Source organism: Haloarcula montana, from assembly GCF_035666295.1.
GTDB lineage: Archaea > Halobacteriota > Halobacteria > Halobacteriales > Haloarculaceae > Haloarcula > Haloarcula montana.
Map to the genome: position 1 here is coordinate 57,672 of NZ_CP142028.1, position 57,671 is coordinate 115,342.

49 protein-coding genes (2 of these 49 cut by a window edge) are annotated in these 57,671 nt (G+C 62.6%); 16 read left to right on the top strand and 33 right to left on the bottom strand.

Annotation, left to right across the window (positions count from 1 at the left end):
- The 12 genes from VJ109_RS16030 to VJ109_RS16085 all read right to left on the bottom strand — a co-directional run.
- Positions 1-877: the 5' portion of a TIGR03560 family F420-dependent LLM class oxidoreductase gene (locus VJ109_RS16030; protein ID WP_324760743.1), read on the bottom strand. It extends 125 nt beyond the left edge of the window; 877 of the gene's 1,002 nt are visible here — the first part of the coding sequence; the start codon lies at positions 875-877; its stop codon lies beyond the left edge, outside the window.
- 86 nt (positions 878-963) lie between these two features.
- Positions 964-1,752 carry an SDR family NAD(P)-dependent oxidoreductase gene (locus VJ109_RS16035; protein WP_324760744.1) on the bottom strand — a complete coding sequence of 263 codons (789 nt, stop codon included), beginning with the start codon at positions 1,750-1,752 and terminating at the stop codon, positions 964-966.
- Between the two features lie 2 nt (positions 1,753-1,754).
- A complete protein-coding gene (locus VJ109_RS16040; protein ID WP_324760745.1) occupies positions 1,755-2,441 on the bottom strand; it encodes a hypothetical protein in 687 nt (228 codons plus the stop codon).
- Positions 2,442-2,754: 313 nt separating this feature from the next.
- Positions 2,755-3,603 carry a fumarylacetoacetate hydrolase family protein gene (locus tag VJ109_RS16045; RefSeq protein ID WP_324760746.1) on the bottom strand — a complete coding sequence of 283 codons (849 nt, stop codon included), beginning with the start codon at positions 3,601-3,603 and terminating at the stop codon, positions 2,755-2,757.
- Positions 3,604-3,652: 49 nt separating this feature from the next.
- Positions 3,653-4,411, bottom strand: coding sequence for an IclR family transcriptional regulator (locus VJ109_RS16050; RefSeq protein ID WP_324760747.1), 759 nt, complete (start codon positions 4,409-4,411; stop codon positions 3,653-3,655).
- Between the two features lie 84 nt (positions 4,412-4,495).
- Positions 4,496-5,527, bottom strand: a complete 1,032-nt coding sequence (locus VJ109_RS16055; protein ID WP_324760748.1) for an LLM class flavin-dependent oxidoreductase — start codon at positions 5,525-5,527, stop codon at positions 4,496-4,498.
- Between the two features lie 2 nt (positions 5,528-5,529).
- A complete protein-coding gene (gene rhcD / locus VJ109_RS16060; RefSeq protein WP_324760749.1) occupies positions 5,530-6,735 on the bottom strand; it encodes an L-rhamnonate dehydratase in 1,206 nt (401 codons plus the stop codon).
- Between the two features lie 112 nt (positions 6,736-6,847).
- Positions 6,848-7,876 carry a 2-keto-3-deoxy-L-rhamnonate dehydrogenase gene (rhcE, locus tag VJ109_RS16065; RefSeq protein ID WP_324760750.1) on the bottom strand — a complete coding sequence of 343 codons (1,029 nt, stop codon included), beginning with the start codon at positions 7,874-7,876 and terminating at the stop codon, positions 6,848-6,850.
- A 33-nt stretch (positions 7,877-7,909) separates the two neighbouring features.
- Entirely contained in the window at positions 7,910-9,076 is a 1,167-nt protein-coding gene (locus VJ109_RS16070) for an ABC transporter ATP-binding protein (protein WP_324760751.1), read from the bottom strand.
- A 63-nt stretch (positions 9,077-9,139) separates the two neighbouring features.
- Positions 9,140-10,105, bottom strand: a complete 966-nt coding sequence (locus VJ109_RS16075) for a carbohydrate ABC transporter permease (RefSeq protein WP_324760752.1) — start codon at positions 10,103-10,105, stop codon at positions 9,140-9,142.
- A complete protein-coding gene (locus tag VJ109_RS16080) occupies positions 10,102-11,031 on the bottom strand; it encodes a carbohydrate ABC transporter permease (protein ID WP_324760753.1) in 930 nt (309 codons plus the stop codon). The genes VJ109_RS16075 and VJ109_RS16080 overlap by 4 nt, the downstream gene beginning before the upstream one ends.
- A 59-nt stretch (positions 11,032-11,090) precedes the next feature.
- Positions 11,091-12,479: an ABC transporter substrate-binding protein gene (locus tag VJ109_RS16085; RefSeq protein ID WP_324760857.1), complete on the bottom strand. Its 1,389-nt coding sequence runs from the start codon at positions 12,477-12,479 to the stop codon at positions 11,091-11,093.
- A gap of 262 nt (positions 12,480-12,741) precedes the next feature.
- Here VJ109_RS16085 and VJ109_RS16090 point away from each other — a divergent pair, with 262 nt between their 5' ends.
- Together VJ109_RS16090 and VJ109_RS16095 are read left to right on the top strand one after the other, a co-directional pair.
- Entirely contained in the window at positions 12,742-13,260 is a 519-nt protein-coding gene (locus tag VJ109_RS16090; protein WP_324760754.1) for an LUD domain-containing protein, read from the top strand.
- Between the two features lie 6 nt (positions 13,261-13,266).
- Positions 13,267-15,447, top strand: a complete 2,181-nt coding sequence (locus VJ109_RS16095) for an LUD domain-containing protein (RefSeq protein WP_324760755.1) — start codon at positions 13,267-13,269, stop codon at positions 15,445-15,447.
- Between the two features lie 18 nt (positions 15,448-15,465).
- Here the strand turns inward: VJ109_RS16095 and VJ109_RS16100 are convergent, their stop codons facing one another.
- Positions 15,466-16,335, bottom strand: coding sequence for an amidohydrolase family protein (locus tag VJ109_RS16100; protein ID WP_324760756.1), 870 nt, complete (start codon positions 16,333-16,335; stop codon positions 15,466-15,468).
- A gap of 78 nt (positions 16,336-16,413) precedes the next feature.
- Here VJ109_RS16100 and VJ109_RS16105 point away from each other — a divergent pair, with 78 nt between their 5' ends.
- Complete coding sequence (locus VJ109_RS16105; RefSeq protein WP_324760757.1) at positions 16,414-16,716, top strand: L-rhamnose mutarotase; 303 nt, start codon at positions 16,414-16,416, stop codon at positions 16,714-16,716.
- A gap of 1 nt (position 16,717) precedes the next feature.
- Here VJ109_RS16105 and VJ109_RS16110 read toward each other — a convergent pair whose 3' ends face one another.
- Positions 16,718-17,539, bottom strand: a complete 822-nt coding sequence (locus VJ109_RS16110) for an SDR family NAD(P)-dependent oxidoreductase (protein WP_324760758.1) — start codon at positions 17,537-17,539, stop codon at positions 16,718-16,720.
- Positions 17,540-18,811: 1,272 nt separating this feature from the next.
- Between VJ109_RS16110 and VJ109_RS16115 the strand changes: the two genes are divergently transcribed.
- Positions 18,812-20,467: a histidine kinase N-terminal 7TM domain-containing protein gene (locus VJ109_RS16115; protein ID WP_324760759.1), complete on the top strand. Its 1,656-nt coding sequence runs from the start codon at positions 18,812-18,814 to the stop codon at positions 20,465-20,467.
- 265 nt (positions 20,468-20,732) lie between these two features.
- On the opposite strand, the gene VJ109_RS16120 is transcribed toward VJ109_RS16115, so the two are convergent.
- Positions 20,733-22,304, bottom strand: a complete 1,572-nt coding sequence (locus tag VJ109_RS16120; RefSeq protein WP_324760760.1) for a methyl-accepting chemotaxis protein — start codon at positions 22,302-22,304, stop codon at positions 20,733-20,735.
- Between the two features lie 196 nt (positions 22,305-22,500).
- On the opposite strand from VJ109_RS16120, the gene VJ109_RS16125 reads away from it, so the two are divergent.
- From VJ109_RS16125 to arsB, 3 genes are all read left to right on the top strand, one after another.
- Positions 22,501-22,899 carry an ArsR/SmtB family transcription factor gene (locus VJ109_RS16125; protein ID WP_324760761.1) on the top strand — a complete coding sequence of 133 codons (399 nt, stop codon included), beginning with the start codon at positions 22,501-22,503 and terminating at the stop codon, positions 22,897-22,899.
- Positions 22,896-23,336: an arsenate-mycothiol transferase ArsC gene (locus VJ109_RS16130; RefSeq protein WP_324760762.1), complete on the top strand. Its 441-nt coding sequence runs from the start codon at positions 22,896-22,898 to the stop codon at positions 23,334-23,336. Before VJ109_RS16125 ends, VJ109_RS16130 begins: the two co-directional genes overlap by 4 nt.
- Positions 23,337-23,428: 92 nt before the next feature.
- Complete coding sequence (gene arsB, locus VJ109_RS16135) at positions 23,429-24,592, top strand: ACR3 family arsenite efflux transporter (protein ID WP_324760763.1); 1,164 nt, start codon at positions 23,429-23,431, stop codon at positions 24,590-24,592.
- 101 nt (positions 24,593-24,693) lie between these two features.
- Here arsB and VJ109_RS16140 read toward each other — a convergent pair whose 3' ends face one another.
- The 3 genes from VJ109_RS16140 to dgoD form a co-directional block, all read right to left on the bottom strand.
- Positions 24,694-27,741 carry a PAS domain S-box protein gene (locus VJ109_RS16140; protein WP_324760764.1) on the bottom strand — a complete coding sequence of 1,016 codons (3,048 nt, stop codon included), beginning with the start codon at positions 27,739-27,741 and terminating at the stop codon, positions 24,694-24,696.
- A gap of 1,165 nt (positions 27,742-28,906) precedes the next feature.
- Complete coding sequence (locus VJ109_RS16145) at positions 28,907-29,938, bottom strand: NAD(P)-dependent alcohol dehydrogenase (RefSeq protein WP_324760765.1); 1,032 nt, start codon at positions 29,936-29,938, stop codon at positions 28,907-28,909.
- A gap of 39 nt (positions 29,939-29,977) precedes the next feature.
- Positions 29,978-31,129, bottom strand: coding sequence for a galactonate dehydratase (gene dgoD, locus VJ109_RS16150; protein ID WP_324760766.1), 1,152 nt, complete (start codon positions 31,127-31,129; stop codon positions 29,978-29,980).
- A 109-nt stretch (positions 31,130-31,238) separates the two neighbouring features.
- Here dgoD and VJ109_RS16155 point away from each other — a divergent pair, with 109 nt between their 5' ends.
- Positions 31,239-32,012 (top strand): SDR family NAD(P)-dependent oxidoreductase, encoded by a 774-nt coding sequence (locus VJ109_RS16155; RefSeq protein WP_324760767.1) that lies wholly within the window; start codon positions 31,239-31,241, stop codon positions 32,010-32,012.
- 43 nt (positions 32,013-32,055) lie between these two features.
- On the opposite strand, the gene VJ109_RS16160 is transcribed toward VJ109_RS16155, so the two are convergent.
- From VJ109_RS16160 to VJ109_RS16185, 6 genes are all read right to left on the bottom strand, one after another.
- Positions 32,056-33,516 (bottom strand): rhamnulokinase, encoded by a 1,461-nt coding sequence (locus tag VJ109_RS16160; protein WP_324760768.1) that lies wholly within the window; start codon positions 33,514-33,516, stop codon positions 32,056-32,058.
- Positions 33,517-33,520: 4 nt separating this feature from the next.
- Positions 33,521-34,171 carry a class II aldolase/adducin family protein gene (locus VJ109_RS16165; RefSeq protein ID WP_324760769.1) on the bottom strand — a complete coding sequence of 217 codons (651 nt, stop codon included), beginning with the start codon at positions 34,169-34,171 and terminating at the stop codon, positions 33,521-33,523.
- A 54-nt stretch (positions 34,172-34,225) separates the two neighbouring features.
- Positions 34,226-35,398: an ABC transporter ATP-binding protein gene (locus VJ109_RS16170; protein ID WP_324760770.1), complete on the bottom strand. Its 1,173-nt coding sequence runs from the start codon at positions 35,396-35,398 to the stop codon at positions 34,226-34,228.
- An 85-nt stretch (positions 35,399-35,483) separates the two neighbouring features.
- A complete protein-coding gene (locus VJ109_RS16175) occupies positions 35,484-36,362 on the bottom strand; it encodes a carbohydrate ABC transporter permease (RefSeq protein WP_324760771.1) in 879 nt (292 codons plus the stop codon).
- On the bottom strand, positions 36,362-37,294 hold the full coding sequence (locus VJ109_RS16180) for a carbohydrate ABC transporter permease (protein ID WP_324760772.1): 933 nt from the start codon (positions 37,292-37,294) through the stop codon (positions 36,362-36,364). Before VJ109_RS16180 ends, VJ109_RS16175 begins: the two co-directional genes overlap by 1 nt.
- A 42-nt stretch (positions 37,295-37,336) precedes the next feature.
- Positions 37,337-38,800 (bottom strand): extracellular solute-binding protein, encoded by a 1,464-nt coding sequence (locus tag VJ109_RS16185; RefSeq protein WP_324760773.1) that lies wholly within the window; start codon positions 38,798-38,800, stop codon positions 37,337-37,339.
- 349 nt (positions 38,801-39,149) lie between these two features.
- Here VJ109_RS16185 and VJ109_RS16190 point away from each other — a divergent pair, with 349 nt between their 5' ends.
- The 7 genes from VJ109_RS16190 to VJ109_RS16220 all read left to right on the top strand — a co-directional run bounded on the left by VJ109_RS16190 (position 39,150) and on the right by VJ109_RS16220 (position 49,282).
- Positions 39,150-40,184 (top strand): galactitol-1-phosphate 5-dehydrogenase, encoded by a 1,035-nt coding sequence (locus tag VJ109_RS16190; RefSeq protein WP_324760774.1) that lies wholly within the window; start codon positions 39,150-39,152, stop codon positions 40,182-40,184.
- Positions 40,185-40,454: 270 nt separating this feature from the next.
- Positions 40,455-41,222, top strand: coding sequence for an IclR family transcriptional regulator (locus VJ109_RS16195; RefSeq protein WP_324760775.1), 768 nt, complete (start codon positions 40,455-40,457; stop codon positions 41,220-41,222).
- Positions 41,223-41,908: 686 nt separating this feature from the next.
- The gene (locus VJ109_RS16200; RefSeq protein WP_324760776.1) at positions 41,909-44,995 is read left to right on the top strand and encodes an FAD-binding and (Fe-S)-binding domain-containing protein; all 3,087 of its coding nucleotides are present in this window, start codon (positions 41,909-41,911) and stop codon (positions 44,993-44,995) included.
- 97 nt (positions 44,996-45,092) lie between these two features.
- Complete coding sequence (locus VJ109_RS16205; RefSeq protein WP_324760777.1) at positions 45,093-46,592, top strand: aldehyde dehydrogenase family protein; 1,500 nt, start codon at positions 45,093-45,095, stop codon at positions 46,590-46,592.
- Position 46,593: 1 nt separating this feature from the next.
- Positions 46,594-47,484: an SDR family oxidoreductase gene (locus VJ109_RS16210; RefSeq protein ID WP_324760778.1), complete on the top strand. Its 891-nt coding sequence runs from the start codon at positions 46,594-46,596 to the stop codon at positions 47,482-47,484.
- A 90-nt stretch (positions 47,485-47,574) separates the two neighbouring features.
- The gene (locus VJ109_RS16215; protein WP_324760779.1) at positions 47,575-48,453 is read left to right on the top strand and encodes a fumarylacetoacetate hydrolase family protein; all 879 of its coding nucleotides are present in this window, start codon (positions 47,575-47,577) and stop codon (positions 48,451-48,453) included.
- 124 nt (positions 48,454-48,577) lie between these two features.
- Positions 48,578-49,282, top strand: a complete 705-nt coding sequence (locus tag VJ109_RS16220) for an ABC transporter ATP-binding protein (RefSeq protein WP_324760780.1) — start codon at positions 48,578-48,580, stop codon at positions 49,280-49,282.
- 65 nt (positions 49,283-49,347) lie between these two features.
- On the opposite strand, the gene VJ109_RS16225 is transcribed toward VJ109_RS16220, so the two are convergent.
- The 8 genes from VJ109_RS16225 to VJ109_RS16260 all read right to left on the bottom strand — a co-directional run bounded on the left by VJ109_RS16225 (position 49,348) and on the right by VJ109_RS16260 (position 56,678).
- The gene (locus tag VJ109_RS16225) at positions 49,348-50,427 is read right to left on the bottom strand and encodes a branched-chain amino acid ABC transporter permease (RefSeq protein WP_324760781.1); all 1,080 of its coding nucleotides are present in this window, start codon (positions 50,425-50,427) and stop codon (positions 49,348-49,350) included.
- Positions 50,424-51,305, bottom strand: a complete 882-nt coding sequence (locus tag VJ109_RS16230; RefSeq protein ID WP_324760782.1) for a branched-chain amino acid ABC transporter permease — start codon at positions 51,303-51,305, stop codon at positions 50,424-50,426. Before VJ109_RS16230 ends, VJ109_RS16225 begins: the two co-directional genes overlap by 4 nt.
- Before the next feature lie 3 nt (positions 51,306-51,308).
- Positions 51,309-52,553, bottom strand: coding sequence for an amino acid ABC transporter substrate-binding protein (locus tag VJ109_RS16235; protein WP_324760783.1), 1,245 nt, complete (start codon positions 52,551-52,553; stop codon positions 51,309-51,311).
- 115 nt (positions 52,554-52,668) lie between these two features.
- The gene (locus VJ109_RS16240) at positions 52,669-53,769 is read right to left on the bottom strand and encodes a cupin domain-containing protein (protein WP_324760784.1); all 1,101 of its coding nucleotides are present in this window, start codon (positions 53,767-53,769) and stop codon (positions 52,669-52,671) included.
- 155 nt (positions 53,770-53,924) lie between these two features.
- A complete protein-coding gene (locus VJ109_RS16245; RefSeq protein WP_276223930.1) occupies positions 53,925-54,095 on the bottom strand; it encodes a hypothetical protein in 171 nt (56 codons plus the stop codon).
- 69 nt (positions 54,096-54,164) lie between these two features.
- Complete coding sequence (locus VJ109_RS16250; protein ID WP_324760785.1) at positions 54,165-54,566, bottom strand: acyl-CoA thioesterase; 402 nt, start codon at positions 54,564-54,566, stop codon at positions 54,165-54,167.
- Positions 54,563-55,309 (bottom strand): acetate--CoA ligase family protein, encoded by a 747-nt coding sequence (locus tag VJ109_RS16255; RefSeq protein ID WP_324760786.1) that lies wholly within the window; start codon positions 55,307-55,309, stop codon positions 54,563-54,565. The genes VJ109_RS16250 and VJ109_RS16255 overlap by 4 nt, the downstream gene beginning before the upstream one ends.
- Positions 55,302-56,678, bottom strand: a complete 1,377-nt coding sequence (locus VJ109_RS16260; RefSeq protein ID WP_324760787.1) for a CoA-binding protein — start codon at positions 56,676-56,678, stop codon at positions 55,302-55,304. The genes VJ109_RS16255 and VJ109_RS16260 overlap by 8 nt, the downstream gene beginning before the upstream one ends.
- Positions 56,679-56,771: 93 nt before the next feature.
- Here VJ109_RS16260 and VJ109_RS16265 point away from each other — a divergent pair, with 93 nt between their 5' ends.
- Positions 56,772-57,521, top strand: a complete 750-nt coding sequence (locus VJ109_RS16265; RefSeq protein WP_324760788.1) for an ABC transporter ATP-binding protein — start codon at positions 56,772-56,774, stop codon at positions 57,519-57,521.
- A 32-nt stretch (positions 57,522-57,553) separates the two neighbouring features.
- On the opposite strand, the gene VJ109_RS16270 is transcribed toward VJ109_RS16265, so the two are convergent.
- A protein-coding gene (locus VJ109_RS16270) for an MBL fold metallo-hydrolase (RefSeq protein ID WP_324760789.1) crosses the window boundary here: on the bottom strand, positions 57,554-57,671 show its 3' end. 503 nt of this gene lie beyond the right edge of the window; 118 of the gene's 621 nt are visible here — the last part of the coding sequence; its start codon lies beyond the right edge, outside the window — the gene reads right to left on this strand; it ends in the stop codon at positions 57,554-57,556.

Sequence of the window (57,671 nt, forward strand, 5' to 3'; positions counted from 1 at the left end):
CCTGGGCGGGCGTCCCGATGAGCATGTCGCCTTTCTCCCGGGCCTCGGCGGCGTCGGTGAGTTGATCGTCCATGTCCGACTCCTCGCCCCACGGGAGCGGGAAGATCTCCTCGACGGCCGACTCGACGGCGGCTTCGTCCTCCCGGACGAGGACGTGTGCGAGCCACGAGCGGTCGACCTCGTCTGGATCGCGCCCCTCGTTTTCGAGGTACTCGTCGAACTTCCGGGCCTTGAACTCGATGGAGCGCCCCCGGGCTCGGCCGCTGATCTCGACGTTCCACTCGTCGGCGTGGCGGGCGGCGAGGCGGAGCATCTTCGGCCCCGCACCGCCGACGACGATCGGCGGATGGGGCTGGCTGACGGGTTTCGGTTCGTTCAACGCCCCGTCGATCGTGTAGTGGTCCCCGTGGAAAGTCGGGTCCTCCTCTGTGAACATCGACTTGACGACCTGGATGCCCTCGTCGAGCATCTCGATTCGGGTCCCCACGTCGGGGAAGTCGAAGCCGTATGCGCGGTGTTCTTCCTCGTGCCACCCGGCCCCCAGTCCCAGCCGGAGCCGTCCCTCTGAGAGAACGTCGACCGTCGTCGCCATCTTCGCCAGCAACGCGGGGTTGCGGTACGTGATCGAGCCCACCAGCGGTCCGAGGTCGACATCCTCGGTCCGTTCGGCGAGCGCGCTCAGGAGCGTCCAGACCTCGAACTCCTCGGCTTTCGGGCCGAGCATGAAGTGGTCTGGTGCCCACAATCCTTCGAGGCCGGTGTCGACGGCCGTGTCCACGCCCTGAAGGACCGTCTCCCGGTCGAGCGTATCGAGCATCGGAGTGTCTCGGTGAACGCCAGCGCCCGAATAACACTGGACCATCCAGTCGAACTGCATACGCCGACTGGCACCGGACGGCGAATAACTGTTTGGGGTCGACAGGTAAACAAGACGGGTGCCTCGGGGCGTGACCCCGAGGCGATTCACAGCCCGCTGTGTGCGAGCCAGCCGCCGTCGACCGCGAGGTTCGCGCCGGTGATGAATTCCGCCTCGTCACTGGCGAGGAAGACGGCGGCGTCACCGACATCTTCGGGTTTCCCGAAGCGGGGCAAGAGTGTATGTTCCTCCGCTTTGGCGACGTCTTCGTCAGTGTTGATGTCCTGTAGCGGCGTCTCGATGTAGCCGGGGTTGATACAGTTGACACGGACACCGTCCGGCCCGAGTTCGATCGCGAGGTCCCGTGTCATGTTGACGACGCCGCCTTTGGCCGCCGCGTAGGGTGGGCCACCCCCGCCTTCGAACCCCCGGACGGAACCGATGTTGATGATCTGGCCCTGCCGTTCGACGAGGTGGGGAACCGCGAACTTGGCGCAGTAGAACGCTCCGCTCAGATCGATGTCGATGGAGCGTTGCCACTCCTCGATCGTCGTCGATTGGGAGTCTCCGACGATCTGGATGCCAGCGTTGTTGACGAGGACGTCGATCCCGCCGTAGGTCTCGACTGCCGTCTCGACCATCGCGGCGACGCTGTCGGGGTCGCCGACATCGGTCTCGACGTACGTGCCATCGCCAGCTGTCTCCTCGGCGATGAGGGTGTCAGTCGGGGTGGTTACGTCGCTGTCGTACCGCGCTCCCTGTTTCGGTTCTCGCTGAACGTCGGCCACGACGACGTTCGCGCCCTCGTCGCCGAACCGCCGTGCGATACCGCGTCCGATCCCACTCGCTGCGCCGGTGACGATGACTGTCCGGTCCGCGTGTCGCTCTCCAGGCATGGCTAGGGATTCACAGCCAGTGACTTAACGGTGTCCGAGCCGTCTCTCCCGAGCCGACGGTGCTCGTCGCCGACACTGTCGGTCCAGGCCGGTCCCGTGCGTATCTCCGTCGTCAGCCAACACTCCTCGCCGGACGCTGTCGACAGGCGTTCGACACGCCAGCGGTACGTCGTCGTCGACCCGTTGTTGTGGGTCCGAAGCGGCTGGACAACGGCGCTCCCGTTTCGCTCTATCGGCCTGTATGTCACCGAATCCGCCCCGAGGAGTGGCCGATACCGTATCTGAAACGTCTCGACGTAGGTCTCGACGGAGCCGAAGCTCTGACGGGCGGAGGGAGCGAGGAACCGCCACATCGTTTCGATCCCGCGCCGAGTCCCGTTGTCCGTGAGTATCGCACCGAGCTGCAGGCGGACCACCTGTGCCGGTGGACGCTCACAGGTCCGCTGTACGTCTCGATACGCGGCTGCCGACTCGGGCTCGAACTCGCTCCACTGCCCCAGCCATACACCCCCGAGTGCGCGGCCGTTCGGCGGGGGCGTCGGTGCCGGTGTCTCGGTGGTGGGTACTGGTGCCGGCGTGACGGGGTGTGCCCGCGTTGGCTCGCTCGGACCGTACACGGCCTGACACCCGCCGAGACCCAGACAGAGGGTCACGACAGCGAGCGTCACACACGTACGGCCTCGGTCCATATACGTCACACGGTAGCACGCGTCTTTGCTCTTCCGTTCGGGTCCTGCTCGGCCGGCCGAAGTGTCGATGGATTTCACTCCCACTCACCGGCAATTATTCGGTATATACAGTCAAAGATAGTCTAGTATAGACACTATCGAGAGAATACGCAGACAAACCCCGGTAATTCGAGAGAGACAGATATATTCTCTTCACCTATCCCCAAACACGACAGTGTTCTGCAGTAATCAGCCTGTCTCAGCGAGATCGGCGCGCGAAACGGTAATAGAAGCGATTCGATGGTTGGAAAGCGGTCAAACGATCGGATGGCCGTCAGTCGCGGTCGGCGACAACGGGGTTGGTCAGCGTCCCGATGCCCTCGATCTCGACGTCGACAGTGTCACCCGGTTCGAGTAACTCCGGCGGGTCACGGAAGATACCGACCCCTCCAGGGGTTCCCGTCGAGATGACGTCACCGGGCCGCAGCGTCGTGATCCCACTGATATAGGAGACGACTTCCTCGACGCCGAAGATGAACTCCTCGGTGTTCGACGACTGCATCGTCTCGCCGTTGACACGGCAGGCCACGTCCAGACTAGACGGATCGAGCCGGTCGTCCGGGACCAGTGTCGGCCCCATCGGTGCGAACGTATCGTAGCTCTTCCCACGGAAGAACTGCCCGTCGTCGAACTGTGCGTCCCGCCCACTCACGTCGTTTATCGCGGTGTAGCCGGCGATATAGTCCCGCGCGTCAGCAGTGGAAACGTCCTTTGCGGTCCGGCCGACGACCACACCGAGTTCGACTTCGAAGTCGACTTCGTCGAGTTCGGCGGGGTGAACGATCGGGTCACCGGGATTCGTGACCGACGTTCCCGACTTCCCGAACAGGAGCGGGCGTTCGGGTACGTCCTCGTCTTGCTCCTCCGCGTGGTCGTGGTAGTTCAGTCCGACACAGATGATCTTGCCCGGCCGGGGAACCGGTGCAAGCAGGGTCGTGTCCGACGCCGGGATGGCCGTTGCCTCCATCGCGTCGGCGGCGTCTTCGACGACCCGGAGGAAGCCAGCGTCGGTCAACTGTTGGTACGTGATCTCCTCTCTGAGTCCCGCGAGCGGGACGATCTCCTCGTCGCGGTGGATGCCCCACGACGGGGACCCACCGGTCGTGTATCTGACGAATTTCATCACGGTGTACTGTCGAGCGCTGGAACCTAATTGTTGTGTTTGCCCGCGGTCAGGAATACGTCAGGTTTACTTCGATGACGTTCGCGCTGCGCAGGATCTGTGAGGGGATTTCGTCGGTAAAGCGGTCGTCCTGCATCCGACTCTTTGGGCCGGAGACGCTTACGGCCGCGATGGCACGGTCGTCCTGGTCTAGTATCGGGGCGGCGACACATCGCATCCCTTTGACGCGTTCCTCGTCGTCGTACGCGTAGCCCCGCTCACGGACGTCTTCGAGCGTCTCGTACAGTTCGGACTGGTCGGTGATTGTCTCGTCCGTGACCGCAGGAAGCCCGTGCCGTTCGACGATCGCCTCGACCTCCGACTGGGGCCGGAAGGCCATGATTGTCTTTCCGAGAGCTGTGGTCTGGAGCGGGACTCGCATCCCTGCGTGGGTATCCAGTTGCACCGCATCCGGCCCACGCGCTCGATAGAGGAACACGCCGAGACCGTGTTCTTCGATCATCAAGTTCGAGTGTTCCCCGGTCGTTTCTGCCAACTCTTCGACTTCCGGACGCGCTATGTTGAATACCTTCTTGCGGGACCGGGCTTGATCACCCAGCTGCAGGAATCGGGTACTCACATGGTACAGACTGTCCTCTTTGACGAGATACTGTTCTGCTTCAAGCGTTCGTAAGTGGTCATGGACCGTGCTAGTCGGCTTATCAAGCGCGTTTGCGACTTCCGAAACACCGGCACCGTCTCGCTCTCTGAGTAACTCAACGATCTCCAATGAGAGCTTTGCCGCCTTGACCGGAACTTCCGTACTCATACGCGACAATAGACACGGTTCGACAAAAGAAGTTCCGTTATTACCGGATATATCTCCGAGGATATCGGCCCTGAAAAGCCGCTGTTACCGGAACTCCGGCATAACCTCGTCGGCAAACAGTTCCATCCCCTGGGTGTCCGGGAAGTCGATGAACCAGCCCTGGAACTTCGTGACGCCGGCGTCGATCCGCGCTTCGATCGCCTCGGCACATTCCTCGGGCGTGCCCATAACGAAGTACTCGCGGGCGTCTTCCTCGGTCCGGATCGGCGCCTGGTCCTGGTATTCTTCCTCGAACTGGATCGGGAGCATCAGGTCGAGCAGCCGGTCGAGTTTCTCCTCGTCACGCGTACAGATGACGTGTCCATCCCAGGAGTACTCAATGTCGTCCGGATCACGACCAACTGTCTCACAGTGGTCTTCGATGACCCCGATCTTGTGTTCCAGCGTGTCGACGTCGCCGTTGAACACGTCCGTGTTCCAGACATCGGCGTGTTTCGCGACGAGTTTCAGCGTCACCTCCTCGCCTTGCCCGCCGACGAGGATCTCGGGGTGAGGCTCCTGGACTGGCGTCGGTGCGCAGGGCGCGTCCTCGATCTGATAGTGATCGCCGTCGAAACTCGCCCCGTCGCCGCCGGCGTCCCACATCCGTTTCATCAACCGGATAGACTCGTCTAGTCGCATCAGCCGCTCGAAGCCGTCACGGTACTCCCAGCCGTAGGCGTCGTACTCCGGTTCGTGCCAACCGGCACCGAGGCCGAGTTCGAGTCGGCCCTCGGAGACGACATCCAGTGTGGCCGCCATCTTCGCCACCAAGGCGGGGTTGCGGTAGTCATTACAGAGGACGAGTGAGCCGATATTGATGTCGTCGGTGAAGCCAGCCATCGCCGAGAGGAGCGTCCAGCACTCGTACTCGGCACGGTCCCGACCGAGCATCAGGTGGTCGGGCGCCCAGGCGGCGTCGAACCCCAGTTCCTCGGCCTTCTCGATGCCGCGACGGGTCGTCTCCCAGTCGAGCGCCTCGTACTCCGGGGTGTCACGGTGGACAGGCTCGTCGTCGCCGGCCTCTGGCGCACCCGCGAACACGGGAACGTTGTATTCGAATTTGATATCGGCCATCGTTACTCCACGGAGAAGTGGTCCAGCGCCTCGTGGTTCAGTTCCGTGCTGATTCCCGGTTCGTCGGGCAGCGGGATCGATCCGTCCTCGGGCGAGGGCGGGTTCTCGAAGATGGCGTCGGTGTAGGTCGACTCCTGTTTTTCCTGCTGCTCTTGGAACCATTCCGGCGTCGGGAAGTACTCCGCCATCGGCATGTTTGTGTGGCCCGCGATGGCGTGGAGTGTCGGGTTCGTGCCGGCGTGGGGAATTACGGGCACATCGTGGACTTCCGCCATATCTGCGACCTTCTGGAGTTCCGTAATCCCCCCGACACGGCCCACGTCGGGCTGGAGGATATCGACGGCCTCGCGTTCGAGCAGTTCCTCGTGGCCCCAGCGGGTGAACTCGTGTTCGCCCCCGGAGATGGGCATCGGCGCGGCCTCCCGAACCTCCGCGTAGCCGTCGATGTCGTCGGCGATGACCGGCTCCTCGACCCACGCCATGTCGTACTTCCCGAGGCGCTGGGTCATCTTTTTCGCGTACTTCACGGACCAGCCCATGTAGGCGTCGCCCGCGATGTCGATCTCGTGGCCGACGGCGTCCCTGACGGTCTTGACGATCTCTTCGTTTTTCTCCATCCCCGAGCGGCCGTCCTCGGGGCCGTGGAGGAAACGGAGTTTCATCGCGTCGAAGCCCGCCTCGGCGTACTCGATGGCTTCGCGTTCGAGTGTCTCCATGTCGACAGGATGGAGATTAGACGCGTAGGCGGGAATATCGTCTTTCGTGGGACCACCGAGCAGTTCGTAGACGGGTTTCCCGGCCTCTTTGCCGGCGATGTCCCACAGCGCCTGGTCGACGGCGCTAATAGCCATGACAGCGACGCCCTTCCGGCCAAAGGGAAGCGTCGCACGGTACATCTGCTCCCAGAGGTGTTCGCGCCGCGTCGGGTCCTCGCCGACCACGATTTTCGAGAGGGTCTCCTCGACGACGGTGGCGATAGCGCCAGTACCCCAGTTGCCGACGCCGACCCCGGTGATGCCCGCGTCGGTCTCGATCTCGACGACAACATCGCCGACTGGCCCCATCCACTTCCGTCGTGCTTGGGGGTTCTCGCCGTCGACGTTACGGTACTCGTCGTACTTCGACATGATCGTGACGAGGGGGAACTCGATGAACTCCCCCCAGGACTCGTTGCTCACTTTGGTCGCTGAAACGTCTGTAATCTCCATTGTACGATAATACGACCGTTCGGCGTGGCTAAAGTCTTTTTGTCACCGATCCCCGGTCGGATGAAACAGTTGGGACTACTCGTCCGCGTCACGGTCGGGCGCCGATGTCGTGTTAATTGAACTGGAAGACTGGTTTGCAGGTCTCGGAGGCGAGAAACGCCTCGAACGCATCCTGAGGCTCGTCCACATCGTAAGACGTATCGATGATGTCATCGACGGCGATTTCTCCGCGTTCCATCAGCCGGAGCGCCTGCTCGAAGTTGGTCCACGTCGAGCCATAGGAGGTGTTGATGTCGACCTCGCCACGGACCGTCGATGTGAGCGTTACCTGGCTGCTGTCGTTCGGAATCCCGACGACGACGATCTGTCCGCCCTTCCGGACGTGGTCGTTCGCCGTGACGATACCCGAGTGATGGCCGGTCGAATCGAACACGACATCGAAACCGATCCCGTCAGTATGGCGTTCGGCCACGGCGTCGAGATCCGCGGACTGAGCGTTGACCGTCGGGAGGCCGAGGTCTTCGAGCAACGGGAGGCGATAGCTCGCGTCCTGGTCGAGTCCGGAGACGACGACGTTGGCTCCCAGCGAATCCGCCACGACCGCGACGAGTACGCCGATCGGACCGGGTCCCTCTACGAGAACGGTATCGCCCGGCTTCGTGACCGACTGACCGAGCACTGCGCGTGTCGCGATACTCGTCGGTTCGGTGATAGCAGCGTGGCGAAGCGGGACGCTCTCGGGCACGGCGTGGACGTGTTCCGGTGCGACTGCGACGTACTCGGCGTAGGCCCCGTCCCGGTGCATCCCGGTGATCGAGAAGTTCTGACAGACGTTCGGCTGTCCGTTCTTACACTGGAAGCAGTGCCCACAGTCGTGTATCGGTTCTTCGATGATTCTGTCACCCGGGGCGAACCCCTCGACGTCGTCGCCGACCGCTGTTACCTCGCCGGAGTACTCGTGGCCCATAATCCGCGGAATCGGGATCCACTCGTATCCGCCGTCGTACTTGTATGCGTGTGCGTCGCTGCCACAGAGCCCCGCGGTGTGCACTTTGACGAGGAGCTCGTCGGGGGCGATCGTCGGTTGCTCTCGTTCCTGTATCTCCACGGACTTGGGGCCTGTCTGGACGATTGCTTTCATGGTTGGTAGTAGGTAGGTGTCGAAGTCGTACTGTTATGCTTCGACGCTGTCGACCGATGCCTCATTGTCACCCCGCTCGCTCACCAGCCGCCCTTTCAGTAGCGCCTCGCTCTCGGCGTCGAACAGGTAGACGTGCTCGGGTGCGATGGTGAGCGACAGTTGGTCCGTCGGTTCGATGTCGTGGAAGTTGCCGACCTTCGCCGTCACGTCCCCGAGGAGCGACGTACTGTGGACGATCGCTTCGGTCCCGACTGGTTCGACGACACGGACATCGGTGTCGAACTCCGGCCCGTCGGTTGCCCGGTTCCGGGCCTGGTAGAGGTCCTGTGGCCGAAAACCCACGAGAACGTCCTCGGTCGTGATCTCCGTCTCGACCAGCGCCTTCGGGACATCGAACGAGAGCAGGTCCATGTCGATGCGGTACGCGTCACCCCCGTCGGTGAGTGTCCCGTCGAAGAGGTTCATATCCGGGCTTCCGACGAACTGCGCGACAAAGAGGTTCGTGGGCTCGTTGAACACCTGATCGGGTGATCCGAGTTGCTGGAGTTCGCCGTCGTTCAGGACGGCGATCTTGTCGGCGATCGTCATCGCCTCCTCCTGGTTGTGGGTCACGTACGCCGACGTGATTCCGACTTTCGACTGGAGCTCGTCGATCTCCGTCCGCATCGTCTTCCGGAGTTTGGCGTCCAAATTCGCCAGCGGCTCGTCGAACAGGAACAGCCGGGGTTCGCGGATGATGGCACGCCCGAGCGCGACGCGCTGTTTCTGGCCGCCCGAGAGCTGTGCCGGCTTGTTGTTCAGTAACTCCTCGATCTCGAGCATCTCGGCGACCTCGGTGACGCGTCCCTGGATCTCGTCGTCAGACATGCCGTTGGCCTCCCGACGGAGCCCGAACCCGAGGTTTTCACGGACAGTCATGTGTGGGTACAGGGCGAAGTCCTGAAACACCATGGCAACGTCACGGTTCCGGGCCTTTACGTCATTGACAACCGTCCCGTCGAACCTGACCTCCCCTTCCGTCGGGTCTTCGAGCCCACCGATCATCCGGAGCGTCGTCGTCTTCCCACAGCCACTGGGTCCCAGTAAGACAAGGAACTCACCGTCCGGAACGTCGATGTGCAGGTCCTGTACTGCGACGACACCGTCCTTGGACGGATCGCCAAACACTTTCGTGACACTATCTAGTTCGAGGTGTGTCATTGAAAAGTGGTACCATCCAACGCACCTTAAAGCTAGCGTCCTGTCGACGGACCGGGAGGGGGATTACCCCTTTATGGCGCCGCCAGTGAGTCCCTGCACGAAGTATCGCTGGATGTAGGCCAGGCCAGCGAGCACCGGAATCGAGACGATGATCGAGGCCGCCGCGACGACGTTCCACTGCGTGTTGAACCCCTGGACGAAGGTCAGCAGTCCCGGCGGGACAGTGAACTTCGAGTTGTCCAGCAGCGTCAGCGCGAACACGAGTTCGTTCCACGCCAGAAGGAACGCGAAGATGAACGACGCGATGAGCGAGTTCCGCGCCATCGGGACGAGCACGTACCAGAACGTCTCGAAGGGCGTACACTGATCGATCCGAGAGGCTTCGAGGATCGAGTCCGGGAAGTCGTCGAAAAATCCCTTCATGAGCCAGACCACGAACGGCGCGGTCATCGCGCCGTAGATGAGGACGAGCGCGAGGTGCGTGTTGAACAGTCCGAGATACGAGATGAGCTCCCACTCGGGAACCATGATCGCGGTCCCCGGAAACATCAACGAGGCCAACAGGAGACTCATCAGGAGGTTCTTTCCGCGGAAGTCACGGCGCGAGAGGACGTACGAGGCCCCCGTTCCGAGAACGACGGCGATGACCCCGGCCCCGACAGCGACCTTGAGGCTGCTGAGAACGAGCCCCAGCAGGTTGATGTCGATCGCCGAGGTCACCGTGATTCCGAGCAGGTCCTGGACCAGCCCGGCGTACCCGCCCGCCTGGATCGACGACTCGATGACGAGCCGGAACCCCTCGAACGAGAAGTCGTTCGGGAAGACTGTCGGTGGAATCTGCTGGATCTCCGACGTCGTCTTGAACGCGGTCACGACCATCCAGTACAGCGGGAACAGGATGAACGAACCGATGAGGAGCGTCAGGAGACTGATTGCCGTCTTCCGGACGTAGCCACCCGCTTTCGAATCGTAGAGCCACGACTGGTTCTTCCGAAACTCTGCCGTCGGATCTGTGTCTTGTGTCGTCATGACATTTCTCCCTGGACCTTGTCGTAGAACTGGATGTAGTAATACGAGAACACCAGCAACACGACGAACAGCATCACCGAGAGTGCGGAGGCGAACCCGACCTCGAAGTCGATGAACGCCGAACGGTAGATCATCACCGGGAGCGTACTACTGGAGACCCCGGGACCGCCTTTGGTCATCACCCACACCATCGAGAAGTTCCTGACGTTGTAGATCAACATCAGGAGGAAGCCGATGGCGAGGTTGTATTTCATCATCGGGATCGTGATATACCGGAACTGCTCCCACGGCGTGGCACCGTCCATCCGCGCAGCCTCGTAGAGGTGCTCGTCGATGCCCTGGAGCGATGTCAGCGTGAGAAGCGCGAACAGCGGTGCGAGCCGCCAGATCATCCCGATGATGGGCGGCCACAGCGACAGGTCCGTCGACCCGAGCATGACGATATACTCGTCGACGATACCGATCTGGACCAGCAGTTCGTTGATAATCCCCTGTGAGCCGCCGAACATGAACTGCCAGATCGACGCGCCGACGACCCGCGGGAGCACCCACGGGATCAACACGATCGCGCTCGCGACACTCGTGTACGGGAGCTTCTCGTCGAGAAGCCACCCCATCAGAAACCCGAGGACAATCGCTACCAGACTGCCGACGGTTACCCAGATGGTCGTGTTCCAGAGGACTTGATGAATGTCCGGGTCCGTCCAGATCTCCACGTAGTTCGCCAACCCGACGAACTCAGCCTGGTCGGGTTGAAGCAAACTCTTCGTGAAGAAACTGGAGTAGATCGCCTGCGCGATGGGGTAGAGGATGAACACCCCGACGAGCGTCATCACTGGCAGGATCGGCAGGTACACCCGGAGGCTCTCCGGAACGTGTCTTGCCACGTTCTCGTAGGACGACTGTGCGTGGTCTACGTAGCTCATGGTTGAATCGTATCTACCTCCATTATGAGTGGTGTCCAATAAGAATATTTCCCGCCCGCTCAGGCGATGTTCTCGTCGACGACTTCCTGGATCTGGGAGTTGGCACTGCTACAGGCCTCTTCGGCCGTCGCGTTGCCGAGCACCACTGGCTGGATGACCTCGGTATTGATGATGCTCTGCATCTGTGCGATGCCCGAGAACGAGGGGAACCGGGAGGTTCGGGTGAACAGATCGTCGTTCTCGTAGAGCGTCACGAGGTCGCCGAACTGGCTCTGGAACAGATCGCTCGGGTCCTCAAAGGCGCTCTGCAGCGTGGGAACCCGACCGCGAATCCCGACATCGGCGTCCGCGCTGTAGGTCCAGGGGGCGAGCTGATCGGGCTGGTTCCACCAGTTGATGTAATCGAAGGCGGCATCTTGTTCGGCCCCGCTTCCGGACCCGGCCCCCAGCATGAAGCCCTGGGCGTTCTGCAACAGGAGGTCCCGGGGCTCGAAGTTCCCCGAGGGGGATTCGGGCAACGGCGCTCGGGTAACAGTGTGTCCTTCGCCGTCGAGCCACGGCTGGGGTGCCCCGGTCGTTTGGTAGATGGCGTTCGCGTGCGAGTAGGTGATGAGGATTCCCGACTCACCCTCCCGGAGCAGCCGACCGGCCGCGATGTGGTTGTTCTCCGCCATCGAGTCCGGGAACAGACCCGCCTCGGCGATGTCCTGGTACAGTTTCACGGCGTCGACGAAACCGGGTTGATCGACGGTTGCTTCCATCGTCTCGGGATCGAAGTACCGGCCGCCGTTGGCGTAGACGAAGCCGATGAAATATCCCGTCGTCAGACCGAAGTCCGTTCCCGGTGCGGTGATCGCTGCCGATACCTCGTCGATTTCCTGCATCTCCTGGCCCAGTTGCAGGAGTTCGGGCCAGTTCCGTGGGGGCTCATCGAAGCTCGTCTGTTCCAGATAGTCCGTCCTGATGTCGACGAACGGTCCAAGGTCGGCATAGCCCCCTGGAAGACCCCACTGACGTTCGCCGCTCGTGTCGCCGAGCCCCTCGTAGACGACGGTGTCGATGTTAGCCTGGATAAAGTGGCTGTTGACCTCCTCGAGTTGGTCCTGGTACGCGTCCTGATCGAGGGGCTGGATGGCTCCCGCACCGACGTAGTCGGGGATCTGCTGACACTGGCCGGCCATCACGTGTGGCAGGTTGTCGTTGGCCGCCGCAGAGGCGATGATCTGGTACTTCTGTCCCCACTCCTGGTGCTGGTAGCTGACGTTGTGTGTCTCGTAGTTGTCGTAGTGTCCGCTGATGTACTCCCGTTCGGCCGGGATGCCGCCGAACAACCAGAAGTCGAGGTCCTGTGGTCCGGAGCCGCCGTCACCGCTTCCACCGTCGCCGCCACTGCCGCCGCTGCCACCGCTCCCGCCGTCACCGCCACACCCGGCGAGGCCGGCGGCCATCGCGGTGCCGAGTCCAGTCAGATATTGTCGCCTGTCGAGTCCAGTGGGTGAGCCATCGGTTGTCATGATACGCTATCTTGTAGAAGGTGTGTTGTATATAATAAATTTACCGGAATTTACAGTGGCGATTTCAGAGAATTGCCGACATCTCCACCCCACTGAACCGGGCGTAGACAACATTCGAACGGGTCGGAACGGCGACGAACAGGCCCCTATAGTAACCAAAACTAAATGATGGAGCGGTCCTGAAGTGCGGACACGAATGACCGAAAGCGACTCACCCTTCGCGGCGTCTCTCGACGAACTGGGCGTGACAGTAACAAGCACGGATCGGGCGGGAGTTCCTGCGGCCATCGATGAGGCAGTCGTCAAACCAGCCGTGGGCGTCTCCCCAGGCGAAGAGTTCGCACACGGGGAACTCCCGCTCGCGGAGGCCGGGATCGATCTCGATCCCACACCGGCGGCCCTCGAAGCGGCCACGACAGGTGTCTCGGTTGCCGAACTCGGAATCGGTGATTACGGCTCGCTCGCGTTAACTTCGACCGGTGACGGGAGCGAGTTGGTGAGTCTGTTCGTCGAGCGCCACGTCGCGCTACTCCACCAAGACGATATCGCTCCAGACATGGACGAAGCCGTCGAGACCCTCGAAACGACGCTCGCCCGGACACGCGGGAGTACGATCATCGCAACGGGGCCGAGCGCGACGGCCGACATGGGGGCGCTCGTCAAGGGGGCACACGGCCCGGAGACAGTCCACGTCATCGTCGTCGAGGGGGAGTGAATAACGATGGCTACGGCAGACGAACTCCGCGAATTGATGCGGACCGAAGGGGCAGCAGTCGCCGAGAACACCCAGGGATTCAACGAAGGGCGGTACCGATCGGTCGCAGAGCTGTCGGATTACGAGGAACTGAAGTCCGAGGCCCGCGCGATCAAAGAGGACGCGATCGAACGACTGCCGGAGTTGCTCGACGAGTTGACCGAAACAGTCGAGGAGAACGGCGGGACGGTGTATCTCGCCGAGGACGCTGCCGACGCGAACGACTACATCCGCGAGGTGGTCGCGGACCGAGACGCCGACCGCGTCGTCAAGAGCAAATCGATGACCAGCGAGGAGATCGAGGTCAACGACGCGCTCGAAGCCGACGGTGTCGACGTCGTCGAGACGGATCTCGGCGAGTGGGTCCTGCAGGTGGCCGACGAGGCCCCGTCACACATCGTCGCACCGGCGATCCACAAGTCCCGCGAGAGCATCGCCGAACTGTTCAACGAAGTGTTCGACCCCGACGACCCGCTAGAGACTGCCGAGGAACTGACCCGCTTCGCTCGCGAGAAGTTGGGCGAGAAAATCGTCGACGCCGAGGTCGGACTCACCGGTGCGAACTTCGTCACGGCAGAGACGGGGACGATGGCGCTGGTCACGAGCGAGGGCAACGCACGGAAGACCGTCGCGGCCACCGATACCCACATCGCGGTCGCGGGGGTCGAAAAAGTGATCCCCACGGTCGGGGACCTCCACCCGTTCGTCGAACTCATCGGCCGGTCGGGCACCGGACAGGACATCACCTCGTACGTCTCGCTGTTGACACCACCAGTCGAGACGCCGGTCGTCGACTTCGACGACGACGAGACGCCGCTCTCGGCGTTCGATACCGACCGGGAGTTCCACCTCGTGTTGATCGACAACGGCCGGATGGCGATGCGTGAGGACGACCAGTTGCGGGAGACGCTGTACTGTATCCGCTGTTCGGCCTGTTCGAACTCCTGTGCGAACTTCCAGAGCGTGGGCGGACACGCCTTCGGTGGGGAGACGTACTCCGGTGGGATCGCAACCGGCTGGGAAGCAGGTATCGAGGGCCTCGACGTGGCAGCGGAGTTCAACGACCTCTGTACTGGGTGTAGCCGCTGTGTGAACGCCTGTCCGGTCGAGATCGATATCCCGTGGATCAACACGGTCGTCCGTGATCGGATCAACCGCGAGGGCGACGAACCCGCCGACTGGCTTGTCGACGGGCTCACTCCCGACGCCGAAACCGACTCGCCGTCCCTCCAGAAACGGTTCTTCGGGAACTTCGAGACTGTCGCCAAACTGGGAACGGCGACCGCACCCGTGTCGAACTGGCTCGCCAGTACCGGGTTGTCACGGAAGGCAATGGCCTGGGCGCTGGATATCGACCCCCGGCGTGAGCTACCGAGCTTCGAGCGCGAGACGTTCGTCGACTGGGCTCGAAACCGCGACTCGACTGTCGAGGACCCCGAGCGACGGGCCGTGGTCTATCCGGACCTCTACACGAATCACGTCCAGGTCAGCCGGGGGAAGGCGACTGTGAAAGTCCTCGAATCACTGGGTGTCGACGTGGTCGTTCCGGCCGTCGCTTCGAGCGGCCGCGCACCCCTGTCACAGGGGATGGTCGCGACGGCCCGGACACACGCACAGCGAGTCACGGACGCACTGGCACCGCACGTCGACGACGGCCGGGACGTGGTCGTCATCGAACCGAGCGACCACGCGATGTTCCAGCGTGAGTACGAGAAACTGCTGGACGAAGCGACGTTCACGGACCTCGCCGAGAACAGCTACGAGGTGTTCGAGTACGTCTACGGACTCCTCGAAAATGGTGTGGGGGCTGCTCCCCTCCCGAGTGGGGACGGCGAAGCGCTCGCGTACCACAGCCACTGTCAGCAGCGGACGCTCGGCCTCGAAGCCCATACCGTCGCCGTCCTGGAACAGTGTGGGTACGACGTAGTGACCTCCGACGTGGAGTGTTGCGGGATGGCCGGGAGCTTCGGCTACAAATCCGAGTACTACGAACTCAGCATGGACGTCGGTGACCGGCTCCGAGGGCAACTTGAGGCCGACAGGGTTCGGGACCGACAGGTCGTCGCCAGCGGGACCTCCTGTCTCGAACAGATCGACGCACTCCTCGAACGACAGCCGCGTCATCCGATCGAACTGCTCGCGGCGTAGCCAGCGTCACCGGACCGATTACCCGAGGCCGACGTGCCGGCGGAACGCTGTCCCCGTGATCCACTGGCGGTCTTTTTTCGACACGGAATCGACCTGTCGGAGCCAGTTGTACGACTCGGGGTAGGTGGCAACGTCGCTGACGTTGGGAAAGTCGGAGCCCCAGACGACGCGGTCCCGGCCGAACGTGTCCAGAAACCACCGGACGTGGTCGTGCATATCGGCGTACGGGAACGCCGAATCGGACATGTGCGGGATCTCGGAGACCTTTACCGCGACACCGTCGTAGGCAGCGAGGTCGGCGAACTGTGCGAACGTGCCCGATTCAGTCGGTGTCTCGGGGCCAGCGTGTGCGAAGTGGTCGAACAGATAGGTGAGTTCGGGATGCGCCTCGACGACTTCGAGGGCTTGGTCCAGTTGGCTGTGGTCACAGAGGATCTGGACGACAGCGTCCATCTCGACGGCAGCCTCCCAGAACTCAGTCTCCCGAAGTGACTCCCGAAGCCAGGTCGTGTCCGGCTCGAACGTCTCCCACATCCGATCGTATGGACACGCCGCGCCCAGTCGAAACCCTCGAATCCCATCGGTCTCCAGACACTCTCGGAGGTGAGCCGGTGCGTCCTCGGCAAACGGGTCGAGCATCACGATACCGGACAGTCGGTCGAACTCGGCCGCGACCTTCAGCGTGTACCAGTTGTCCCGCCAGTCACAGATGGGGTACCCGACGACGACGGCCTCGTCGATACCGTTTCGATCCATGTCGGCCAGCAACCGGTCGGCTGTGTAGACTGTGTGGACGTCGAACGCGTCGACGCGGTCCAGTATCGGGCCGTTCACCCATGGATGGTCTGCGCGAGCAGGACCCCAGGCGTGTGTATGGGTATCAAGCATATCCCTGAGTTCGTCGGTCAGGCTACTAAATCTTACCGCAGAAAAGCTAAGCCCGAGGGCGCTGGACCTGTGAAACGCATGCCGCGCATAGCGTTCCACCTCCGCATCACGGAGGGACAGCGAGAGGCGTACCGCGAGGAACACGAGGACGTCCCCGACGCCCTGGAGTCCGCATATCTCGACTCCGGAGCGGGTATCGAGACCTACAGCGTCTTCGAGAACGACGGCCACGTCTTCGGGTTCATGGAGGTCGCAGACCCGTCGGTGATCAAGGAGATCATGGCGGACAGCGACGCACAGGCGGAGTGGGATCAGGTGATGGACCCCATCCTCCTCGACGAAGACGATCCGTGGATGGACGAGGTCTACCGGATGATCTGAGTCAAGCCTTCAGATACCCACCATCGACGGCGATCGACTCGCCGGTTATCCACTCCCCTTCGTCTGAGAGCAACAGCACTGCCATGTGACCGATCTCTTCAGGCTGTCCCGGTCTATCGAGAATGTGTGTCGCGAGCGATTCAGAGAGGATCTCCGCTTCCGACTGGTCGCTCTGTGCTGCTTTCTCCGAGAGCCACGTATCGACCATCGGTGTCTCGACAGTTCCCGGCTTGATTGCGTTCGCCGTGATCCCGTGTTCGGCGAGTTCCTTCGCCAGGACCGTCGTTAGTGCCAGTACCGCCGCCTTCGATGCCCCGTAGGCCCCCTGTCCAGTGAACGGGCGTTCCGCTCCGACAGACGAGATATTGACGATGCTCCCCGCGATATCGTCGGCGATCATTTGCTCGGCTACCCGTTTGGCGACGAGAAAGGTCCCTTTCGTGTTGACTGCGAAATGTCTGTCCCATCCGGCTTCGCTCGTGTCCAAGAGTGGGACCGATCGCTGGATTCCTGCATTGTTGACGACGCCATGGATCGGACCGAGAGCATCACGGGCGTCCGCCACACCGCTGTCGACGGAGTCCGCGTCGGCCACATCGACCTCAACCACTGTCGCCTCACTCCCGGTCTCTCGAACCCGAGCAGCCGTCTCACCGGCTGTCTCGGCGTCGATATCGAAGATCGTAACGTCAGCGCCGGCCTGCGCACATCGCAGGACGATACCGCGCCCGATCCCCTGTGCGCCACCCGTGACGACGATATGGCGGTCGGTGAGGCGTGAATCGAACTCGCTCGGACGATCGTCTGACTCGCCTGCAGACATACCTCCCGCTCTGTGGCGGATGTACGTAAACGTGTAGGTATGGGGCCGCTGGGAGAGATATTTCCCTAGGTCCGATATTACCGGATTAGATTTCGTCGGAGGTTGTCAGTGACTGTCATGGTAGTAGGTAACGTTTGTTTCACGCGGGCATCCTAGTTGGAGGAGCAGTCTCTCAACGGCTTCATACTCCCGATATCGAGCCACGACGGGAGTCTGTAACTGGATTCCTCACACCAGGAAAAGTCCGGTAATATCGGATAGTCTCTGTTATTATCGGATAGTGGGTACAACGCCGGAGAGATCCCGGTTGCTGACGGATGATCTGACTGCTCTCACGACTGGACCGTCAGAACGAGGAGACAGGTGTCGTTCGTCTGCTGTAGGCCTTTCATCCACATCCACTCCCGTCTCGGTCGAGAGGTCATCGGCACATCGTTCTATACCGATCAGAGAGAATTATATGCTGATCGCACTACTGTCGGGGCGATCGGCTATGCGTTGTTCTTCAATGGCGACGTTAATTGACGATACTCAGAGATCTGCCGCAACTAGCGGAACCGGGGTCAGTAATCGACTTTTTACGGTAATACCGGAAGATATCCGCTCAAGCCGACACAGTAGCGATACAATTCCGAATTCGATGGGAAACGAACAGCTGAACGCACGAAGTGGCCGGCGGCACTGCCAGTACCTAACACAAGTACATCTGTTATTCCATTACTAGGGTCTGAGACATCATTGATGTGGAGGAGAACGTGGGGAGATGCGAGGGAGATCGGCAGCGAAGGTTCGGCTAACAAATTAGAGATCATAGTTACATCCAAGCCGAGTTGAGATATATTTCCCACGTATAACCCAGTACATTCCAAAATTTGCTTATTATAACATAATTTGATAATATATAGTATCTATTTGTTTTCAGGTTGGCCTCGATAGGATCATATGTGAGTTAATGAGTTAGGATGGCGGCTATCTGAACTATATCCGATAATCGAACTTTCGACCGAGAGAATATGATATTCCCGAAAATCGACTATCGATATGCTCGGTTCGAGGCCAGGGGAGCAGCGACCTCAAACCAGTGTCCGAACACACAACGGCGAAGCCAGCGCCGTCGACGAATCGCGTGACGGACACAGCTACTCCGCGTTGGAGTCCTCCACATCCTGGAGTTCGTCCGTCCAGCGGGACTGGACTATCGCGGTGGGGTGGGTATCAATTATCGTTATTGGGGCACAGGAATCAAGCCAATCGGACACGTATGCTCTATAGATGGATATTTTCGGTGTTCCTCTGGCATTTCTGGCGTATGTGTTCGCCTACGGACTCGCAGCGCTCGGCTGTGGGGTCGCAGTCGGCCGTGCCAGACAGGTCACGGACCTGGACACCCGGCGAGGATTGGTCGCATTGTTGGTCGGAAGCGGCGGCTGGGCAGCGCTACAACTGGCCTTTCTAGTCGCTCCGACGCCGGCGCTGGGCTACGGGGCCTACACGCTCAGTCTGATCGTCGGACTCACCACCGTCGGCGCCTGGCTCTACTTCGCCTCCGCCTACACCGGACGTTCCTTCCACCGGGACGAGCTGTACAGGCGTCTCGCAGTGGTACTGTATCTCGCGATCGTTGCAGTGAAACTCACGAATCCGCTCCACGGCTGGTACTTCCAGACGGCCTTCGTCACCACGCCGTTCCCGCATCTGACGATCATGCACGGCACCTTCCACTGGGTCGTCACCGGGCTCTCGTACGCCCTCGTCGCGGTCGGCTTCTTCATGTTGTACGAACTGTTTCTGGATGCCGACTACGACACGCGACCGTTGGCGGCACTCGTCGGAATCACCGGCTTACCGGTCGTGTTCGATATCGTCGGCTTCACCAGCGACTTCCTCATCGATATCAACTATGAGCCGCTCGGAGTGGCCGTCTTCGCGATCGGCGTCCTCTACGTTTTTGAGGAGGAGTTTCTCGCCGTCCAGCTCACTAGCGGCGTCGACGCGCCGATCATCTATCTGGACACCGACGACCGGATCAGCCACTACAACAGACGCGCCGAGCGGCTTTTTCCGGCTCTCGATGGAGCAACGGGGGAACCACTGGACGCTGTCGTCCCGCCGGCGAACACGGAACTGGGTGACCGAAACTGGATTCTCGACCGGACCGACGACGGTGAAACCGAACACTATCTGGTCAGCGATACGCGCTTCTCTCTGGGACAGACCGATATCGGGCGGATGGTACTCTTTTCCGACGTGACTCGCACCGAACGACAGCGCCGGGAGCTGGAACGGCAAAACGAGCAACTGGAAGGGTTCGCCGCCGCAATCCGACATGAGCTACTCAATACGCTGCAAATTCTCAGTGCCAGAATCGATATCGCTGGCACCGCGATCGACGACGGTGAGGTGAGTCTAGCGCGGGAATCCTTACAGACCGCTTCCGACACCTCCGATCGGATGGCAGATATCGTCGACGATCTGGCGAAGCTCGCCCGTTACGGGCAAAGTGTCGAGGACGACGAGGCCAGAACGGTCAATATCGGGCGTATCGTCGAAGAGGCGTGGGCGATCGCCGACGTTGAGGACGTTACCCTCTCGATCGACACTGATGCCGAGCTCACGGCTGATCCCGAGCGACTGCAAACACTGTTCGTCAACGCATTCACGTTCGGCGCACACAACGGCGCGACCGAGATCTCCGTCGCTGCCACTGATCGTGGGTTTACGATTACCGATGACGGCAGGCCGACTGGCGACACCGATCCAGCGTCGTATTTCGAGTACGGCAGCGCAATTCCCGACGCTGAAGCCGGGCTAACGCTCCCGAATCTCCGGATGCTCGCCGAGACTCACGGCTGGGAGGCCACACTCGATCAGTCATATCAAGACGGCATCCGCATCATCGTCTCGGGTGTCAGTACGCTCGAACAGTAGCCTCAATTCCTATCATGGACAGCGGCTGAGACGTACAAGTGAATGTGTCGTCGGCAAAATTCTCGGTACCGACGCGGACGACACTACCGATAAGAAATGTACTCCAGAATCGCTCGATTCCTCGTTCTGACCACTGCCCTCCTCGAAGGGGCCATCGTCACAATCGAAGCTTCGGTTCGCCGCTGCTTTCCCTCGGTGCTCCTGTACTGTCGGTTTCGAGTTGTCAGCCTTCGATGACCGCTTCCGGGGTGACCTCGGTGTCTCTCTACTCGTCCTCGTCGGTGTCGGCGAGTGTAAACGCCGACAGGTCATCGTGGAGGTCATCAGAGAGGGTGTCGATCGTCTCGGAGACGCGCTTGACGTTGTCGACGTTCTCGGTCTGTTGATCGACCTCAGTCGAGATGTCAGTCATGTGGTCGTCGACTTGCCGGCTCTGGTCGGCGACCGCTTCGACGGTGGTTTTGACTGTCTGTGCGTTCTCGGCCTGATCGTCGGTCGCATCGGCGATCTGGACGATCCCTGTCTCGGTTTCCTCGATAGCTGTATCTATCTCCGCGATGTGGTCGACAACGTCCCCGACGGCGTCGGCACCGGCTTCGATCTCCGCACTACTGTGTTCGATCGCCGCCGTCGTCGATTCGATATCCGTACGGAGCGAGTCGAGTGTTTCCGAAATCTCTTCGACTGCGGTTTTCGACTCCTCGGCGAGCGTCTTTATTTCGTCGGCGACGACGCCAAAGCCGTCGCCGTCGCCATCGGTGTGTGCGGCCTCGATGTTGGCGTTTAACGCCAGCAAATTCGTCTCCTCGGCGATATCAGCGATCATCTCGGTCATCTCCTCGATGTTTTCCATCTGCGCTTCGAGGTTACTGACGTGGTCGAGGTTCTCTTCGGCGCTATCGACCGCGGCGTCCATCCGGTTTACTGCGGTCTCTGCCGATTCGGTCCCCGTATCAGCCAGCGAGCGAGCCTGTGAGGCCTGCTCGGAGATCTTCTGTGTGGTCGCGGTTATCTCCTCGATAGACGCCGAAAGGTCCGTTGCAGACTGCTCGGCCGCTGCAGCGGTATCGACCTGTTCGCTGACCGTCGCCGCGGCGTCGGTACTGTAGTCGTCGATGCGAGCGGCCGCGTTCTCGGTCTCAGTGGCGGCGGTTCCGAGACGGGTGCTGAGGGTGTCGAGCTGGGCGGCACCGCGCTCGACATCGGCTAGCATGTCGTTGGTGCTGTCGACCGCGACACCGAGGTTGTCGGCCATCGAGTCGAACACCTCGTAGACGGCAGTGATGTCCTCGAAATCGGCGTCGGGTTCGGGGACCGACGGATCGATAGCGTAATTCCCGCGGCTGAGTGCGGCGAGCCACTCCCCGAACTCCTCGGCGACATCCGACTGGTAGGCGCGCAACTGTTCGAGTTGTGCCTCCCGGCGCTGGGCGCTGACACGCTCGGAGACATCACGGTTGATCTCGATCCCGCCGACCAGCGTGCCGGTATCGTCGAACAACGGGTAGAGATACCGCTCGACCGAAATCGTCTCACCGTCGTCGGTGACGATCTCCTGGTCAAGCCCACACAGGGGTTCGCCCGTATCGAGTACCTTCCGCATCGCCGTGTTGTCGGCGTTATCGTACTCGAACAGGTTCGTGTCCATGAGTTCACCGACAGTCCTGTCGAAGAGCTCGCGACAGCCACTGTTCGAGTAGACGAACCGTCCATCGGCGTCCACGACAAAGATCGGATCTGGGGAGAAGCGGAGATAGCTACACAACAGCGCATCTGCTTCGGCTGTCTCGAACGGAGAGTCGATCGCCTTCTCGACCTCCTCATCACTATCAACCAAACAGCCATCCCGGCTGTCCCACTGTCTGTGGGGGGAAGACTCCCCGGCTGAGTCGGACTCATCAGCACTGACGGTCGAGAACAGGTTTATCATGTGACCTGTAATCAAACTACGCAAGCATAAATGACTCGCAATCGCAACAATTGCCGTTTCGATCCCGACACAGTTATCTGAATAGGTGTTCAATTACTCATCCATGAGCTCCCAAACGGACCGACTCGAACGACTCATCACCGAAGAAAACGGTGGGTGTTGTGAAGCCGACGTTGAAGACCGGCTCGATTCGTTACGCTCGTACCAATCAACGGCTCCGGAAAGCCCCGACGCCGATCTCACGGCGCTCAAAACCCTCGGGAACGAAACACGGTACAACATCGTCCGGTTGCTGAACGCCGCGGATCGAGAAGTATGTGTCTGTGAGATCAATCCCGTCTTCGAGGTCAGTGACAGTGCGATCAGTCACGCGCTCTCAGATCTCTACGACGCCGGACTCGTCACGCGGCGCAAGGACGGAACGTGGAGGTACTACGAGACGACTCTACGGGCCGAGGCGCTTCTGGCTGCCCTCGACGAAACGCAAGGGAACGACCGATGACCGACACACCGATTCGTGTGGCGTTCGTGTGCGTCCAGAACGCCGGGCGATCACAGATGTCGACCGCGTACGCCGAGCGCGAGCGGGAACGCCGGGGACTCGAAGCCGACATCGAGATCCTCACCGGTGGGACACGCCCGGCCGAGCACGTTCACAACGTTGTTATCGAAGTGATGCGTGAGGACGGAGTCGACCTCTCGGACCGAACGCCTCGGAAGATCTCGACGGCCGAACTCGAATCGTGTGAGTACGTCGCGACCATGGGTTGTTCGACGCTCGAACTCGACGCGGCTAGCGATGTCGACATCCGCGACTGGGCGCTTGCTGATCCTGATGGTACCGACCTCGACCGCGTCCGGGAGATCCGCGACGAGATTCGAGACCGTGTGAGTGCGCTTTTCGATGAAATCGAGCAAGAGGTCCCGGGAGATGCCTGAAATGAGCGCCGTCTCGACGGAGTCGACCCGTGACACACAGACCACGGGACAACACCACTGTCTAGTACTACCCGAGCGTCGGGAGGGCTCCGATGAGTAACGCCGAGGCCCACGAGCACGGCCCGAGCTGTGACTGTGAGAGTTGTGGCGATCCACGGTCGATGGATTTTCTCGATAAGTACCTCACTGTCTGGATTCTCGGTGCGATGGCTGTCGGTGTCGGGCTCGGATTCGTTGCTCCCTCGGTGACCCAACCGATTCAGGACTTTCATCTCGTCGAGATCGGCCTCATCGCGATGATGTACCCGCCGCTGGCGAAGGCCGATTACTCACAACTCCGAACCGTCTTCAGCAACTGGCGCGTTCTGGGGTTGAGCCTCGTCCAGAACTGGCTGATCGGGCCGACACTCATGTTCGGGCTGGCGGTGGTTTTCTTCAGCGGACTCGTCCCTGGGCTCCCTGCCCGTCCCGAGTTCTTCCTCGGCCTCGTCTTCATCGGGATGGCCCGCTGTATCGCGATGGTCCTCGTCTGGAACGAACTCGCAGAGGGGTCGACCGAATACGTCACCGGCTTGGTCGCGTTCAACAGCCTCTTCCAGATCATCACGTACGGTGTCTACGTCTGGTTCTTCGGGCTGTTTCTGCCGCCGCTGCTCGGGATGGAGACGCTCGTCGCCGGCATCGAGACGTTCAACGTGACGCCGATGCAGGTGGTCCGGGCCATCGTGATCTTCCTCGGTATCCCGTTCCTCGGCGGATTCCTCACACGGTACGTCAGCATCCGAGCCAAAGGCGAGGAGTGGTATGACCAGGTGGTGATCCCGAAGATCGATCCACTGACCCTCGTTGCACTGCTGTTCACCGTCGTCGTGATGTTCGCCACCCAGGGGGAGAACATCGTCGCCGCACCCGGTGACGTCCTCCTGATCGCCGTCCCGTTGACGATCTACTTTGTCGTGATGTTCCTCGTGAGCTTCGGGATGGGGAAGGGGATCGGCGCGGACTACTCGACGACGACGGCGATCGGCTTCACGGCCGCCTCGAACAACTTCGAACTCGCGATTGCGGTCGCCGTCGCGGTGTTCGGTGTCGGTTCCGGGGTCGCGTTTACCACCGTCGTCGGCCCGCTTATCGAGGTTCCGGTGTTGCTCGCGCTGGTCAACGTCGCACTGTACTTCCAGCGTACGTTCGATTGGAGTGGGGCCACGACCGGGCAGCACACCACGTCAGCTGCCAAGCCACCGGAGGACGATTGAAGACCCGGTTCGCTGACTGTTCAGCCGGACAGGTGTCGCTAACTGCCGCTGATCGTTCGGCCGAATATCGACGATACCGGGAGGGGACGACAACACTCCGTTCAGGCATCGCTTCCCTCGACACCAGTGATCTCGAACCGTGCTCCGCCGGTCGCGCTACTGGTCACCCGGATGTCCCACCCGAAGGTATCGGCGATCTCCTGGACGATATTCAGACCGAATCCAGTGCCACCCTCCGCAGTCGAGTACCCCAGGTCGAACACCCGGTCGTGCTCGTCTTCGGGAACTCCAGGCCCGTCGTCGGCGACGTAGAACCCGTCCGCTATCGCTCCGACTGTGACGGTCACGTCGGTGCCACCGTGTTCGATCGCGTTCCGGAAGAGGTTCTCTAACAGTTGTTGGAGTCGGCTCGGGTTCGCCTGGAGCGTCCGTTCGGTCTCGACGACCAGTGTGGCGTCCGCCGTCGCGACAGTCTGCCAGCAGCCGGTACTCACGGCTGCGAGATCGACCGGTTCCGACTCGGACCCTTGTTTCCCCTCCCGCGCGAGCGCCAGGATATCGTCGATGAGCGCCTCCATCCGGTCGTGGGCGTTGCTCACACCATCGAGGTGTTCACTCGTACACTCCTGTCTGGCCAATTCGAGATGCCCCGTTGCGACGTTCAACGGGTTCCGGAGATCGTGGGAGATGATACTGGCAAACTTGTCGAGGCGCTCGATCTGGCGTCGCAACTCCTGTTCACGTTCGACTCGATCAAGAGCTGCTGTAAGCGCCGTGGCAAGGATCTCGATGACCGTCTTCTCGGATTCGTCGAAGGCGTTTGTGGCTGTCGAAGAAACGATGAACACACCGTGCTCACCCAGCGGATGGATGACCGCACTCCGTGTCGGCGTCACCTCGGCTAACCCGTCGTACTCGCGTGTATCCTCGATAACGAGGTGCTCACCACGTTCGAAGGTATCCCAGACGATCTTCGAGGGCGGGTCAGTGTCGGCCTGCCGGTCGTAGGTGGGCGGTTCGTTCGACCCCTCGCGAACAGCGTCCAGAAACGCGATCGGTTCGAGTCGGTCCGGATCGTCCCCCAACAGGTGACAGCCGCTTAGTTCAGCGCCCAACAGGTCCTGTGCGGTATCGACGGCAACTTGGGCCGTCTCTTCTACCGTCGTGGTTTGCATCAACGTCTCTGTCCGCTGTTGAAGCTGTGTGAGGGCTTGCTCGCGTTCCCGCCGATCGGTGATGTCCCGGCTGTTGGCCACGATCCCACGAACCGCGTCATCGTCGAGGTAATTCGTCCCTCGGATTTCGATCCAGCGCCAGCCCTCGTCGGCTGTTCTGAAGCGGCATTCAGCGGTTACGGTGTTTTTCGGTTCAGCGATCAGGTCGGTAAATTCCTCGAATACCGCCGCTTCATCGTCGGGATGGACGAAGTCGAATCCGTTCTGGCCGATGAGTTCGTCCGTCTTGTAACCCAATATCCGCTCGACTGCGGGACTCTGGTACGTGATCGTACCGTCGTCGTCGAGAACCGTAATGATGTCAGTCGATCCTTCGAGGTAGGCCTCGTACCGCTGTAGTTTGCGTTCCCGCTCCGTGCGCTCGGTGATATCGCGGTCGGAAATGAGCAGTGAGACGACCTCTCCATCGTCGTTAGTGACCGGTCTGATGACGCCCGCGACCGTATACGGGTCGCCGCTTGGTCCTACGAGATCGGCCTCGAACTCCACGTATTCCCCGCCGGCAGCACGTTCGATCCACTCACGGACTTCCCGCTGGATCGCCGCCGAATGATCGAACCACGGTGTCGTCGGGAACGGCGTCCCGATAATCTCCGCACGCGTCGCAGCGACATACTCCATCGCCGTCTGATTGATATCGATGACCGTCCCATCGATATCGATCAATCCGACGAGGATGTTCGGATCGTTGAATATTGATTGGTAGCGGCGCTCCTTCCGTCGGAGTCGGTGTTCCCGCTCTTTCTTGACAGTCACGTCCTGTTGAAAGCCGACCCAGTTGGTTATCTCACCGTCGCCACTCCGAACTGGCGCGATCGAGACACGGTTCCAGAAATCGGTCCCGTCGGAGCGATAGTTCCGCAGTTCGACAGTTACCGGTTCACCCGCATCGATCGCCGTCCGCATCTCCGTCACTGGCTCACGAGCAGTCTGTTCACCCTGCAGAAACCGGCAGTTCCGTCCGAGAACCTCCGCCTCGGTGTAGCCCGTTATGTGTTCGAACTGTTCGTTCGCGTATACGATCGGGTTATCGTCGCGGGACGGGTCCGAAATCGTGATCCCGACCGGAGATTCGTTTATTGCCCGGTCTTTGAGTCCGAGTTCTTTCTCGCGCTCTCTCCGATCCGTGATATCGCTGAACTGTGAGAAGATCGCCACAATCTCCCCGGCGTCGTCGGTGACAACCCGGTTATGCCATTCACAGACGATCCGCTCACCGTCCTTGCGGACGTTCTCGTTGATACTGTGATACCCGTCTTCGGCCGCTAAGAGGTCCGAAACGATATCTGCGACCTGCTCGCGGTCGGGTTCTGGAACGAGCCGTTCCCACGACTCACCCACCAGATCGTCCTCGGTATACCCGAGGATTTCTTCGGCTCGCTCGTTGATGCGGACAACTTCGAACGCCTCGTTCCATTCGATGACGCCAAGCGGTGATTGATCGAAAAACAGCGACAATCGCTTGCGGCTGGCTTCGATCTCGTGTTTCGACCGGTATTGTTCGACAGCGTTTGCGATCCGGTTTGCGAGGACCGTATACTGACTGGTACCGGTCTCTTTTTGGAGGTAATCCGTCACGCCGGCGGAGATCGCTTCGCTGGCGACTTCCTCGCTTCCTTTGCCGGTATAGAGAATAAACGGCAGATCCGGATACTCCGCACGGATGGTTTCGAGGAAGGCGATTCCGTCCTGTCCCGGCATCTCGTAATCAGAGACGATACAGTCGAACTCCTCGTCAGCGAGCCGTTCTAGCCCCTCGCCGGCACTCGGAGCCGTCTCGACAGCGAACCGTTCGTCCGCGTTCTCGACGAACGTCGCAGCCAGATCAGCGAGGTCCGGATCGTCGTCAACGTGAAGCACACGTATCTGTGTACTCTCCAACCCAACGGCGGGAGCCTCCACGGAGTCAGTCATACTGCAGATACGCTTGAGGAGCGCAAAAGGCATTTGGGAAAAGTTCACACAACGGAATCCGGGATCGTATCCCGAAGACCTGTCAGCGCACACGACAGCGAACCGGACGTTCCAGCGATAGTACCCAGTGAAGGAGGGTATCACAGAACGATCCAGAAGACGGGGTTTTCACCCGAAATCCGGTGAACAGGCCGTAGAAAGAGTATGCGCACTTACGATTACGTGGATGCGCCTCGCTCCGAGGACTCGCAGAGTGCGATACGTGCCTCGTCGGCAGTGACGCTAATTATGACGACTTCCAAACCGTGTCGAGTAGCGATGTTCCGTATGCTTTCCGGGGCATTTTCTGGGTCGGTTTCCACAGCACTACGCCCCGGTAGCGCGAGAATCCGTATCCAAAGTGGTTGGTTCTCGTGTTTCAATCCCCCCTCGCGTGGGATTTTCCCGGATACCCACTCACCGGACAGTCCCGGAACGGCCGTAGTGCCGCTATCGAACTCGAATCCAGGATAGCCCGCCGCTTCGAGTTCTCGTCTCACACGTTCCCAATCGATCATTAGTCGGTTACTCGAACGAGACCGATATAAAATCTCATCTGTACACAACGATCCTCAACTGAGTCACAAGAATACTCTCCATCCATCAGGGACAGTGTCGCTTCGAACAGCGATGAGACGGTCTGTTCTTCCGCGTGGCCGGTGAGAACATTCCGAGAACTACATCGTAAATAATTGGTCGTTCCTGACTGACTGCTTCTGAGTTTGTGAGGGTCCGTCAGCCAATACAGAGATTCAGTGACTATTAACCAGTATCAAAGTGTATCTAAAGAGCGAATGAAGCCATATTCTACAATAGTAGAGTGAATCCCACAATATTCTCGATTTTCTTGGATTTTGAGTTCAAAGTTGGTGAGTTGTAATTCTATTTGAGGTTGTTCTGATCTCAATTCGTCGTAATTCTTATTTTTTCTATATGGGTGGGAAGAGACACAGCCGAAGGATCGTCCTGCGTCGTTCGCAGTGGACTCGGAAGTGGCTCCTCTGTGAGGGGATCGAAACAATCGGATCGATTTCCAAACCGGTCACGCTGTTGCCGTTCGGTCGAGTATGGATTGGTCTTCACTGGCTACGTTAGCTGTGAGGCGAGGCGGTTGGCTGGGTGATCGTCAGGAATCCACCGATATCATTCCTTTCAGGACGGTCGGCTCCATCGCTCGGTGGAAGGCGTCGTCGATCTCTTCGAGCGACGTTTCGAAGTCGATGATGCCCTCGACATCGACCACGCCGTCTGCGAGCAGTTCGACGGCCGCGTCGTACGTGTTCTTGTACCGGAAAGAGCCGCGGACATCGATCTCGTTGTCGATGAGCGCCAACACGTCGAGCGGGACCGTGGCTTCGTCGGCCAGTCCCACGAGGACGACGGTCCCACCACGCCGGACGGTATCGACCGTCGACTGGATGGACGAGTCGGCTCCGGAGGCTTCGACGACAACGTCCGCACCGACGCCGTCGGTGTACTCGTCGACGGCTGTTTCGATGTCCGTCTCGGTGACATCGATAGTGAGATCGGCGCCACGTTCCTCGGCGACGGCCAGTTTCTCGGCGACGACATCGGTGACGACGATGTCTGTCGCACCGGCGGCGCGGGCGGCCTCCATCACCATCAGCCCGATCGGACCGGCCCCGGTGACCAGTACCGTATCGCCCGTGCCGACGTTCCCCCGACGGCAGGCATGGATACCGACCGAGAGCGGTTCACAGAGGGCTCCTTCGGCGGTGGAGACGGAATCGGGCAGTTTGTACGCGAAATCTGCCGGCCACGCGACGTATTCGGTAAACGCGCCGTCGTGAGGTGGCGTCGCCATGAACGTAACGTCTTCACAGAGATGGTACTCGCCCCGTTTGCAGTGGGGACAACGGCGACAGGGGACGCCGGGTTCGAGGGCGACCCGGTCACCGACATCCAGCCCCGTGACGTTCTCGCCGGTCTCGACGACTTCCCCGGCGCTCTCGTGACCGAGGACCAGCGGCTCCTCGACGACGTAGTCGCCGATACGACCGTGCTCGTAGTAGTGGACGTCCGACCCACAGATACCGACATCGTGGACGGCGACGAGGACGTCCTCGGGACCCGGTGACGGTCTGGGGCGGTCTTCGAGTTCGAACTCCGTAGGCTCGACTAAGACGGCAGTACGCATAGTCGGGAGCACGTCTTACGGCCACAAAAATACACGGGGTCACCACTCGGCGATGCTGCCGTCCTCGTGGTGCCACACCGGATTGTACCAGTTGACATCCGACTGGGCTTTCTCCCGGACGTACGCTTCGTCGATTTCGATCCCGAGCCCGGGACCAGTCGGCCGTTCGACGTACCCGTTGTCGAACTCGAAGAGCTCGGGGTCTTCGAGCAGCGCCAACCGCTGACTCGACTCGGGGTCGTGGAGTGTGAGGTCCTGTTCCTGCATGACGACGTTCTGGGACGTGAAGCCGACCTGCAAACTGGCGGCGAACGCGACGGGACCGAGCGGGCAGTGTGGGACCACGGCCACGTCGAAGGTCTCCGCCAGCGAAGCGACCTTTCGCAGCTCGCTGATGCCACCGACGTGTGTGACATCCGGCTGGATGACGGAGACGGCGTCGTCGACAAGGAGCGATTTGAAGTCGTATCGGGAGTAGTGCCGTTCCCCGGTCGAAAGGGGGATGCTGGTCTGCTCGTTGAGCGTGCCGTATGCCTCGCCGTGTTCGGGTGTCAACGGCTGATCGACGAACATCAAGTTGTACGACTCCAACCGTCGGAGCAGTTCCATCGCCATCGGCTTCGAGACGCGGCCGTGGAAATCCACACCGACGAACGCGTCGCTCCCGACTGCCCCCCTGAGTGCGGCGATCCGATCGACGACTCGATCGACAGCCGCAGTCGTCTCGATCGGCCGGAACTCCCGGGGGTTGTTGAGCTTGAACGCGCGATAGCCCCGTGCGTGGTCCTGTTTCGCGGATTCGGCGATCTTGTCGGGCTGGGACCCACCGATCCACTGATAGACGAGCATCCGGTCGCGGACGTGGCCGCCAAGCAGGTCGTGGATCGGGGTATCGTAGTGGCGCCCCTTGATGTCCCACAACGCCTGGTCGATGCCGGCGAGCGCGCTCATCAGGATCGGCCCGCCCCGGAAGTAGCCGCTCTGGTAGAGCTTCCGCCAGTGATACTCCGTCCGAAGCGCGTCCATCCCCAACAGATACCCCTCGACGAGTTCCGAGACGGCTGCCCGAACCGTCTCCAGTCGCCCCTGGATGATCGGCTCGCCCCAGCCGACGACTCCCTCGTCGGTCTCCAACTTGAGCAGTAACCACCGGGGCGGGATGGCGAACAGTTCGTAATCGGTGATTTGCATGCATCCCACATCGGACAGTACACACTTGAAACAGCAGGTCAGCGACGCGGTCACTGGCACGCCAGTGTGTGGTTTTATAATCGTGGAAATCGCTACCACGACTGTTAGCATGAGTCTACTCGAGAGTTTCTCCCTCGACGGAGAGACGGCTATCGTCACCGGCGCAGCGCAGGGACTCGGGAAGCAGATGGCCAGCGGCCTCGCCGAGATGGGTGCCGACGTCGCTATCGCCGACGTAAACGAGGAGAAAGCCCAGCGAACAGCGGCCGAACTCGACGGCGAAACCGAAGTCATCGCGACCGAGGTGGATGTCACCGACGAAGCGTCCGTCCAAGCGATGGTCGACGACGTGACCGATCGCCTGGGTCCGATCGACGTGCTCGTCAACAACGCGGGCATCGTCGAGAACTCGCCGGCCGAGGAGACGAACATCGACTCCTGGCGACGTGTCGTCGCCGTCAACCTCGACGGGGTCTTCCTCTGTGCCAAACACGTCGGCCAGCAGATGCTCGACCGGGGGGAGGGCCGCATCGTCAACATCTCGTCGATGTCCGGCTTCGACGTCAACGTCCCACAGAAGCAAGCGAGTTACAACACCACGAAAGCCGGGGTCAGGATGTTGACCCAGTCACTGGCCGTCGAGTGGGGGGACCGCGGCGTCCGGGTCAACGCCGTCGCGCCGGGGTACATGCGCACGGAACTCGTCGACGAGGTGCTGGCAGAGAACCCAGAGATGGAGGAGACCTGGCTGGAGAACACGCCGATCGGACGGCTCGGCCGGCCGGAGGAACTCAAGGAACTCGTCGTCTACCTCGCGTCGGACGCTTCCTCGTACATGACCGGCTCGACCGTCGTCATGGACGGTGGGTACACCTCGCGGTAACGGATCGGGCAGTACGTTTCGACAGGGAGAACAGCCCGGCGGGTTACGCCGACGGGAGGTCGGTCAGCCGTGCTTTCGCACGCTCCCACCCGTCGGTGTCGGTCGGTTCGTACCGCGTCGTCTCGAAGGCCGACTCGACGAGTCGGCGACCCGCCGCGAGATCAGGCACGGTGTCGACGGCGAGTGCCTGGGTCAGGAGGTTCCCGATGGCTGTCGCCTCGACCGGCCCGGCGACGACCGGAAGACCGGTCGCGTCGGCGAGCAGCCGACAGAACAGTTCGTTCCGGACGCCACCGCCACCGAGGTTGATACTCGACGGTGGATCGTCGACGACGGCGGCGAGTCCCTCCAGTTCCAGCGCCGTCTTCGTCACCAGACTGTCGAGGAGACAGCGGACGATACCGCCCTGGCCAGTCGGGACCGGCTGGTCGGTCCGACGGCAGTACTGCCGGATCTGCTCGGGCATCGGCGCGTCGATACCGAACGCCTCGGCGTCCGGGTCGACGAGCGCGGCCCGCGGGGCGGCGTTGCGGGCCGCCGACAGCAGGTGGTCGTACGCGACCGGGTCGCCGGCCTCCCGCCACGCCTCGCGGCACTCTTCGAGCAGGAAGAATCCGTTGACGTTCTGCAGGAGGCGAACGGTCCCGTCGACGCCGAGTTCGTTCGAGACGGCGTGTTCGAAGCCCGCGTCGGAGCGGATCGGCTCGTCACGTTCGACGCCGAGGATGAACCACGATCCAGTGTTGAGGAAGGCGGCGTTCCCGTCCAGCGGGAGGCCCGCGACGGCCGCCGCCGTGTCGTGGCTCGCCGGCGTGACGAGTTCGGGCGCACCCGGCACCCGCTGGGCCACGTCGTCAGCGATCGGTCCCAGTCGCTGACCGGGTTCCTCAAGCGGCGGGAGGATCTCCGTCGGCAGCGACAGCTCCTCGAGCAGGCCCGTCGCCCACGACCGCTCGCTCGGGTCGACCATCTGGGTGGTCGAGGCTACCGTCACCTCGCCGGCTTGTCGGCCGCCGAGCAGCGTCGTCAGGAGCTGGGGCATCATCAGCAGACTGTCGGCCCGTTCGAGCAGTTCCGGTTCGCGCTCGGCGAGTGTGTGGAGTTGCCAGAGCGTGTTCGGCGTGTTCCAGTTGGTGATGCCGGTCGCCTCGAAGAGCCGGCGTTTGCCGACCGCGTCGAACAGCTCCTCCCGGGTCGCCGTCGCGTCCGGGTCCCGGTAGGAGACCGGATCTCGGAGGACCGCACCGTCCGAGAGGAGGCCGAAGTCGAGCCCCCACGTGTCGACGCCGACGGTATCGAGACCGTCTGCCTGTTCGGCCGCGATCTCGATACCCTCGACGATCCGCTCACGGAGCGCCGAGAGGTCCCAGACGTACCGGCCGTCCCGTTCGACCGGGCGGTTGTCGAACCGGTGGACCTCCTTGACATCGAAGGCAGTCGGCGTCACGCTCCCGAGATACACGGTGCCGCCGCTGGCACCGATATCGATGGCGACGTGGTTCATGGGGTCACTGTCCGTAGCTGTCGAGTTTCCCGCGGAGCCGATCGATCTCTTCGTCGGGCAGGATCTCCGGCTCACCGATCGCACACGCCTGGTGGTGGATGCGCGCACAGTACTCGACCATCAGCGCCACGGTGTAGGCGTCCTCAAGCGAGTCGTCGGCGGTCAACACGCCGTGGTTGCGCAGGAGCGTCGCGTTGTACGAGTCACCGAGGGCCTCGACGGCTGCGTCGCCGAGGGCCTGGGTCGCGTGTGTCTCGTACTCGGCGACGGGCACCTCTGTTCCGGTAAAGGCGAGCAGGTAGTGTGAGGCCGGAATCGCCTCGCCGAGCGAGGCGAACGTCGTCGCGTACGGCGAGTGAGTGTGGACGACGCCCCCGACATCCGGTCGCTGTTCGTACACTTCCAGGTGCATCGGAAGTTCGGTCGACGGGTCGATCTCCCCCTCGACGACGGTGCCGTCGGTACGGACGACTGGCACGTCCGAAGGGGCGATCTCCTCGTAGGGGACTCCGGAGGGGCTGATCGCGATATGGTCCTCGTCGAGGCGGGCACTGAGATTTCCGCCGGTCCCGGTCGTCAGGTCGTCTTCGAGCAGGCTCCGTCCGTACTCGCAAATCGCGTTACGTGTGTCGTAATGGGGAATGTTCTGTGTCATCGGGGTTGTTTTTGATCGGATAGTTGCTGTGTGGGCGTGACTGCCCGTCGGGGCTCAGTCCGCGGAGCTCTCGGCGGTCTGAATGCCTTCTTCGAGGGCGAACTCGATATCGGCGTCGAGTTTCCGCTGGTGGATCGTCACACCGGTGTTCGCGTCGAAGAGATGGATGTCTTCGTCGGGGATCTCGATGTAGACCTCCGCCCCTTCCTTGATGAGGCGTTGGCCGTCCGTCTCGACGATGAACGTCTGTTCGCGGTCTTGCTGGACCGCACGCAGGTAGACGTACGAGATACTCCCCATCGGTTCCACGACATCGACTTCTGCCACGAACTCGTGGCCGCCGGTGGGTTCGTCGTGGAGCACGATGTCTTCCGGTCTGGCACCCAGCACGAGGGAACTCCGGTCGTCGACCGAGGTCTGCATCCGCTCGGTCAGGTCGAAGTCGAAGCCGTCGGCCCGCAGGGTCCCGCCTTCGACGTGCCCCTCGAAGAAGTTCATCGACGGGGACCCGAGGAACCCGGCGACGAACTGGTTGGCCGGCCGGTAGAAACACTCCAGTGGCGTCCCGATCTGCTGGAGTTCGCCGTAGTTGAGGACGACGAGTCGGTCACCCATCGTCATCGCCTCCGTCTGGTCGTGGGTGACGTAGAGAGTGGTGACATCCAACTCGCTCTGGAGGCGGTTGATCTCGGTGCGCATCTCCGCCCGGAGTTTCGCGTCGAGGTTCGAGAGCGGTTCGTCCATCAGGAAGACGTTCGGGTCCCGAACGATGGCACGGCCCAGCGCCACGCGCTGTTGCTGGCCACCGGAGAGTTGCCCCGGGCGGTCCTCCAGTAACTCGCCGATGTCCATCATCTCGGCCGCGTTGGTGACCGTCTCCTCGATCTCGTCGTCGGACAGCTCCGTCGACATCTTCAGACCGAAGGACATGTTCTCCTCGACGGTCATGTTCGGGTACAGCGCGTAGTTCTGGAACACCATGGCGATGTCGCGCGCACGCGGCCCGAGTTGGTTGACGACGGTATCGCCGATCTTCACGTCGCCCTCGCTCTGTGTTTCCAGTCCCGCGACGATCCGCATGAGCGTCGATTTCCCGCTGCCGGACGGGCCGACGAAGACGACGAACTCGCCGTCTCTGATGTCCAGGGAGACGTCATCGACTGCGACGACTGACTCGTCTCCCTCTCCGAACCGTTTCGTGACATCGTCTACCGTGATTTTAGCCATTATGTTGCCTCCGTTGTGCGGCTGTTTCCCGCCGCCGCAGGGGCGTGGTTCGCGAGCAGTGCGTGTTCTCGACCGGCAGTCGTGCTCATTCTTTGATCACCACACCGAAGCTGAGTCCGGCGGCGAGATACTTGTTGACCGCCACGAGGAAGACGACGACGGGAACGATCATCGCCGTCGAGGCGGCCGCCAGCAGCGACCACTCGATGGATCGAGAGCCGATGAAGGAGTAGACGAACAGCGTCACCGGCACCGCTTCGAAGCTCGTCAACACGAGGCCGAACAGCAACTCGATCCAGGCGAAAATGAAGCTGATGATGGCCACCGAGAAGATACCCGGTTTCGCTGCGGGCAGGACCACCTTCCGGAAGCCCTGGAACTGCGTCGCGCCGTCGACGCGGGCGGCCTCCTCTAAGGTCTCGGGGATGCCGTCGAAGAAGGCCTTCATCACCCAGACGACCAGCGAGAGGTTGATGCTGACGTACATCAGCACCATCCCGATCCGGGTGTCGAAGAGGTTCAGCGCCCGGAAGATGACGAAAAACGGGATGACGACGGCGATGGGCGGGAGCATCCGCGAGGAGAGAATCCACACGAGCACGTCCCGCTCCATAGGGATGTCGTACCGCGAGAGCACGTACGCCGCGGGCACGCCGATCAACAGGACGATGACAACCGACGCCGACACCATCAACACGCTGTTGGCGAAGGCGGCGACGAAATCGGACTGCTGGATCAACTGGATGTAGTTGTACACCGTCGGCAGGAAGATCCAGTCCGGCGGCAGCGAGTTTGCCTGTCCCGGCGGCTTCAACGACATCGAGACGAGCCAGTACAGCGGGAACAACACGACAAAGGACCATCCCAGGAGGATCGTGTGGCGAACGACCGTGACGAGGGTCTCCTTCGTCCCCTTGTCGAGTCGCTGCGAGCCGATCGCGGCGTCGGGATCGGAGGTCGCCATCAGTCCCACACCCCCTCGAAGCCGACCTTCGCGATGATGATGTTACAGAGTGCCACCACGAGCACGAGGTAGACGATGGCGATCGCCGCGGCTACGCCCAGTTGGTTGTTGATGAACATCTGTTCGTAGATGTTGATACTCACGAGCTGGGTCGCCGTCCCCGGACCGCCGTTGGTCAGCCCGTAGACGACGCCGAAGGTACGGAACAGGTCGATGAGCCGGATGAGGGTGGCGACGAACACCACGGGCTTCATGTACGGGATGATGACGTGGACGTAGCGGCGCCACAGCGGCGCGCCGTCGACGCGGGACGCTTCGACCAACGTATCCGGCACCGACGAGAGGCCGGCGTAGAAGATGATGAACATGAACGGCGTCCAGTTCCACGTGTCCAGCAGGATCACCGTCAACAGCGGCACTTCCGAGAGGAAGTTCGGCGCCGCAAGCGGCGTCGCGGTCTCGATGACGTACGGGATGATGCCGATCTCGCTGTTGAGCATGATCCTACCGATGGTCGCCAGCGAGACCGGTGCGACGGCCATCGGGATGATGAACAGCACCCGGTAGAACGACTTCGCTTTCCCGGAGTCGACGCCGGCGACGAGTGCTGCGAGGACGAACCCGAGCGCAGTCTCTAGGGCCAGCGCGCTGACGACGACGGTGATCGTGATGACGAACGAGTGGAACGCGCCGCCGCGGGTAAACGCCGTCTCGAAGTTCTGGAACCCGACGAACTCCGCCTCGAAGACGTTGAACGTCGGCTCGGCGATCACGCTGAGATAGAGGTCGTAGGCACCGGGGAAGAAGGTGATCATCACCATCACCAGCACCATCGGTGCCATGAACCAGTACGGGAGATAGTCGTTCCAAAGGTCCCGGACTCTGCCGAGAGCCGTCTGGTTTGCCGTTTCTGTTTGCGTTGGTGTGCTCATGTGTTTCGAAGTGGGTTCATGATGCTGGCTCGGTGTGACACGTTAGCTGCTGTAGATGTCTTCGGCGACTTGCGCGGCCCGCGTCATCGCTTCCTCGGCCGACTTCTGGCCGGCGATGGCGCGCTGGAGTTCCTCGGAGTAGCGCTGGCCCCATTCGGGGTACTTCCGGTCGAACGGGTCCGGTGCGGCCGCCTGCAGGGATTCGAGCGTGACCTGTGCGAAGTTGTCGCCGACACGCGAGCGGAACTCCTCGTTCTCCCAGACCGACTGGCGCACCGAGAACGCAGCGCCGTTGTCGACGTGCATCCAGGTGTTTGTCGGTTGCGAGGACGCCCACAGCATGAACAGGAACGCCTGCTCGGAGTTCGAGGCGTTCTTCGACGTGGAAATCTGCCAGTTGAAGGCGTTGGGCGAGAACGTCCCGTCGGCGGGCTTGGGCGCTTTCGCGATACCGATGTTATCGCCGACCTGGGAGTCCTCACCGGTCAGACCGGGCCAGAACAGGTTCGCGTCGGCGACGATGTGGCCCGCTCGTCCCTCCTGCATCGTGGCGAGAACGTCGGACCACGTCTGGGTCGACGCGCCCTCGGGACCGAACTCCTGGAGCAGGCTGGTGTACCACTCTGCCGCCTGGATGACACCGTCGGTGTCGAGTCCGGAATCGCTCGGGAACTCGGTCCAGAGTTCGGCACCGTACTCACGCAGGAACGTGTTCAGGATGTAGATGTTCATCCCGTACCCCTTCTGGCCCCGACCCACCGTTCCAACGACATCCGACTCGTTTTCGTGGATCGTCTTCGCGTTCTGGCGGAACTGTTCGAGCGTCTCCGCGACTTCGAGGTCGTGTTTCTCGTAGAGGTCCGTCCGGTAGAACTGGGTCTGGACTTCGACAGTGATTGGGATACCCGTCCAGGTATCGCTGTAGCCCCCGCCGTGGGCCTGCCATTTCGACGCCTCGAAGAGGTCGTCGGGCTGGTACCACTCCTCGTCGTACAGACTGCTGTCGTTGAAGTACGGGTCGAGCGGTTGGATCCAGCCTTCCTCACGGAACTGGTTGACCACCTGGTCCATGTAGAAGATGTCGAACTGGCCGGCGCCGGTACTGACATCGGTCTGGCGCTTGGTCCGGAACTGCTGTTCCGGAAGGACGTTCCAGACGACCTCGATGCCGGTCAGCTCCTCGAAGACGGGCACCGCGGGCTTGATCGCCGACACCCACGGGTGCTGGACAGCACCGATGTTGATCTGTGACCCTTCGAACTGTCGCCAATCGATGTCGGCGCTCTGGTACTCTTCGAGCGGGATCGCGAGATCGCCGTCGGAGCCACTTCCGGTATCCGTCGAGCTACTCCCTGAACCGCCGCTACTCGATCCGTCACTACTCGATCCGTCACTACTCGATCCGTCCCCCGAACCGTTCGAGCCGCCTCGCGTACAGCCCGCGAGGCCACCGAGCAGTCCGACACCTGTCGCTTTGATGAAGTTCCGCCTGTTGCGCTCAGTCATTCTGACTTGCCTCGGTTTAGCAACAAAGTTCATGCATAATAAACCTATCCCCTTCTTCGGCGCTGATCGGCTCCGTGAGCGACCGAAGTCCGGGGAGTTTCGGGCCGAACCGTGAAAAGATTTTAATAGAGGGTCAGCCAACAGTTGGCTCGAAGTCACGGAACGACGGCACCAGTCAGCCAACCGGTCCACGGCGTCGCTCTGATCGAGTGTCGGCACTCGCCGGGGGTTCGACGCCGAGCCACTGACGGGAGTCTGACCGACCACTAGCTATCATGACCAGAGAGAAACGCATCTCAACACAGCACCGAACCATCGCAGATACCGAACTCACCGTGGAGGTGCAGTAATGCGAGCGACCACACTCACGGGCGTCGGAGAGATCGAAGTCCAGGAACGGGACCGTCCCGAGCCGAAGGCCGACGAAGTCCTCGTCCGAGTCGGTGCCTGTAGTGTCTGCATGACCGACTATCACATGTATCACGGGACGTTCGCCGCGCCGACTCCGCTGGTCCTCGGCCACGAGAGCGCCGGAACCATCACGGAGGTCGGGACGGCGGTCGAAACGTTCGACGTCGGCGACCGCGTCGCGATCAACCCGACCGTCCCCTGTAACGCCTGTTCGTACTGCAAGCGCGGCGAGACACACCTCTGTGAGAACAACACGAGCATCGGTGGGGCCGGCGAGACGATCCTCGACGGCGCGTTCGCCGAGTACGTCCGCGTCCCTGCGATCAACGTCGAGGACATCGGTGACATGTCCTTCGAGCGGGCCGCACTGGCCGAACCGCTGGCCTGTTGTCTCCACGGCGTCGAGCAGACCGATCTCACGCCCGGCGATAGCGTCGCCATCATCGGCGCGGGTCCGATCGGACTCCTGTTGTTGCAGTCGTTCCGCAACGCCGGCGCCGCCCCCATCGTCGTCTCGGAACCCGACGACGAGCGGCGTGAACTGGCCGCCGAACTCGGCGCGGACATTGTCGTCGACCCCAACGAGAAAGATCCCGAGACGGCCATCCCCGACGCCGCCGGCGGCAAGGTCGACATCGCCGCGGAAGCGATCGGGTTGGTTCCGACGATCAAACAGGCCAACGCGGTGACCGCACAGGGCGGGTCGACACTCGTGTTCGGTGTGCCCGACCAAGCGGCGACGATGGAGGTCAGCCCGTTCGACATTTTCTTCGACGAGGTCGACTACCGCGGATCGTTCTCGCTCACCGTCGAGGACTTCGAACGGGCGGTGACGCTGCTCCAACACGGCCGTATCGACGCTGAGACGCTGATCACCGAACGGATCGGGCTCGACGACCTCCCCACCGCGTTCGACCGCATGGAAAACGGCGAGGGACTGAAGAAAGTCGTCGTCCCCGGTATCGACGACTAAGCGGGACTGTTCTGCTCACCACGCCGGTGCTCTACTGTTCGCGATGGTTGGGAGTCGATAGCGACGCTGCCCGGTCGTCACCGGGACCTCTCGGTATCCCAGATCTGTTCTGCTCTCAAGAACGATATGATTTCACGCCAAATACTGTGTACAAACATATTCTACATAGTCATTCATGATATGGGGGCAGGAGGTGAACAGTTGTCACTCGACGCTCGTTCTGTTCTAAAGAACAGAGTTATACCAGTGGGAACCGTACGCAGAGGAAATATGAGCGAGACACCAGGCTACACGATCGACTCGACGGAAACGTCGCTTGATCTGCTCGAAACACTCGTCGACTCGGCGGACCCGATGGGTGTGACGGCACTTGCCGATCGTCTCGGGGTCTCCAAGAGCGTCGCTTACAACCACCTCTTGACGTTACGGACCCGTGGCTACGTGATCAAACGGGGCGATCGGTACGAGCCCGCCCTCAAATCCCTCGATCTCGGATCGCGGACGCGGACAGCGATGCCCCTCTACGAGTCCGCGCGCCGGCATCTCGACAACCTCGCCGCTGCCTCGGGCGAGACCACAGTGCTGTTCGTCCTGGAGGAGAACTCCGGAGTCCCGGTCTACATCGCGGAGGCTAGTGAGGGATGGTCACCTCGTTTTCACGAGGGGCAGCGACTCCCGCTCCACGTGAACGCACCGGGAAAGGCGATTCTGGCATCGCTCTCCGACGAACGCGTCGACGAGATCCTCGCAGCGACTGATCTGGTCGAGCCGACAAGCGCCACGATAACCCAACACGACGAACTCAAGGCTGCGTTGCGAGGCGTACGGGACGATACCGTAGCGTTCTGCAGAGGAGAACAGTACGAGGGGATCGTAGGTGTCGCCTCACCGGTGACGAACAACGATGTCGACCGCGTCGCTGCGCTGGGCATCTGTGGCCCAGTAGACCGACTGAACGGCCGATACCTGGAAGAGGATATCACGGGTCAGGTCCTCAGCACTGCCAAATCGATACAGGTCGATCTCACAGGACAGTGACCAGCACGCACTCAATAACAATTGTACACACGTTAGTCCATCTGAAGTGGATTCGTCGGCTAGGAAATCAGCTCATACCAAGCGGGGATAACAAATGTTGATACTCGGGAGAGCGGAACCGATTCCATTTTATCCAGGCATTCAGATACAACCTGGAAAATGCGATCCTATAAACGGTTTTTATATATTTATATGAGTCGTCTTCTCCCAATATCCCATATTTATATCCATTTTTCACTATGCAGGAGTTTATTTTTCATAATTCCTACTATTTTTCCGGATTATATATTCATTTCGGACAGATAGAGTTATTACTGGCAGAGTTTCCAAACGTGGGAGCACCCAGTGTTAAATACCCCAGTCCAAGTTCACAATCCGGAGGACGACGATGCGATTTGGAGTCCGTTCACCGAACGGGGTCCCGGCTTCTCGGTCGATTGGATTGATCTCCCTGGGACGTGGAGCCCGGCGAAAAGGCGACTGTACGAACTCGTCAGCGCCCCCTCCCTCGCCGATCCGGTCGCCACGACGAACATGCAGAACTGGACCTGTATCGTCAGCGGGGACAGCTGAGAGGGACTATGAAGAGCCCTGCTTACAAGGGTGGACCAGCACCGAACCGCTGTTGTCGAGTCAGCGGCCGACAACGGGGGGATTAAGTGACTGGTTCACACAGGGAAACGTACATGCGCGACGACGATAGCGATGCCGCCACAGACGGTGGTATCCAACTCGCCCCGACGGCGAGCGACGACCGAGCGGACTACGACTACGTCGGCGGGTCCGTGGAGCGACCGGGCCTCGTTTCCGATCTCGAAGCCCGGGTCGACGGCGAGGTCCGGTTCGACACCTACACCCGCCAGCTGTACGCGACGGACGCGAGTGCCTACGAGGTGACGCCGATCGGCGTAGTGTTCCCCACATCGACTGCGGAGGCGGCCAGCGTGGTCTCGTACTGCGCCGACCGCGAGATCCCCGTCCTGCCGAGGGGTGGCGGGACGAGCCTCGCCGGCCAGACGGTCAACGAGGCGGTCGTCCTGGACTTCACACGACACATGGACGCTGTCGTGTCACTGGATTCCGAGAGTCGAGCGGCCCGTGTCCAGGCCGGCACAGTGCTTGCGGACCTGAACGACCGAGCCGCCGAGTACGACCTGACGTTCGGTCCCGACCCGGCGGCAGGTAACCGGAGTGCCATCGGCGGCGCAATCGGCAACAACTCCACGGGAGCGCACTCGCTGGTCTACGAGAAGACCGACCACTACGTCCAGGAGTGTGAGGTCGTCCTCGCTGACGGGAGCGTCACCACGTTCGGCGAGGTATCTGTCGATACGCTCCGGGAACGGGCAGATCCGGAGAGCGACGACCTCGAAGCACGGATCGCGGCGGGCGTCGTATCGCTGCTGGAGGGCCACGCCGACGAGATCGACGACCGTTACCCCGAACTCAAGCGCAACGTCTCGGGGTACAACCTTGACCGCCTGGTCGCCGAGTACAAGGGCGAGTACGGTGAGACGGGAACGGTCAACCTCGCCCGGTTGCTCGCCGGCAGCGAGGGCACGCTGGCGATCGTCACCGAAGCGACGGTCTCGCTGGAACCGGTCCCGGAGACCAAATCGGTCGCCCTGTTGACTTACGACAGCGTCGTCGAGGCAGTCAGCGACGTCCAGCACGTGCTCGAACACGATCCCGCGGCCGTCGAACTCATCGACGACGTGCTCATCGACCTGGCGTCGGACACGACGGAGTTCGCAGACGTGGCCGCGCGGCTCCCGGACCGGGCGCGGGCCGCGCTGCTCGTAGAGTTCTACGCGGAAGACGACGACCACGGCCGCGAGCAGGTGGCCGGGTTGTTGGCCGATCGGGTCCCGAGCGATAGCGACGACGGGGAGGACGAGACAGAGTCGGACCCGGACCGCTACGCCTTCGACGCGCTGGAGGCATACGACGCCACCGAGCGCAAAGAACTCTGGAAACTCCGCAAGTCGGGGCTGCCGATACTGCTGGGCCGAACGAGCGACGCGAAACACATCAGCTTCCTCGAAGACTGTGCGATCCCGCCCGAACACCTCCCGGCGTTCGTCAGCGAGTTCCAGAAGGTACTGGAGGAAAACGACACGTTCGCCTCCTTCTACGCCCACGCCGGGCCGGGCGTGTTACACGTTCGCCCGCTCGTGAACACGAAGTCCCAGACCGATCTCGACGCGATGGAGGCGATCGGCGAGGCCGTCACCGACCTCGTCGTGGAGTACGGCGGGTCGGTCTCCGGCGAACACGGCGACGGGCGCGCCCGCACCCAGTGGAACCGGAAACTGTACGGCGACCGGCTCTGGCAGGCGTTCCGGGACCTGAAGACGGCCTTCGACCCCGACTGGCTGTTGAACCCCGGGCAGGTCTGCGGGGACGTCTCGTTGACGGAGAACCTGCGGTTCGACCCCGACTACGAGTTCGACACCGGCTTCGACTCGGCGCTGGAATGGGACAACGAGAACGGGATGCAGGGGATGGTCGAACTCTGTCACGGCTGTGGCGGCTGTCGTACCCAGGAGTCCGAAGGGGGTGTGATGTGTCCGACGTTCCGGGCGGCCGACGAGGAGGTCACGTCCACGCGGGGCCGGGCGAACATGCTCCGCCAAGCGATGAGCGGTGATCTGCCCGACAACCCGACCGACGACGAGTTCGTCACCGAGGTGATGGACCTCTGTATCGGCTGTAAGGGGTGTGCCCACGACTGCCCGAGCGAGGTCGACATGGCGAAACTGAAAGTCGAGGTGGAACACGCCCACCACCAGGAGCACGGCGCGAGCCTCCGGGAGAAGGTGTTCGCCAACGTCGACACGCTCGCCCGCGTCGGGAGCGCGCTGGCCCCGCTCTCGAACCTCGGTCCGAAGGTGCCTGGCGCCCGGGTCGTCATGGAGAAGACGCTCGGGATCGCCCGTGAGCGCTCGCTTCCGACCTTCGAGCGCGAGAGCTTGCAGGACTGGTTCGCGGCGCGCGGCCCGCAGGTTCCGGAGACCGAGGCCGACCGGAAGGCCGTCCTCTTTCCTGACACCTACACGAACTTCAGCCACCCTGACATCGGGAAGGCGGCAGTGCGGGTCCTCGAAGCCGCCGGCGTCCACGTCGAGGTGGCCGACGTGACCGACAGCGGGCGCCCGTCGTACTCGAAGGGGTTCGTCGACGCGACCCGCGAGACGGCCCGAGAGGCTGTCGACGCACTGGCTCCCCGCGTCGCGGACGGCTGGGACGTCGTCGTCGTCGAGCCCAGCGACGCGGTGATGCTCCAGTCGGACTACCTGGACCTGCTCGAAGGCGAGGACGTGTCGGCGCTTGCGGCCAACAGCTACGGCGTCTGTGAGTATCTCGATAGCTTCCGGCTGGACGAGGACCTGACAGTCGAGGCCCCGGAGCGCTCGCTGGCGTACCACGGCCACTGTCACCAGAAGGCGACCCGGAAGGACCACCACGCCGTCGGCGTCCTCCGGCGGGCCGGCTACGAGGTCGACCCGCTCGATTCGGGCTGTTGTGGCATGGCCGGCAGTTTCGGCTACGAGGCCGAACACCACGCGATGAGTATGGCGATCGGTGACACGCTCGAAGGACAGGTGGACGCGAGCGAGGCGTCGTCCGTCGTCGCGCCCGGCGCGTCCTGTCGGACGCAACTGGCCGACCTCGCTGTCGAGACCGACGGGGCCTTCGCCGGCGTCGACCGGGATGAGCCACCGACACCGATCGAGGCACTCGACGCGGCGGTGGTCGGACGCGATCGCTGACCGACGGCTACGCTTCGGTCTCGGTGGAGCCGATAGTGCTGGGCTGATAACACCGATGTCACCAAATCTTCATGGTTGGTTCGCCATATGTTGAGGTATGGCACAAGACAGCCTGTCCAGGTACAGCATCGACGCCGACTGGAGCACCCACTACATCGGCGGCGAGTGGGTCGAAAGCGAGAGCGGAGACACCCTCGACGTGACGGACCCGTCGACACGCGAGACAGTGACGGAAGTCCCGCGAGGCACCGAGGCGGACGTCGACGCGGCCTACGAGGCGGCGGCCGCGGCACAGACCGAGTGGGCACAGACACCGCCGGCCGGTCGGGAGGAACTCGTCCAGACCCTCCTGCAGACGATGGACGAACACAGCGAGGAGATCGTCGAGTTGCTGGCCACGGAGGCCGGCCAGATCGAGGGGATGGGCGAGACCTCCGTCCACCTCGCCGAGGACCAGATCGCCGAGGCCGCGACCCTCCCACGGCGGATGAAAGGCGAACACGCCGCGTCGAACATCCCCGGGAAGGAGAACATCGTCCAGCGCGAGCCACAGGGCGTCGTAACCGTCATCTCGCCGTGGAACTTCCCGCTGAACCTCTCGGTGCGCGCCATCGCCCCGGCCGTCGCCGCGGGCAACACCGTCGTCGTCAAGCCCGCGACCAACACGCCGATCGTGGGCGGGCTCCTGTTCGCTCGGCTGTTCGAGGACGCGGGCTTCCCCGACGGCGTCATCAACGTCGTCACCGGCCGTGGCTCGGAGATCGGTGACGCGGTCGCCAGCCACGACGAGAGCGACGTCGTCGCCTTTACCGGGTCGACCGAGGTCGGTCGCCGCGTCGCCGCCGCGGCCGGCGAGAACCTCGCTGAGGCCGCGATGGAACTGGGCGGGAACAACGCCCACGTCGTCACGGCAGACGCCGATCTCGACCAGGCGGTCGACGCCGGCGTCTTCGGGTCGTTCGCCCATCAGGGCCAGGTCTGTATCTCGATCAACCGCCATCTCGTCCACGAGGAGGTCTACGACGAGTACGTCGAGAAGATCACCGAGCGGGCGGCGAACCTGCCGGCGGGCAGCGCCCACGACCACGTCGTCGTCGGCCCCATCATCGACGAGTCACAGCGCGACGAGATCCTTGAGTACGTCGAACGGACCGTCGAAGCCGGTGCGACCTTAGAGACCGGGGGCGAGACAGTCGAGGTCGACGGCGTCGAGGACTCGCTGGTCGTCGAGCCGACCGTGCTCTCTGACGTGACAAACGACATGGCCGCGGCGTGTAACGAACACTTCGGCCCGGTCGTCCCCGTCATCCCGTTCTCGGACGTCGACGAGGCCGTCGAGATCGCGAACGACACCGAGTTCGGGCTCTCGGGGTCGGTCCACGCGGGCGATGTCGGCGCGGGCAAACGCATCGCCCAGCGGCTGGAGACGGGGATGGTCCACGTCAACGACCAGCCGATCAACGACGAGGCGCACGTCCCCTTCAGCGGGACCGGTGCCTCCGGCGTGGGCGGCTACAACACCGACGACTTCCTCGAGGAGGTCACCGAGCAGAAGTGGATCTCGCTCCAGCACGAGGCCCGCGAGTTCCCCTTCTGAGATGCTGTCGGGAACCGTCTGTGTCGTCGCCGGCGGTGGGAACGGACTCGGGGAGGCGGCCGCACACCACCTCGCCGATCGCGGCGCGACCGTCGTCGTCAACGACCTCGGGACCGGCGTCGATGGCGAGGGCAGCGACCCCGAAGTCGCGGAAGCGGTCGCCGCCGACATCCGCGAGGCGGGCGGCGAGGCGACGGCCCACCACGGCGACGTGAGCGACTTCGAGTACGCCGAACGACTCGTCTCGGAGACAGTCGACGAGTACGGCCGTCTCGACTTCGTCGCGAACTTCGCCGGGGTCCTCCGGGACGGGATGAGCTACAAGCTCGACCCCGAGGACTGGGAGGCCGTCATCGAGACGAACCTCACCGGCCAGTTCGCCCCGCTGCGGGCGGCTGCGGCCCACTGGAAAGCGGCCGGTGAGGACGGCGGGTTCGACCGCCAGCGCTCGTATCTCGCAGTCAGCGCCGGGGCCGCCCGCGGGAATCTCGGACAGGCGAACTACGCCGCCGCGAAAGCCGGCGTCCTCGGGATGGTCCGTTCCGTGTCGACGGAGCTGTACCGCTCGGACGTCCGGGTCAACGCACTGGTCCCGAACGGCTACACGCGGATGACCGAAACCGTCCCCGAGGAACACCGCCCGTACACCCGTGAGGAGATGCCCCCGGAGAAGGTAGCCCCGATGGTCGCGTACCTCGCGAGCGAGGCCGCCGAGGACGTGACCGGCTGTACCCTCTACGCGGGCGGGGACCGCGTTGGTGTCCTCGCGGACCCATCGATGGCTGCCGTCGGCGTCGAACCCGACGGCTGGAGTCTCGACTCGCTGGCCGACCACTTCGCTGACGACGTGGCCGCGGACGTGGAGTTGACCCGCACGGACAGCCACTTCTGAGCGGGCCACCCGCTTCCCCGGCGTTCGGACACCGGTCACCGACCGGACAGAAAGGCATCTTTTATGCCGGTCTCGGACGATAGTCTGACTATGCGATTCGTCCGCTACGACGACGGCCAGCTCGGTTTGCTCACAGACGACGGTACCGGCATCGTCGCGCTGAACGACCGGCTCGGCATCGACGCCGACGAACCACTCGTCGAGTACATCGAGGGCGACTACGACGCCAGCGAGTACGTCGACGCCGACCCGGACCACGACATCGACGACGTAGAGGTCGGGTCGCCCGTCGGCCGGCCCGGGAAAGTCATCGCCGCCCCGCTGAACTACGAGAACCACATCGAAGAGGCCCTCTCCGACCGGGACATCACCACTGACGAGTGGTTCTCGATCAAGGACAAGGGCTACTTCCTGAAGGCCCCCTCCAGCGTCGTCGGCCCGGACCACGGCATCGAACTCCCCTTCTCCGACCGCCGGACGGACCACGAGGTCGAACTCGCCTTCGTCATGGAAGGGGACATCAAGGACGTCCCCGCCGAAGAGGCCTGGGACCACATCTTCGGCTACACCATCCTGCTGGACATCTCGCTGCGGGGCGACCAGGACCGCTCGAACCGGAAATCCTACGACACGTTCACTGTCATCGGTCCGTGCGTGACGACCGCCGACGAGATCGACGACCCCCAGGACCTCCAGATGGAACTGCAACTCAACGGCGAACGCCGCCAGTACGAGAACACCGGGGATATGGTCTATACGTGTGCCGATGTCGTCCAGTACGCCTCGCTGGGAGCGACGCTGGAGACCGGCGATGTCATCACTACCGGGACACCCGAGGGCGTCAGCGAACTCTCCGACGGCGACACGATCGACGCGGAGATCGAGTCCGTCGGATCGATGACCGTCGACGTCACCGAACGCGACGTGAGCTACGCCGAGGCCGACGTCAAGAAGGGCGGCCAGGAGTAGCCAGCACCGACCGCGGTCGGCTCATACCACTTCTTCGCGGTTCCACGCCCCAGTGACTACGACGGAGACGACCGTCAGAGAGGGGTAGGCTTAAGAAAACCGCCGACGAAGGACGTGATAATCGATGGCACTCCTCGAAGTCGACTCGATAGACGTGTCGTACGGGAACGTCCAGGTGCTGTGGGACGTGAGCCTCTCCGTCGAGCGCGGCGAGACGGTCGCGCTGCTTGGCGCGAACGGCGCCGGCAAGACGACCACGCTCAAGACGATCTGTGGTGACCTGACGCCGACTGCCGGCGAGGTCCGGTTCAGGGACGAGAACATCGGCGAGATGCCCTTCGAGGACGTGGTCAAGAAAGGCATCGCACACGTCCCGGAGGGCCGGGAGATATTCACGGACAGCAGCATCCGGGAGAACCTCGAACTCGGCGCGTATATCGACCGGAGCAAGATCGACGAACGCTTAGAGACGGTGTACGAGATCTTCCCCCGGCTGGAGGAACGGGCGAGTCAGCGCGCGGGCACGCTCTCCGGCGGCGAACAGCAGATGCTCGCCATCGGTCGCGGGTTGATGAGCGACCCCGACTTGCTGTTGCTCGACGAGGCGAGTCTCGGGCTCGCGCCCGTCCTCGTCGACGACGTGTTCGAGGCCATCGAACGCATCAACGAGCAGGGGACGACCGTCCTCCTGGTCGAACAGGACATCTACAACGCGCTTCGGGTTGCCGATCGGGGATACGTCATCAAGACGGGGCGGATGACACTCTCCGGGACGGCGGCGGAACTCGCACAGGACGAACGCGTCGAGGAGTCGTACCTCGGGGCCTGAATCGGCGGCACCGAACCCGAATTCCGGTTTCTTCCGCAGAATCGACGTGACGGCGACGAGAGCCGTCAGTCCTCGTCGGCGGCGATGTCCGGGTCCGTCTCCGGTGTCGCGTCAGTGGACTTGGGAGCCTGTGCCCCACCGCTCTTCCCGACATCGGTGATGAAGTAGTCCTCCGCGAGGCCGTACAGCCCCTGCGGGAGGTAGATGATGAACAGGATGATGAGCGCGCCCTCGATGGTCGTCGCGACGCTCCCGACGATAGCCGCCAGTCCGGTATCGAGCAGGAGGAACAGCGCCGCACCGAGGACCGGGCCGGCGAACGTCCCCATCCCGCCCAGGATGACGATGACCAGCGAGTCGATCGTCCAGGTGACCGCCAGCGTCGACTCGGGGTTGATGTACAGCGTGTAGTGACCGTACAGTCCCCCCGCCAGCCCAGCGAAGAACGAGGAGACGACGAAGGCGTACATCTTGTACTTCAACGGGTTGACGCCGAGGCTGCTCGCGGCCTCCTCGTCGTCGTGGATGGCCTTCATGCCCAGTCCGCCCGCGCCACGGACGATCCGATAAGTCACGGCGATGGTGGCGATCGTCGCGACGAGCGTCAGGAGGAACATCACGTCCCCGTGGCTGACGAACTCGTTGAGACCGAGGTCGCCCTGGACGTAGTAGCCCGTCGAACCGCCGGTGAGGGACCGTTGGTCCAGCATCACCAGTTCGATGACCGCCGCCAGCGCGAGGGTCCCGATGGCGAAGTAGTGGCCGCTGAGCCGGAAGATGACCGGCCCGATCACCAGCGCGATCAGTGCGGCCGCCAGGCCGCCCAGGACCACTGCGGCCAGTATCGGGAGCTGTATCGACGCGGGAAAGCCCGCCGCCGAGGGCGTGGTCAGCCAGGCGGCGACGAACGCACCCATACCGAAGAAGGCAGCGTGACCCAGCGAGATCTGTCCCGCGTACCCCGCGAGCAGGTTCCAGGAGACGCCCAACATCACGAACACCAGTCCGGTAAGCACGAGACCGGTCAGCGCGTCGGTCGTCACGAACGGGACCGCAAGCAGCGCCAGCACGACGACGCCGAGCACGGCCTGGAGCCGCCGGTTCGAGACGAGCGGTTCCTCGGGGTGGCGTTCGAGGAAACTCACTCCCCGCCACCTCCGCTGCCGAACAGCCCCTCGGGCTTGAGCAACAACACGCCGAGGAAGATGAGCAGGCTCACGACGTTGCGGTATCCGCCGCCGAGATAGAGTGCGCCGAGGTTCTCGGAGACCCCCAGGATGACGCCGCCGACCAGCGTCCCGAGGATGCTCCCGACGCCGCCCAGAACGACGACGGCGAAGGCCTTCAGCAGGTACGACCAACCGACGAAGGGGTTGATCGGGAACAGCATCGAGAGGAGTGCCCCGGCCGCGCCAGCCAGCGCCGTCCCGACAGCGAGGGTGATGACGTAGATACGGTCGGTGTCGATCCCCATATAGCGGGCCGCTTTCCGGTTCTGTGCGGTCGCCCGGATCGCCTGTCCGGTCTTGGTGTACTGCAGGAACGCCCACGTCGCGCCGATGAGCACGACAGCGACGACGAACGTGACCGTCCGGGGCAGCGACAGGAAGGCGAACCCGAGGTCGATCCCGTCGCCGGGAATACCGAGGTCCGCCGTCCGGGCGTCACCGCCAAGCACGAGCTGGCCGATGTTCTGCAGGATCAACGCGAGGCCGAACAGCACGATGATCGGCTGTTCGATCCCCTCGCCGACGACGTGTTTCAACAGCACCTTCTGGAGGACGACCCCGAAGACGAACAGCAGTCCCATCGCCAGGAACATCCCGACCAGCGGTGTGATGCCCGTCGCGGCGAACACGAGGATCGCGACGTAGGCTCCGACCATCAGCATGTGGCCGTGCGCGAGGTTCACGATGTCCATGATACCGAACACGAGCGACAGCCCGAGGGCTGCGACGGCGTAGATGCCGCCCAGCAGGATGCCGTTGACGATCGACTGTGAGACGAGTTCGCCTGCGACCATCGCTCAGCGCTCGCCCCACGGCGGGATCGGGTATCTGAAGTCGAGCGACCGCTCGGAGTCGGTGTTCGGGTACGCCAGTCGCTGTGCACCGTCCCACCACTGCCCGGTCGGGGCGGTCAGGTCGCCCTCGGCCGGGAGGCCGTTGTCCTCGAAGCCGAACTCGCCGATGACCGTCTGGAACGTCTCGTTGCGGAGAGCGTCCCTGATGGCCTCGGCCTCGGTGGAGCCGGCGGCCTGGACGGCCTGGAGCGCGACCTGCGTGAGGTTGTACGATCCGCCGACGTTGACCGGCATGAACTCGCTCTCGGTCTCGTACTCGCTCGTGTAGGACTCGCGGAGGCGCTGGTTGCCGTTGCCCGTCAGCCCGGGGACCCACCCCGGACACATCAGCGCGTAGGCACCGGCCTCACCCAGCGCCGACCACCACGCCGAGGGGTCGGCCCCGCGGACGAACTTGAGCATCTGTGGCGACCAGTTGTTCGACTGCATCTGGTTGACGGCCGTGATACCGCCCGGCGGGGTCGGGTTCGACAGCAACACCTCGACCTCGGCGTTTTGCGACTGACTGATCAGCGTCGAGAAGTCCTGGGAGCCGATCTCGAACGTCTCGCGCAGCACGATATCGTACCCTTCCTCGCCCAGCCGGTTCTCCCAGTATTCGGCCTGTTCCCTGCCCCATCCGGAGTTGGGCTCCCAGATGCCGACGTTGGTCGGTCGCTCGCTCTCGGGGATGAGTTCAAGCGTCCCGAGCGTCGATCGGGCGACATCGCGGGACTTCGGGAACGGGGCGTACGTCCACTCGTAGTTGTCGTTGCGGTGTGGCTCCTCGTAGGCGAACGCGATGCCCAGGAACGGGAGGTTCTGGTTCTCCGCGAAGGCACTCCCGGCGGTGACTAACAGACTAGAGAAACTCCCCCAGATCATGTCGACGTCGTTGTTGCTGGTTATCTGCTGGAGGTTCTGTCGGAGCGTCTGGGCGTCGCTCTCGTCGTCCTGGAGGATGAGCTCCACGTCGCGGTCGAGCTGCTCGTTCATCCGTGCCTGGCCGAGTTCGTACCCGCGCCTGAGGTCCTGTCCGAGCGACGAGAACGCTCCCGTCTCGGGAACCGTGCCGGCGATCGTCAGCGTGTCGTCGCCGCCACCGCCGCCACCGCTAAACGCACACCCTGCGAGGCTGGCGACCGCAGCAGCACCGGCAGTTCCTTTGAGATACGACCGACGTGAGACTGGACTATCGTCGTTTACCATACCGTATAGGCTGATGTAGATGATCGATTATAAAGATACCCGTTATTGCGGGGGTGATGCCACACCGAACCCGTCGGACGAGCGGCTCAGACGACCCAGTCGGTCGACGGCGCCGCTACGACGAGGGGCTGGCCTCGGCGTAGAAGTTCATGGCCTCGAACACCGGTCGGTCGGACATCCCCAGCAGGATAGCCTCCTCGCCGTCCGGTTCGTGGTGGTGGGTGGCGTCCGGCGGGACGACGAAGATGTCACGCTCGGACCACTCCAGGGCCTCGCCGTCGACGTGGGTCGCGCCCTCCCCGTCGACGACGAAGTAGACCTCCGTCGTGTTGTGGAAGTGGGCGTCGGTCGCCTCCTGGAGCAGTTGTGCACGGAACGACATCGTCGGGAACAGCGGCGGCGACCCGGTGGCGGGGTTGACATACGAGAGGCTGTAGCCGTCGTAGGGGTCGGGTTCGTCGTTGTCGGCCCGCTGGCGCAGCGACTGGACCATCTCGGACCATTTGAAGCGATACGGCGGTGTCGCCTCCCGGATCCCCTCGAAGGGGCCGGGGATGCCGTCGTCGGTGGTCGATTCCTCCGGGCGACCACGGCCGTATTGGGACTCCCAGTACCCCTGTGTCTTGGTGACCGGCTGTCGTTCGAGTTCGTGGTTCTCGAAGGTGTTCCGGGCGTTTAGCGAGTCCAGCACCAGCGGGAGGTCGAGCACGTCGAGCCAGGCCGCCGTCTCGTCGGAGTCGTTGACGTGGTCGTGCCACTCCCACTGGGGCGTGGTGATGAGGTCGTTGTCCTCCATCGGGAACTCCTCGCCCGCGACGACGGTCTTCATGTCCTCGCTGCCGTCGATAGAGAACCGGAGCGCGTTCGCACCGTGTCGGTGGGACGGCGCCGTCTCACCGGGCGAGACGGTCTGGACGCCGACGTAGATCGTGTTCGAGATGGCGTTCCCGAAGGAGGCGTTGATCGGGACCGCCACCCGGCGCTGGAACCCCGGTGGCAGGTCCGCAATGGGAACGTCAGCCTCGACACCGTCGATGGCGGCCTGGATGTCCTCCCACTTCCAGATGTCCGCCTCCAGATCGTCGATGGTGTTGCCGAAGTCGTCCTCGACCTCCCACAGCGGCCGGAGGTTGTGCCGTTCGAGGATCTCTCGCGTCCCGGAACTCAGCTCCAGTTGCTCCTCTAGCTCCTGATCGTCGGGCTCTGTCTGTGCCATACTGTACAAACACGTTACCACACGATCATCATAAGTCTACTGGACAAACACCACTGAGCAGCCGTGAGATGGCATAAAACGGGAGTTCAGTGCGTACAACTACTCCTGATCATCCTCGACAGACACCGGCTGTGTTCCGTATCGGCGCGCTGGCTCTATGCCTGGACCTCGAAGACATCGGCAGCGGCGAACACCGACCGGCAGTCCTCACAGACCATCTGTCGTTGGATCGCGTACTCCCAGAGTTTCCCGCCACAGTCCAGACAGTCGAAGTGTGCTTCGACGAACGGGTCTTCCTCGGCGTAGGGGTTCTCGAACTCAGCCATGTCGATACGTCGTTTCGGAATCGATAAAAACGCTTCGCTACCTCCAAACCATACTTTCGTCCGCACGAGTCACTCCTCGTAGGGCGCCATCGCGTCCCGGAGATCGGCCGGGACATCGATGGCACCGCCGCCACCGTGTTCGGCACACACCCGCTGTTCGTACCCCTCGAACGCGACGCTCCCGTCGCACGTCGCCGTGTAGTCGAAGCGGACGCTCCGGGTGCCGACCTCGGGCGTCAGGGCGATCGTCACGTCGTCGCCGGCCTCGACAGGGGATTCGAACTCGAAGTCGATCTCGACCAGCGGCAGGCCGAAGCCGTGGTCCTGTGAGATCTCCCAGAACGGATAGCCGATCTCCTCCATGAACATGTCCGAGGTCTCGTGAAGTGCGTCGACGATACGCGGGTAGTGGGCGATGCCGAACGGGTCCGTATCGGAGAACCGGACCGTCCAGACACGGTCGTAGCTCATCGGTCCACCTCCGCGGCCGCGGTTCCATTTTCAGGGTTCACAGCGGAGTCCGGGTCGAGGACCACGAGCGCGTCGAGCGCGACGGCGCCGTCCGCCGAGACAAGCACGGGGTTGACGTCGAGTTCCGCGATCGGGTTGTCGGTCACGAGGTCACCGACGGTCGCCACGACCTCGGCGAGGGCCTCGATATCCCCCGGTTCGCTCCCCCGATATCCCGCTAACAGTTCCGCTGCCTGTAGTTCCTCGATGGCCGCCCGTGCCTCGGCGTGATCGATCGGGGCGATCCGGTGGCTCGTATCCTCGAAGACCTCGGTGAAGACGCCGCCAAGTCCCGTGAGCACGACCGGGCCGAACGAGGGATCACGCAGGCCACCGACGATGACCTCCGTTCCCGCGTCGACATCCATCGCCGCTTCGACGAGGACATCCGCGTCGATGTCCTGCGCAGTAGCCGTCTCGAAGATGCGTTCAACGGCAGTTCGGACGCCCTCGGCGGACGTGACGCCGACCGTGACGCCCGCGCCCCCGCCCCACTCGCTCTTGTGAGTGACCGACGGCGAAGACACCTTCAGGACGACGGGATAGCCGATCTCCTCGGCCGCCTCGACGGCTTCTTCGACACTCGAACACACCGCGAAGGGCGGTGTCTCGATACCCGCCTTCGCGAGCAGCCGTTTCCCTTCGGCCTCCGTCAGCGTGTGCCGGTCGTCCGCACGGGCGGCCGCGATGGGGTCGTCAGTCATCGGCGACCACCTCCTGATCCGCAGCGGGGCCAGCCATCCCGGCGTAGCGGGCCAGGACCGCCGCGGCGTCGGCGGCCCGCTCCGGCGTCTCGAACACCGGGACACCGGCGTCGGCCAGTGCCGCCAGATCGTCGGCCATGTCCTCCTCGATGCCGTCGGTGGAGAACAGGATCGGCTTGTCGACACGCTCGGCGAGGCCGGAAAGCGCCTCGACGGGGAACCCCATCGCCTGTTCGTACAGTTCGTAGACCAACACGACGTCGACGCCGTCGTCCTCGGCGACGGCCGTGACGACGTCGCCGAACGCCGGCATCGGCCTCCCGGTGTCGACCGGGTTCCCGGTGTAGGTGACCCCGGTCAGGATCTCGTCGACCCGCTGTTGGGTCTCTGAACGCAGTTCGGGAAGCCGTCCGCCGCCGCGCTGGATGCGGTCGCTGATGATGATACCCGGGCCGGCCTGGGCGGTGACGACGCCGACGTTCGGGCCGGCCGGTTCCGGCGAGTCGGCGAGCGCCGCGGCCGCGTCCAGCAGATCGTCTGTCGCGTCGACCGTCGGCACGCCGTACTGGGCGAAGCCGGCGGTGTACAGTTCGTGGTCGCCCGTGAGCGCCCCCGTGTGAGACTCGGCGAACGCACCCACGTCCGACTGGCCCACCTTGTAGGCGACGACCGGCGTCTCGCTGGCCCGACAGGCTTCCAGCAGACCACGCCCGTCGTCGGTCCCCTCGACGTGGAGAACGATAGCGTCGGTCCGGTCGTCGCCGTCGAAGTAGTCGATAGTCTCGGTGAAGCCGACGTTCGCGCGGTTTCCGAGGCCGACCATCGCGGAGACGCCCCGTCCCTGCCGTCGGGACTGGAAGGCGAGCGCGTGGGCGACGCCGCCGCTCTGTGCGATGACAGCGGTGTTTCCAGCCGGGAGCTTCTCGGCCCCGCTGGCGAAGGAACACAGCAGTTCCCGTTCGGGGACGACGAACCCGCTCGTGTTCGGCCCCAACAGCGAGACGTCGTGGCGGTCTGCCGCAGCGACGACCGCCTCCTGTAACCGCTCGCCCTCCTCGCCGGCCTCGGCGAAGCCGCCGGCGTAGATGACCGCCGCGCCGATGCCGGCCGCCCCACACTCCTCGATGACCTCCGGGGTCGCCGGGCCGGGCACACAGCAGAGCGCGAGATCGACATCGTCCTCGATGTCGGTCACCGAGTCGACGAAGGCTTCGCCGAACAGCCCCCCCTCCCCGGACGGGTTGACCGGGTACACCGGGCCGTCGAACTCGACCGCGTTGGCCATCGCCTCGTAGCCGATCTTGCCCTCGGTCGCGGAGGCGCCGACGACGGCCACGGCGGCTGGATCGAACATCTGTTGCAGAGTCACAGCCGGTAGTTATCGCAACACCCTCAAATCGTTTTCCCCCGTCAGGACGTGACAGGGGTAGGTTTATCTGAGTGGATAAGGTACCAACTGGCAATGACGCTACTCGAAGGGCAGCATCTGACCAAGAAGTTCGGGGGCGTCGTCGCCATCGACGACGTCTCGTTCTCCGTCGACCGCGGCGAGGCTATCGGGCTCATCGGGCCGAACGGGGCCGGCAAGTCCACGCTGTTTCGGACCGTCACCGGCGTCCACGAACCGACCGAGGGGCAGGTGTTCTTCGACGACGAGGAGATCACCGGCAAGGCACCACACGAGATCTGTCACCGCGGTCTCGCGAAGACACACCAGATCGTCCGCCCGTTCGAGAGCATGACGCTGCTGGAGAACGTCGCGGTCGGCGCGGAGTTCGGCGGCCGCGAGTTCGACGACGTTCGGGGCCGTGCCAAGGAGATGCTGGAGTTCGTCGACCTCGCCGACCTCCAGTACAGCGAACCCGACGAACTGAGCGTGGGCCAACTCAAACGCCTGGAGATCGCACGGGTGCTGGCGACCGACCCGGAACTCGTCCTCTTCGACGAGGTCGCCGGCGGGCTCGACCCCGAGGAGACCGAGGACATCATCGACCTCATCGGCGACATCAAAGACGAGGGCAAGACCGTCTTCCTCATCGACCACGTGATGCGCGCGCTGATGAGCGTCAGCGAGCGGGTCATGGTGTTGAACAACGGTCGGCTCATCGCCGAGGGAACGCCCGACCAGATCCAAAACGACGACGAGGTCATCGAGGCGTACCTCGGTGAGCACGCGAACGAAGACCTCTCAAGCGCCGTCGCCGGCGACTGAGGTGTCCGGCGAGACGACGACAGCGCCCGCAGTTACGGTTTTCCGGCGAAATCGACGAACGACGCGAGCTTCTCGCTCGCGCCCTCGGTGACACTCGATCCGTGATACACCAGTCCCACCTCGAACTCGTAGTCCAGCAACCGTTCGAGG

What these genes read in the sequence shown, in the direction of transcription:
- VJ109_RS16185 (WP_324760773.1), bottom strand. Translation starts at nt 38,800, where the DNA reads ATGACTGAGCGCAACAGGCGGAACTTCATCAAAGCGACAGGTGTCGGA.
- VJ109_RS16265 (WP_324760788.1), top strand. Translation starts at nt 56,772, where the DNA reads ATGACGCTACTCGAAGGGCAGCATCTGACCAAGAAGTTCGGGGGCGTC.
- VJ109_RS16175 (WP_324760771.1), bottom strand. Translation starts at nt 36,362, where the DNA reads ATGGCGACCTCCGATCCCGACGCCGCGATCGGCTCGCAGCGACTCGAC.
- VJ109_RS16125 (WP_324760761.1), top strand. Translation starts at nt 22,501, where the DNA reads ATGAGCTCCCAAACGGACCGACTCGAACGACTCATCACCGAAGAAAAC.
- VJ109_RS16045 (WP_324760746.1), bottom strand. Translation starts at nt 3,603, where the DNA reads ATGAAATTCGTCAGATACACGACCGGTGGGTCCCCGTCGTGGGGCATC.
- VJ109_RS16245 (WP_276223930.1), bottom strand. Translation starts at nt 54,095, where the DNA reads ATGGCTGAGTTCGAGAACCCCTACGCCGAGGAAGACCCGTTCGTCGAA.
- VJ109_RS16115 (WP_324760759.1), top strand. Translation starts at nt 18,812, where the DNA reads ATGGATATTTTCGGTGTTCCTCTGGCATTTCTGGCGTATGTGTTCGCC.
- VJ109_RS16130 (WP_324760762.1), top strand. Translation starts at nt 22,896, where the DNA reads ATGACCGACACACCGATTCGTGTGGCGTTCGTGTGCGTCCAGAACGCC.
- VJ109_RS16100 (WP_324760756.1), bottom strand. Translation starts at nt 16,335, where the DNA reads ATGCTTGATACCCATACACACGCCTGGGGTCCTGCTCGCGCAGACCAT.
- VJ109_RS16210 (WP_324760778.1), top strand. Translation starts at nt 46,594, where the DNA reads ATGCTGTCGGGAACCGTCTGTGTCGTCGCCGGCGGTGGGAACGGACTC.
- rhcD (WP_324760749.1), bottom strand. Translation starts at nt 6,735, where the DNA reads ATGGAGATTACAGACGTTTCAGCGACCAAAGTGAGCAACGAGTCCTGG.
- VJ109_RS16170 (WP_324760770.1), bottom strand. Translation starts at nt 35,398, where the DNA reads ATGGCTAAAATCACGGTAGACGATGTCACGAAACGGTTCGGAGAGGGA.
- VJ109_RS16105 (WP_324760757.1), top strand. Translation starts at nt 16,414, where the DNA reads ATGCCGCGCATAGCGTTCCACCTCCGCATCACGGAGGGACAGCGAGAG.
- VJ109_RS16055 (WP_324760748.1), bottom strand. Translation starts at nt 5,527, where the DNA reads ATGGCCGATATCAAATTCGAATACAACGTTCCCGTGTTCGCGGGTGCG.
- VJ109_RS16190 (WP_324760774.1), top strand. Translation starts at nt 39,150, where the DNA reads ATGCGAGCGACCACACTCACGGGCGTCGGAGAGATCGAAGTCCAGGAA.
- VJ109_RS16215 (WP_324760779.1), top strand. Translation starts at nt 47,575, where the DNA reads ATGCGATTCGTCCGCTACGACGACGGCCAGCTCGGTTTGCTCACAGAC.
- VJ109_RS16035 (WP_324760744.1), bottom strand. Translation starts at nt 1,752, where the DNA reads ATGCCTGGAGAGCGACACGCGGACCGGACAGTCATCGTCACCGGCGCA.
- dgoD (WP_324760766.1), bottom strand. Translation starts at nt 31,129, where the DNA reads ATGCAAATCACCGATTACGAACTGTTCGCCATCCCGCCCCGGTGGTTA.
- VJ109_RS16040 (WP_324760745.1), bottom strand. Translation starts at nt 2,441, where the DNA reads ATGGACCGAGGCCGTACGTGTGTGACGCTCGCTGTCGTGACCCTCTGT.
- VJ109_RS16165 (WP_324760769.1), bottom strand. Translation starts at nt 34,171, where the DNA reads ATGACACAGAACATTCCCCATTACGACACACGTAACGCGATTTGCGAG.
- VJ109_RS16200 (WP_324760776.1), top strand. Translation starts at nt 41,909, where the DNA reads ATGCGCGACGACGATAGCGATGCCGCCACAGACGGTGGTATCCAACTC.
- rhcE (WP_324760750.1), bottom strand. Translation starts at nt 7,876, where the DNA reads ATGAAAGCAATCGTCCAGACAGGCCCCAAGTCCGTGGAGATACAGGAA.
- VJ109_RS16155 (WP_324760767.1), top strand. Translation starts at nt 31,239, where the DNA reads ATGAGTCTACTCGAGAGTTTCTCCCTCGACGGAGAGACGGCTATCGTC.
- VJ109_RS16255 (WP_324760786.1), bottom strand. Translation starts at nt 55,309, where the DNA reads ATGACTGACGACCCCATCGCGGCCGCCCGTGCGGACGACCGGCACACG.
- VJ109_RS16230 (WP_324760782.1), bottom strand. Translation starts at nt 51,305, where the DNA reads ATGGTCGCAGGCGAACTCGTCTCACAGTCGATCGTCAACGGCATCCTG.
- VJ109_RS16090 (WP_324760754.1), top strand. Translation starts at nt 12,742, where the DNA reads ATGACCGAAAGCGACTCACCCTTCGCGGCGTCTCTCGACGAACTGGGC.
- VJ109_RS16205 (WP_324760777.1), top strand. Translation starts at nt 45,093, where the DNA reads ATGGCACAAGACAGCCTGTCCAGGTACAGCATCGACGCCGACTGGAGC.
- VJ109_RS16110 (WP_324760758.1), bottom strand. Translation starts at nt 17,539, where the DNA reads ATGTCTGCAGGCGAGTCAGACGATCGTCCGAGCGAGTTCGATTCACGC.
- VJ109_RS16070 (WP_324760751.1), bottom strand. Translation starts at nt 9,076, where the DNA reads ATGACACACCTCGAACTAGATAGTGTCACGAAAGTGTTTGGCGATCCG.
- VJ109_RS16180 (WP_324760772.1), bottom strand. Translation starts at nt 37,294, where the DNA reads ATGAGCACACCAACGCAAACAGAAACGGCAAACCAGACGGCTCTCGGC.
- VJ109_RS16160 (WP_324760768.1), bottom strand. Translation starts at nt 33,516, where the DNA reads ATGAACCACGTCGCCATCGATATCGGTGCCAGCGGCGGCACCGTGTAT.
- VJ109_RS16140 (WP_324760764.1), bottom strand. Translation starts at nt 27,741, where the DNA reads ATGACTGACTCCGTGGAGGCTCCCGCCGTTGGGTTGGAGAGTACACAG.
- VJ109_RS16145 (WP_324760765.1), bottom strand. Translation starts at nt 29,938, where the DNA reads ATGCGTACTGCCGTCTTAGTCGAGCCTACGGAGTTCGAACTCGAAGAC.
- VJ109_RS16235 (WP_324760783.1), bottom strand. Translation starts at nt 52,553, where the DNA reads ATGGTAAACGACGATAGTCCAGTCTCACGTCGGTCGTATCTCAAAGGA.
- VJ109_RS16050 (WP_324760747.1), bottom strand. Translation starts at nt 4,411, where the DNA reads ATGAGTACGGAAGTTCCGGTCAAGGCGGCAAAGCTCTCATTGGAGATC.
- VJ109_RS16195 (WP_324760775.1), top strand. Translation starts at nt 40,455, where the DNA reads ATGAGCGAGACACCAGGCTACACGATCGACTCGACGGAAACGTCGCTT.
- VJ109_RS16085 (WP_324760857.1), bottom strand. Translation starts at nt 12,479, where the DNA reads ATGGCCGCCGGCCTCGCCGGGTGTGGCGGTGACGGCGGGAGCGGTGGC.
- VJ109_RS16075 (WP_324760752.1), bottom strand. Translation starts at nt 10,105, where the DNA reads ATGACGACACAAGACACAGATCCGACGGCAGAGTTTCGGAAGAACCAG.
- VJ109_RS16240 (WP_324760784.1), bottom strand. Translation starts at nt 53,769, where the DNA reads ATGGCACAGACAGAGCCCGACGATCAGGAGCTAGAGGAGCAACTGGAG.
- arsB (WP_324760763.1), top strand. Translation starts at nt 23,429, where the DNA reads ATGAGTAACGCCGAGGCCCACGAGCACGGCCCGAGCTGTGACTGTGAG.
- VJ109_RS16095 (WP_324760755.1), top strand. Translation starts at nt 13,267, where the DNA reads ATGGCTACGGCAGACGAACTCCGCGAATTGATGCGGACCGAAGGGGCA.
- VJ109_RS16250 (WP_324760785.1), bottom strand. Translation starts at nt 54,566, where the DNA reads ATGAGCTACGACCGTGTCTGGACGGTCCGGTTCTCCGATACGGACCCG.
- VJ109_RS16220 (WP_324760780.1), top strand. Translation starts at nt 48,578, where the DNA reads ATGGCACTCCTCGAAGTCGACTCGATAGACGTGTCGTACGGGAACGTC.
- VJ109_RS16080 (WP_324760753.1), bottom strand. Translation starts at nt 11,031, where the DNA reads ATGAGCTACGTAGACCACGCACAGTCGTCCTACGAGAACGTGGCAAGA.